Raw genomic sequence first — 57671 nt, 5'->3', positions numbered from 1 at the left:
TCTCTTGGCAGCATCCAACTCGGCATAAACGGCGTGGGTTTTCTCGGCGACTTCCTGTATGTCGGCCCACTTTTTCGGCAGACCCTCGACAAGGTCCTGCAATGCCATCTTGGCAATAGCTGCACGCAACTGGAGCTTTCGGACTTTCTTCCTCATCTTATCTAGGTCTGACATAGATCCTTCCTGGAACAATGGTTTTCTTGATGCGCGCCATCTCGGGCTAGGCTTCAATGGCTGCAGTCGCATCGTCGACCAGTTTCGTACCGGCCTCAGCCAGTTTGCGGAAAGTCTCGAAGCCGAACCGGTGGACGTCTCGATAGAACGACCAACCGCCGGAAGCCCCCAGGGGTTTCATTCCAATTATCGGCGACGTCGACACGCCGGAGCGCTCCTCAATCGCAAGCGCCACGGCGGTGTAAAACATGTCGAGCCTCCACAGCGCGTCCGAATCAGGATGGCCGATGAGAGGGGTCGCACATTGCTGTTCCTTGGTGATGATGAATTCGGCCAGCAGCTCGGCGTCCGAATTGCCTTCCCATAAGCCGAAGGAATCCTGAGTACGGATCAGCCGCAGAAGGCATTTGACGAACGGGCGAGCAAGGGCTTCTTCGTCCTTGTTGACAGCAGGGCCAACCGGTGCATGAGGCATTTCGTTGTTCCTCATTTCAGTCTTCGTCTTCGAGGGACGATTTCCTTTTCCTGCGATGCCCACTCCGGGCCCACTTGCGTGGCCGACGAATGGCTTGGGCGGCCCAACCCCACCCAAGAGCGCCCCGTGGCCGACCTCGACATGTCCACGAGTGCGAGACCTACGGCGCGAATTCGCGGCGCACATCGTCTGCGCCGCGATCCGACCGGTGGTCAACGCAATTGAAATCCAACCTGCCGCAAGCCGCCCGCCCTTGCTGCATCGACATACTTGCTGCGAAGCGAGCCTCGATGGGCGGATTGGCCAGTGTTCAATTCCAATTGTCATCCCCTTCGCGATCTTTGCTCAGGAAGTGACTGCGTTTTGAGTTTCGAAAGCCTTGTTTTGCGGAGCCACACAGATATCTGCGTGACAGGCGGGCTCACCCGTGTAGTTGGCCAGGGCTTGGAGCAACGGGGTGAGGTAGTGCTGTTTGGTGTGGTCCGGCATTGGCTCCGGGTGGTCCAGCGATTTGATTGCCACCTCGATCAGCTCGATCGCGCGATCCTTGTTGCCGCTCTCGTAATAATACTGAGCGACCGGGATGTACCAATGGAATTTAAGAGGCCCGTCGCCTTGCGGAGGATTAAGTTCCAGGATCTGTTCTGAGAGCTCGTTGCCCATCGCAAAGCGATCATCATGCGGAAGATAGGAGTTGTCGATCGTGGGATCGAAGAGTTGGTTCAGCGCCATGACCATCCAAGACACCGCTTCGAACTTTTTGTCGATCGCGTCCTCAACCAATTGGCGCATAAGCGGCAAGCCGGTTTTGATGTCGCGCAGCTTGTGAAGCAGAAGATCCGCATGAATCTCCCGAAAATGAAAAGAGTCTGGCATCACGGCGAGGCCTTCTTCGATGGCCAATAGTGCCGCTGTCCAATCCTCGTCCTGCATCGCCGGCCTAAGTTTGGCGTATATCGGCCGGGTCAGTGACCTTTCGCGCGCTATACTTTGGTTACGCGCGATTCGCTTCGCATCGGCGGCTTTCGCTTCATAGCTGCTGCGCCAGCTGTCGTTAAGGACTTGCGGCAAAACGTCATCGAGTTCCGCCGGGTGGCCGATAAAAGCGATGTGGCCGTCGCGGTCGACCACGAACGAGGTGGGAATCCCGATCGAAGAGCTGGGATCCATCCAGAGCTTGTTCATTTCGCCAGTGTAATCGAACGCGATACGATAATTCAGATTCGAGAACTTCTCGGTCAGCCAGGCATCCACCTTAGTACGTGCCTCGTCCGCGGTTGCAGCCCGTTCGCCAGCTGCGACTCCGATAATCTCAAATCCGCTGTCTGCATGTTTCTCCTGCAGTTCAACCAAATGCGGCATGGCCGTCACACATGGTCCGCACCAAGTCGCCCAAAATTCAACGAGGTAGACCTTGCCGGGCTTAAAGTTCGTAACGGGCTCGCCACGCAGCCAGTTCTCCACTTTCAGCGGAGGAGCCGGGGACCCCATACGCAGTTCCATGATGTTCTTATCCAAAGCTACCCACACCTTTCGTGGCTTTTATGCGTAAGTTGGTTTCTCTGTCAGAATCGCAACACACGGATCAGGAGGCCATCGCTCGTCTTGCGCGTTTGCATCCAGCCCTCTGACAGTGTTGCCGCCCATCAAGCAGCAATGGGCGTGCCAACCCCTCTCAGCTCCGGTAAGCGGCGGGGAATGCTTTGAAAATTCTCCACGAGCCCAAACACGGCCGATTGTCGTGGACCTGACATGTCTTCTGCCGCTGTCGGGTTTCGCCCTCTTGAGCCAGCCGCTTTAGGACAGGTGAGAGCTTGGATGGCTCGCCTGTCATTAGACTGGCCGGCGTCCTCGAGCAGTGGCACTTTGGCGCCGGGTCGAAAGTGCGGGGCGGCTTGGTCCTCGTGCCGCCACCGCCGCGTGTGGATCCTTGCCTCGTGGACATAAATCACCACGCGGCTGGCAAGTCGGCGGCATTGGGCTCAATCAGCGCGGCGTTGAGCCCCGACAGCACGTAATGCTGCACCAATGTATCGGATGCCCTTCGCTGCCTCCACTTCTGCAGCCAGGCGTCGAGCGACGCTACCTGCCCACGTTCGAGCGCGACTGCAGTAATCTGCGCCGCAGGATAGCCAGCCGCCATTAGAAGGTACTTGGGTCGGATAGGCGTTCTGCCAGCAAATGAGGTCCGCTGTATTTCCTCGCGATGGATCACAGGCGTTCTCGGGTGATCGGGCACTATGCAAGGCGCGTCACGCTGACTAGCGCCTCGAACCACACCGGTAAAGACGGCGAGGCTAACACGACGGATATCGCAAGATCCCTTGAAATGTCTCGTTCCCCCGGCGGAGCGCGTCCAGCTCACCTTGCGGGCGTACCAGCGCCGAATGGGTACGCACGACGTCAACCTGCCTTTGGGCCCAGAGCCTCCTTGCCCTAGCCGCATGGCCCCGGCTGGTCGAGAATTTCTGGTCGTCGAGCAGTAGAACTCTTTCACATGATGGCGAATGCGCGGCGTCCAGTGGGAGAACACCTCGGCATAAAGAGCGTTACTTCCCGGGCCGACGGTGGTGAAGCATAGCGCCCCGGTCGGAGCTATTTGCCTGAGGGGCGGAGGTCCTCTTGCGCAAAAGACACGTCCTCCCAATCCGCAAGCGGTCCTGTTCGGCGCTATCCGATGTCCGACAACGTCGGAGGCGTAACGTAGCTGAGCAAGATCTATCGCTTTGCCTCGAACGATTCTCATTTGGCATGGCGCGTGCGCGTTGATCCGCAAACCCCGCCATGAGTCGAAATCGGAGCTGGCCGCCACTCCACTTCCTCCTACCACGAGAGCAGACGGGAAGCAGCGCCTTCAAATGAGGAACAAAATCACTTTACCTCGAATCTTGCCTCTCGACTACAACCGGACCCATGGAACCGCGTCCGCGACCATACAATGAGTGCGCCCCGAGGCAATTGCCCAGCGCAAAATGGCTACGCGCGATCACGCCATGCATCCAGGCTAACGAAGGCACCTCGGAGAGCCTCGCCGCCATCATCGAGACCTATCTAAGCCCACTTGAGCCAGCACAAAGGAATTTCAAACATGCACCAAGATACCGTCCGTGGGAGAGCTTTCGCCATGCCCCTGACCAGCCCGGCCTACCCACCCGGCCCATATCGCTTCAGCAACCGGGAGTATCTGATCATCACATATCGCACCGATCCGCAAAAACTGCGCGACCTTGTGCCGGAGCCGCTTCAGGTGTGCGAGCCTCTGGTCAAATTCGAGTTCATTCGCATGCCGGACTCGACGGGCTTCGGCGACTACACGGAAAGCGGACAGGTCATCCCTGTCTCCTTCTGCGGCCGCATGGGGAGCTACACCCACTGCATGTTTCTCGACGACCATCCGCCGACAGCGGGCGGACGCGAGTTGTGGGGCTTTCCCAAGAAGCTCGCCAGCCCAACGCTCCGAACAGAGACGGACACGCTTGTTGGCACGCTGGACTACGGCCCGGTCCGCGTCGCGACGGGTACGATGGGCTACAAGCACCGGGCCGCGGACCTTGCGAGCGTTAAGGCCTCGCTCGCCGACCCGAACTTCCTCCTCAAAATCATCCCGCATGTCGACGGCACGCCGCGCATCTGCGAACTCGTGGAATACCACCTGGAGGACATCGATCTGAGAGGCGCCTGGACCGGCCCGGCAGCCCTGAACCTCTGGTCGCATGCGCTTGCCCCCGTCGCCGAACTGCCGGTGCTGGAAGTAGTCTCGGCCGTACACCTCGTCGCCGATCTCACGCTCGCGCTCGGGAAGGTCGTCCACGACTATCTCGCGGAAGCCGAGCCTCGCCATCGGAAAGGAAGAAACCATGAACTTTCACAATGATATTTTGTTGAACCAGCGCGACGGGGAGCCGGTGGCCGGCTTATCGACAAGGTGGCGGTGATCGCCGAAGCCGCGAGCGGGGTCGGCAAGGAAAGCGCGGTTCGCCCGCGAGGGAGCAAGAGTGGTCCGCGGATCTTGATCACAGCGAAGTCCAACAATGGCGTCCGGGATCGATCGATTGACGAAAAATGGTTGCCAGGGTGAGAGGCAGGTGGAACGCGGCTGATGCAGGCAATCGAAACCTTCGGGCGCCTCGATGTCCTGTCAGCAACGCCGGCGTCCAGAACGTAGCGCCGCTTGTCGAGTTCTGCCACAAGGCGCTTCCCGCCCGTGATAGGCTCCATCTCAGGGGTGTCGGCGAACTCAATGTCACCAAAATCAGTGTAAGGCTCGGCCTGCTGTTCGGCGTCTGCCTCAGAAGCAGACGCTCGCCCCTGTCGCCGATATCGCCGTAAAGACTCGGCCGGCAGGGAGGTGGACTACGACCTACCTTGAACTTTGCTTTCTACCGTCGTCAGATGAAGCGAGCCGAAATGTTGCGCCGCGGTGCTGATGACAAAAATTCTCGGCGGCTCGAACTTTACCTCTCGCGCCTCTACGAGGAGGTTGCACGAAAAGCGCGGCCTTGCCCACTCGTCATCACAAGAGCGACACGGGCCGACATGGCGGCCGAAACGCTCACCTCATGCGCAACCTGGTTAAGAAGCTGGCGCAAACGGGGCCGAGCGAGGCGGAACTCGAGGGGACGAGGATGAAACGCCCAAATCCTCAAAGAGACGGCCCGCATCGAGAAAAGCCGTGCCTGCCGAGATCGGGCAAGGGCGGGTGGCCAACGCTACCCAGCCGTAGGGAAACCCGTGATCACGCTTTAGGCACCCAATAACGATAATGGAAAAATCTGCGCGAAACGGTCGCACCGGTATTGACATTAATTGACACACCCCGCGAACACTTGCATAAGCCACATAGCGGTAGTGACTAGGTGCATGCCGCACCCAATTTTTTCCCTAGGGCGAGGTCTGATCTATGGCGGCACTGGCAAAATTCAGACCAGTTGATTCCAGCCAACACGACAAGGACGAACTCCGCGAAATCGTCCGTGAGCGCTCTTTTCGATCCGGACGCTACACGCTCTCGTCGGGCATAGAGAGCGACATCTATTTCAATATGAAGCCTACCATGATGATGGCGCGAGGCGCGCAACTTGCCGCTCTTGAGTTCCTAAAAATCGCTGAGCAAGTGAAAGCAGAGTACGTCGGCGGCCTTGAAATGGGAGCGGTCCCCGTAATCGGATCGATGGCAGCTGTCAGCTCGGCGATGAACAAACCCATAAACACGATCTTCGTTCGCAAGACTCCAAAGCCTCATGGCACAAGGGACGTGATTGAAGGTCTTGGGCCCAAAGAAGATCTCGAGGGAAAAGTCGTCCTGATCGTTGACGACGTTGCCACAAGCGGCAAGTCGATATTGAAGGCGATTGAAGAGGTTCGCCGCGCCGGGGGCATTGTAGGTGACGCTGCTTGCCTCGTGGACCGCGACGAGGGAGCTACGGCGCTGCTAGCCCAACATGGGGTCACGCTGCATTCCGTTCTGCATGCGAGCGAATTTGTGGAACGCCACTGACAATCTCATACAACGGCTTTCCGGCGACCTAGCCTTAGAGGACATTCCGCCGCTTTGCAGCGAGTGCAGGCGCCTCGCGAGTAAGAGCGACTGCCCTTGCCCATCCTCACTGCTTTTGGTGCAACATATGCTGGCTGCCGTTCACCAGCCGCTTGACGCCATTGACCACCTTTCTGAGCAAGGCGCCATCAGACTGAAGGCTTTTACCGATTATCTGGCGACGGTCGTTCGAATAGCTTCAGAGCGCGGAGACGCGGCACCCTGGATCGATCTAGCCAGCCGGTTTAGCGCCCTTTTCGGTCCCGACGAGGTTGCCCATTAATCTAGTGCTTATCGCTTTCCATGAACTAGCAGCCTCGGCGGCATCGCGTCATGGATCGCCAGCGGCATGCCGGCCCATGATGCGAGCGTAAAAGCGCCGAGCAGCCGGTGCTGAATCTCGGACGTGACGACGCCGATTGGCGCGATGCGCGTTGGCACGGGCCCTCGTGCCCAAGCATGATGCGTTCCCATTCCGCGGCATCATGCTCGCGATCCCGTCTGTGCCGTGCTTCGACCGCCCTCGGTAGCGGATTTAGACAATCGTTGGTGGAGTTGGCTGGCGAATTGGCGAGTTCGGCCTTTGGTTGGAAGACCGGCTTGCGGCGGGCCAACCAAACGGGATTGGCGACACTGGAGTATGCCTTCACTGGGGTCGCGTCCTTACGCTGTAACGCGGCGGTCAGCGAAGCCGCGCGAGCGCCCCCTCGATAGCGCTGAGCGGGCGAGCGGCTTCGGGGCGGGCGCAGGGGCTGGGTAGACCGGGCCGGACTCACCTAACTCACCGGGTCCAGCCACGACATGCATCGCCAAAGGCAACCCGCTGAGCGCGGGCTCAGCCATGGCCGCTGAGGCTACCGCACTCTTTCGAGTGAACGTAAGGACTTAACGAGCGTAGGGGAAACGTCCGCAGAATATACGATGTGCCTCAGGGCCCGAGTGCTTATTCGGTCAAGATGATCTGGGCTAAGGCTCCCGCGTTCGCCGCAACGAAGGCGTACATATTCCCTGGATGCACCGCCAATGAACAATAGTAGACCAGTTATATCCCGCTGCCCATTTCTTCGGCTACGAGGTCGGGCCGGCGCTCGATCAACGTACGGCTGATGAAGCCCAGATGCTCGGGATTGGTGCATGGCGGGCGCCCCAGAAGGCTGTCCAGGATGCGGCGCGCTCGCCAGGCCAGCAGGCCAAAGTTCGGATCAGCCAGCCCGCGCTGTCCAAGGCAGGCGTTCTGAACGAAAAGGCGTCTGTCTCGCGGTCCGTCCCAGTACACCGAAAAATCCTCGCCGGTGGCGAGCTCATTGCCGATCTGCTCGAGGCGATCTGCGATCGGTTCCAGGAAGTCCGGCAGCGCGTTCTCGTACCCCGTGGCCAGGATGACGATGTCCGCGGTTACTTCTCCGATGTTATCCATGCCGCGCTGCAGCGTGAGCCTGTGCCCCGCCCCTGCGTTGATGCAGCGCGACACGTTGCAACTTGGCCGCAGTGTGACGTCGCATTGGTGTGGCTCGAGAAAGGCGTGGTGGTAGAGCGCCTGATAGACCGCGCGCAACGTGCTTTCTGAAATCCCGTCGGAGGCAAGCGCGAAACGCCGCAGGAACAGCTGGCGATGCACCTCGCTCATGGCCGCAAAACGATCCGAAAAGCAAGGCGTGAACAGCTCGTTTGTGAACGGGTGGTCGTCGAAAGGCATCTCGCGCGTCAAGACCCAAGTGATCGCCGCGGGCCGCCGTTCTTTCGGCCGGCCGACAAGGTGCAGCAGCAGCTCGGCTCCCGACTGTCCGCCGCCAACCACGCAGACATGCTTTTTGTGCACCTCAGGATGGATATGCGCTAGGTCTGATGAGTGGAACAGGTTGGGTCCAGTCCAGCCATGAAACTGAGGCGGAATTTGCGCCTGCTTGCCTATGTCGATGACGAGGTTTCTCGCATCAAGGACCGCGTTGTCCGTCCGCACGCGAAACTCGCCGTCAAAACGGATTTCGCGAACGGCCTCGCCGCCACGGACAAGCGGATTCTTCTGGAACGCCCAGTTGAGATATTGAGCGAACTCGGCTCTGAGCACCCCGTGAAATTGCGCATTGAGGAAATGGTAAAGACGCCCGTTCTCGTGGAGGTAGTTTACGAATGTGTAGGCTGATCGCGGATTGACCAGAGTAACCAGATCCTGGAAGTGGCCGACCTGGAGCTCCGCGCAATCGAAAGCGCTGCCTGGATGTCCGCGGAAATCGACCTGCCGGTCCAGGAACAGTGCCCCTTGCGCAATCTCTTCCTGTATCTGACACGCAAGGCTCAAATTAGATGGTCCAGCACCCACACCAATACAAAAGAGGTCCACTTATCCTTACTCCTCTAGGAGTGTTTTCCAACTCAGCGGCATGTTGACGTCGATCGCCGGGCATTGAGCAATGCGAACCTCACAGGCATGCTTGAGCCGCGGTCCCGACTGAGAGGACAGCAAAAGCGTGTGCCGCCTTCCAGGTCTTGGGCTCAATGTCGGCGGCATCGACAGCGGCGCGGCGTGATCCGAACCCAAGAGCAGAAGGAAAGTGTGTGATGCTGTCGCGCGCCTCTTCCGGATCTTACGGCGGCTTCTAGCGCCGGCCTCCACCCCAGGAGTGGCTGTTTCCCTGCCACGACGGAAGCGGCTCTTTCTTTCGAGGGGCGTAACCATGGATAACGGCTCTTAATGCTTTCGGAGACTCCCATGCATGCGGCGTGCCGGATAAAGACCTGTCAAACCAACGAGTTCGCGTAGTTCCAGCTCGTCTGGAATCCGACATTGTCGCACGTCCGACGATCGGGCAGGGGAAGCTCCGCGGCAGCGGCCCTTGCACACCGCAGGCCTGACAGGGACAGCCGCCGATTTGACGCGCGTCCGGGTACTGATAAGGGGCCTTCCAACAGGGTTCGCGCACGAGGCGGGGTCCCCTGGTACACCCGCCCTGTGGCTTGGCTGCGGTCTGCTGCAGCCGTTCGTCTTTACTGCCCGTTGCGGACGATCTCGCACGAGTTGGATTCACGAGAGCGTCGTGAAGCAGTCGAGGCGTCCGGTTTGGCTCTGACAAGCGTCGCAAGATGTTCGCGGATCCAGCCATGTCTCCGCAATCCGACCGGTAACCGACGACGACTTCGGACTGGTTGGCGGTCCTACGACCTGATCGGTGTTCCTACGGAGCTGATCAGCGAGCCAAAAACAGCGGCAATGTGGTCTTCCCAAAGCTCCAGCTCGGCGGACCGCCGAAAATCCGCTCACGCAGCCCACGGCTGCCATAAGCACCCATGACCATCATGTCAGCACAGATGTCGTTCGCGTGCTGGGTCAGCACTGTGCCCGCCGATTTGCCGGCGCTCTTAAGCAGGTCAACGGAGACCCGAGCACCGTGCCGAGTAAGATAGGCAGCGATGTCAGCTCCAGACTGCGCGCCTTTCCCGTTGTTTTGCGCCTTTGGATCGACCATAGCGACACAGACTTCCTTGGCAGCGGATAGGATACTAAGAGCTTCCCGAACCGCACGCGAGGCCTCTACGCGCGAATCCCAGCCGACCAGCACGCGTCGAGGCGACAGCGTCGCCTTAACGCCCTTCGGCACGATGAGCACCGGCTTTCCGCTATCGAACAAGCAGCCGTTGACAACAGGAGGTCCGAGAGTCTCATCGTTGAGGAGGTCTCCTCCAACGATCGTCAGGTCAGCGCAGAGCGCCCGCTGTCGTGCCACTTCACCGAGGCTAGCCGGATCGCAATAGTCGGTGTCAACGTCACAGGAAAGCGACATAGCTTTCAGCCTTTTGAGGATATCCGCGGACCGTCTTTCCATTCTGGTCACGTCCTGTGAAAATTTCTCGATTTGCTGAAATCGATAGTTCGGTACTGCAATTGCCTGTGCACGTCCTGTATTCCATTCGGGGGGCGGAGACGACATCAAGAGCAATGGAGGCGGTATAATGAGTACCGATAGGTGCGCGCCGACCTCGGCACACAGTCCGGCAGCTGTTGTGAGGTCCTCATAAGAATGATCAGCACCCGTCACACTGAATATGCTTTTAAATTCCATTTGCCTGCTTCTCCTGGTCTTCGTTAGGAGCGCCTCAAAGCGGCAACACCGCTCTCAGGAGGAAGAGAGAGCGGCACCACATTCGATCACCGATTTCAGTCGTCCGGCTTCTCGAGCGAGTAGCCGGCCGACCTGACGGTGCGAATGACGCTGCCGGGCAAGGCCGTTTTCAGCGCCCTCCTGATTCGGCTGATATGGACATCGACGGTGCGTGCACCGACATGAATGTTGGGCAGCCAGGCCGCCCCGATAAGCTCGTCCCGGCTGAAGACCTTGCCGGGGGCCTCAATCATAAGCCGCAGCACGTTGAAATCGATCCGTCCGAGATGGATGTCGTGGCCATTACCGCGAACCCGATGGGCATCGAGCTTCATCTCCAGGCCTCCACAACAAATCCAACTGTCGTTTTCAACCCCGTTCGGACCACGCTTGGTCAGCCCGAGCCTCGACCGCAGGCAGTCGAGCAGCTTGGCCGGAGCCACCGGCCGCACAAAGCTCTCAACGCCTGCCTTCAAGAGATCGAGGTGCTGGTGCTCGGCGCCAGGCGCGATCAGGGCGATGATGGGCAGGTCGGTGGTGCGCGGTTCCCGCTTGAGGTGGGCGCAAATTGCGGACCCGTTTATGCTGGCTGGGTCGCAATCCAGCACTACGGCCTGAAGCTCCCGTTGTTCGGCCAAGGCCAGCGCAGCCTTCGCGCCGTCTGCCGTCTCACTGCTGAAACCGTCAACCTCCAGTATGTGGCTGTAGAGCAGATAGAACTCGGCATCTTGCGAGCAGATCAGGACCAGCGGCTTCTTCATCGGCGATACCCCAACAACCTGGTCGGCCTCGAGTCCCTGGATCGAGGGGACTGGCCAACATAGTTTCTCGGGTCCGTCATGATGGCCTTTCTCGAAAATCGCGCCCATCATGCCAGCGCCACGTGGGGAAAGGTTTCGATGACTGAAATCGCATCGTCGACCAGCTTCGTACCGGCCGTGGCGAGCTTCAGGAGCGTCTCGAAGCCAAACCGGTGGACATCGCGCAGCGTTTTGGACAAAACGACCAGCCGTCCGGTCGTGAAAAGCACCCGACCAAAACCCTCATGGCTCACCTGGATCATCGGCGATGCCATAAGGCCGCAGCGCTCCTCGATCGCAAGCCCGATGGCGGCGTAGTACTTGTCGAGCCTCCACAGCACGTCGGGATCGGGATCTCCGATGATTGGGATCCCTCGGCGCTGTTCCTTGGTAATGATGAAGTCGCCCAGCAGCTCAGCGTCCGCTTTGCGTTCCCACGAGCCATAGGAATCCTGAGAACGGATCAGCCGCACGAGGCATTTGACGAACGGGGTGCAAAGAGCCGCCTCGTCTTCGGCGACAGCTGGGGGGATTGCGGGGTCAGGCATTGGCGTCCTCCTCTTTTCAGTCCTCGTCCTCGAAGGACGGTTTCTTTTCGGCAATGCCCGCTCGCGCCAGCACCTTGCGCAGCCAAGGCGGAGGACACGTCCTGAGCATCATCTGCGTGCGCAAGAGCACCTGTGGGATCGATTGGGGCTCCGCCACTTTGATCGGGTGGATTTTTGCCGCGACAAGCTTGGCTGCCGAAGGGCCGCCGATTGCCAGACAAAACAGGATCTGACAGCCCTTGAGCGCATCCACCTTTGGCGTGATGCGATCATCGCGCTCGGCCCGATGCTCCCCGCTTTCATCGGACACGTCATCGAAGGCCACGGCTTCTACGAGATTGCATTCCTCGCGCGTCACGTCGTAGACAGCAAAGCGCCTGGCCGACCCGAAATGGGCATTGAGGTCCTGCATGTCCTGAGTGGCGATCGCAACGCGCAATGCGCCCTTACGTCGTTCAGGCATCGGGGCGAAAACCTCATTACTGACCAGCGAGAGGCGGCGAACAGCGTTCATCGTGATATTTCTCGATTACGGAGTGGATCAAGCGCCTCAGGAGTGGGCGCGTGTTGGTTGGCCTGGAAGATGTTGGCGACCTCGAAGATCATGTCGCGGGTGCCCTGATAGAGAATTGCGAGCTTGTGCTGGCTGCCTAGTCGATCGAAGACCGGGAACCCGATGCGCATGAGCGGAATTCCGAGCCGCTCCGATGCTTGGCGCCCGTGCGAATGCGTGACAAGCAGGTCAGCACCGACGGCAAGACTTTCCAGATCGCCGAGATCGCCGATCTGAACCGAAACCGCCGGGACTTTCTTGAGAATTTTAGACCTGTCGGTCGTTGTGACGGCCGCGGCTATCTCGGAGCCGAGACCAGCAAAGAAGGTTGCAAGTTGAAACAGCTGGTCTGGTTCGGCAGCGATGGCAATTTTCTTGCCGCCGAAATGGAAATGTCCGTCGAGCATCGCGTCCTGCAATTGCGCCCGGCGCTGGCGCACGCGGGCCGGTACCGCCGCGCCCGAAATCGAAGACAGCAGCGACACGAAGCGGTCCGTGTCCTGCAGCCCAGTCAGTGACTGGAACAACACGTAAGGCACGCCGGTCAACCCGAGCAGCGCTTTCGCCGGGCGGCGCATGTGCTCACCGATGGCGATGCATCGCATGGCCGTACCCAACTCGCGAATGTCTTCGACGCTGGTGCCGCCGTATGTGGTCGCTACCCAGCGGTCAGGAACCGTACCGTCGAGCGAGCCTGAAATGTCGGGCAGAATAACCGGCTTGAGCCCAAAGCTTTCAACCATGTCCCGCATATGCTCGATGTCGGCGACAGAGAGGTTGCATCCGGGCAGGATTGCGATCTTCTTCGGGTGCCGCGCCCGTTCGCCCGAGCGCGTAATCCCTTCGATCATTGCGGTGACTGCCTTGGCCCAGCCCTCTTCGATCGCGCCGTCAAAATCCGGCGTGTTGGCCAGCACGACCTCCGTACCCGCAAGCTGTTGCGTGTGCTTCCGCTTGATGTTGGCAATATCACCCGCGCAATCTTCGCCACGCGTCTCCACCAGCGCGGTCGTGCACACCCCGATCAGCGTTGGCTTCGTGCGGTTCTTGAGGTTGAGGATCGCCTCTTCCAGATGGTCGGCTGCGCCGAGGATGGTCGCCACCTCATCCATCGCCGTAGTCTGCAAGGGAATCGCTTCTTTGAAGTGCCGCACGAAGAGAACGAGCGCAAAGCTTGTGCAGCCTTGGCTGCCGTGGAACAGCGGCATCGCACCGTCGACGCCAAGAAAGGCAAAGGCGGCACCCAGCGGCTGCGACGACTTCAGCGGGTTGACTGCCGCCGATTTGCTCTGGGGAAGGATGCGGGCCATCGGTCGCCTCAACACTCGTGTGCCGTCGCGCAGGCGAATTCATCAAACAGGTACGCGGTCTCGTTCCTCGTGCACGGCAATTCGCCTATCAGCTCAGGCTGGCAATCCCACGGGGCCGGCTGGCGCACCTGAGACCAGATCGGATTGTGAATGGCGAGGTCGATCTGGCGTACGAGTTCCACCATGCCGTCATAGCCGGCATAAGGATGCTGGCGCTCCTGGTTGATATCGAGCCAGGGCGTCTTGGCCTTGAGCGCAATGAATTGCGTGCGACCGCCCGACAGCATGATATCGGCCCTGTGTTCAGAGAGCATGGCGTACAGCTCGCTCGCAGCCATGGATTCGAACATGTGCTTGTCGTGCTTGAGAACTTGTTTGATGCGCTCCTTGTCCTGCACCGTAGATTTCTTGATCGAGGTGCCGACGATCTCGATTCCGATCTCCATCAGCGCATGGACAACCGACCAGGACTTCACACCGCCTGTGTTGAGCAGCACGCGCTTGCCTTGGAGCCTTTGCCGGTAGGATTCGAGTTTCTTCCACGCGATCGCCTCCTGCTGCGCGATCAGCGTCTCTGTGCGCTCGAGGATCTCCGGATCGGCGCCCTTCCTCACCAGCAGCCTGACAAGGTTTCGAAGAGCTTGCGATGTGTCGGAGATGCCATAGAAGGAGCCCTCGAAGAACGGGATGTCCCAGCGCTCCTCCATCTTGCGGGCAAGACTGATCAGCGCGGTCGAGCACACCATCATTGCCGCCCGGGCGCGGTGCGCGGAAGCAATGTCGCGGTAACGCGCATCGCCGGGAATGCAGGCGCGCACCCGGATCCCGAGCCGATCGAGGAGCGGCTTTACAAGCCAGAATTCGCCCGAGAGGTTGAATTCGCCAAGGATGTTGATGTCGTAGGGTCCGGGGTCGTCGGGTTCGACCGTGCCGATGACATGATCGAGCAACGCCTCGGCGGCGAGCTTGTTGCCGAGGTTCTTGGAGCCTGCCAGGCCAGGCGCATTGATCGGCACCACGGCCAAACCGAACTTTTCCGTGGCGCGTTTGCACACGGCCTCGATGTCATCACCGATCAGCGCCGTTACGCAAGTCGAGTAGACGAAGATCGCCGGCGGCGCGTATGTGTGCTTGATCTCGCGGATCGCCTTGAAGAGTTTCCGCTCGCCCTGCCCCATCACAAGGTCGAGTTCGGTGAGGTCGGTCGTGAAGCTTGTCCGCCACAAGGTCGGCCCTGACGAAACCGCACCACGGTTGTCCCAAGAATTGCCCTCGCAGGCGAGCGGCGCATGGACCAGATGCGCAACGTCGGTGATCGGCTGCAGTACGATCTTGGCTCCGTCAAAGGCGCAGCCGCCGGCTGCCGCCCCTGGTGTCAGCGACTTCGAGCAGCCCTCCTTGCGCGCCTTGGCATCTTTGCCACGGTTCTTATCGCAGGCGGGCTCATCGAAGGCGTCCTTGATTTTGGCGCTGAGGGAGGACATTGCTCAGCCTCCCCAGTCCATTGGGCAAGGAATGGCCTCGGCGAAAAGCCGGCCACGGCTCTTAGCGCGTGAGATCATAGGAATAATCCGTCACACCCGTCTCGCTCGTCTCGCGATCGAGTTTGTCGAAGATCTTGTCGAGGATCGTCGTCAGCACGCGCAACGCTCCCTGGTAGCCAAAGAGCGCAAAGCGATGATGATGGTGCCGATCGAAGATCGGAAACATCAGCCGGATCAGCGGTGTTCCGGTGTCGCGCTCCAGGTACTTGCCGTAGGAATTGCCGATCAAAAGGTCCACCGGCTCGGTAAAGAGCAGTGAGCGCAGCGCCCACAGGTCCTTGCCCGCCCAAACCTGGGCAGCCTTGCCGAAAGGCGAGGATGCTAGCAGCTTCTTCAAATCGGCTTCCCATGCCGAGGTGCCATTGGTGGCGAGGCAATGGGTTGGCTCGCCGCCGGTCTCCATGACAAAGCGGGCCATTGCGTGAACGAAGTCGGGATCACCGTAGATGGCGTATTTCTTACCATGCAACCAGGATTGGCTGTCCGCCATGGCGTCTACCAGTCGGCCGCGCTCGAGGCGAATTGCCTCGGGAATCTCCTTGCCGGAAATCGCCGCGACCTCCATCAGGAATTCGTCCGTCGCCTGAACGCCGAGCGGATAGTGGAACGAGGCCGTCGCCTGCCCGACCTCCTCGCAATAGCCCAGTGTCTTTCGGGTGTTGTGATGCTGCAGCGAAAGCGTTGCCTCGGCGTTGAGGGCCTTCTTCACCTCGTTGATCTTCGTGCCCCCGTCATACATGCGGTATTCACCGTCCGAAGGCGTATCGAACTGGTCAGAGGCATCCTGGATCAATGTATAGGACACGCCCATTACATCGAGCAGGCGCTTGAGCTCCCGGTTGTTGCCGACGCAGAAGCCGTCGAAGCCCGGAATGATGTTGATGGTTCCTTCGATTTGCGTACGCTCCTGGCCTTTCCAGAAGTGCTCCAAAATGCCTTTGACCATGTTGTCATAGCCGTCGACATGACTGCCAACGAAGGCCGGGGTGTGGGCAAAGGGCACGTCGAAGTCGCGCGGGACTGAATCTTCGTCCTTGGCGTTCTGGATGAAGCTGTGCAGGTCGTCGCCAATGACCTCTGCCATACAGGTCGTCGACACGGCAATCATCTTCGGGTCGTAGAGCTGGTAGGTGTTGGCGAGCCCGTCGACCATGTTCTTCAGGCCGCCAAACACCGCCGCATCCTCGGTCATTGAGGAGGAGACCGCCGCGGCAGGCTCCTTGAAATGGCGCGACAGGTGCGAGCGGTAATAGGCGACGCAACCTTGGCTGCCGTGGACGAAGGACATGGTTCGCTCGAAGCCGGCGGCAGCGAATACCGCACCCAGCGGCTGGCAGGCCTTGGCCGGGTTCACGACAAGCGCTTTGCGGGCGAGGTTCTCTTCGCGGTATTCCCACGTCTGGGTGAAATCGCGCTGATCGGAAACGATTTCATCGGGGTGCGGACATTCGAAGTTTAGCTTCTTCTCAGCGAGCATCTTTCTGTATTCCGGCTCGCGGAACAGGGGAGCGTGATCGAGAATTTTTTCAGCCGACTGCGGCATGATGATTACCTCTTTTGCATCTGGCTGCGCGGGACGGCAGCTCAGGACGTCAAGACGTTCCAGGCTCCGGCGGATCAGAGGCCGCGGGAGTTCACCGTCTCAGTGGGAGACTGGGGCTAAAGCAAATGTTTATTCGGCAGCCATCGCCCGCTCATCGCCCCGGCTTCTTTTCCAAGGCGCGTGGAATAGGTCCCAGACCGGGTTGTTAATGGCGAGATCCACATCACGTGCGAAAATGGCAAAGCCATCGTAGCCGTGATACGGGCCTGAATAATCCCAGGAATGCATCTGGCGGAACGGTATGCCCATCTTCTGCACCGGGTATTTTTCTTTGATTCCCGAGCCGACCAGATTTGGGCGAATCCCTTCGATGAATTTCTCCAACTCATAGCCGGTCACGTCATCGTAGATCAGCGTGCCGTTCTTCACGTAGTGGCCGGTGCGCTGATAGTCGTCGCTGTGGGCGAATTCATAGCCGGTGCCCACGATGACCATGCCGAGGTCCTCGTAGGCCGTGACGACGTGGCGGGGGCGCAGGCCGCCGACATAGAGCATCACGGTATTTCCTTCCAGGCGCGACAGGTACTTGGCGATGACCGCATCAACAAGCGGCCTGTACTTGGCAATGACCTTTTCGGTCTTCTCCTCGATTTCCGGCCCAAAATGCTTGGCTATGTTGCGCAGAGAGGCTTCGATCTGGGAGGGACCGAAGAAATTGTACTCCATCCAGGCGACGCCATACTTTTCCTCCATATGCCGACAGATGTAATTCATCGACCGGTAGCAGTGGATAAGATTGAGCTTAGCCTTCGGGGCGCGCTCGATCTCTGCGAGTGTGGCGTCACCCGACCAGTTGCCAACCACGCGCAGCCCTATCTCCTCAAGCAGTATGCGCGAGGCCCAGGCATCGCCGCCGATATTGTAGTCGCCGATGACGTTGACGTCGTAGGGGCCGGCCTCGAACTTGACATCCTTTTTGTCGAAGACCCAATCCCGGATTGCATCATTGGCGATGTGGTGGCCAAGCGACTGCGAGACGCCGCGGAAGCCCTCGCAGCGTACCGGCACGATCGTCTTGTCATACTCCTTGGTCTTTTTGCGAGAAACGGCCTCGGTGTCATCGCCAATCAGGCCGATAGGGCATTCGGACTGCACGGTGATGCCGTTGTTGAGCGGAAACAAGACTTCAATCTCGTCAATGATCTGTTCCAGCTTCTTGTCGCCGCCGAAGACGATGTCCTTCTCCTGGAAATCGGAGGTGAACTGCATTGTCCCGAACGTGTCGACGCCCGTCGTACCGACGTAGTAGTTGCGGCGCTGCGACCAAGAATATTGGCCGCAGCCGACCGGGCCGTGCGAGATATGGACCATATCCTTGACTGGCCCCCACACCACGCCTTTCGAACCCGCATATGCACAGCCGCGAATCGTCATCACCCCGGGAATGGACTTGATGTTCGATTTGACGTCGCATTCGGAAAGGACCTCGCTTTCCCCGCCAGCCTCGTTGCCGCTCTTTGCGACGTTGAGGTGCTTCTTGCGGCGCTTCGCCGCCTTGTCGGGATAATGCGACAGCACCTCTTCGATAAGCTTCGCATGAAGAGCACCGTCATTCTCGTATTCCCGGCTCATGAGTCCCCTTTCAAGGTTGGGTGACGCCTCAACGAATAGGCGCCGTTCTCTGCAAGGCGCGCCGATTCATGGCAGCGCTAATGTCACTACTGGGCCGCCGCCTTCGCCGCTTCCTTGGAGTGAAGCTCGGCAAGCATCTGCTCGTCGGTCTTCATGATGCCGAAGTCGAGCAGCATCTCCTCCAGCTCCTCCATGGTGATCGGCGTCGGGATCGTACCCTGGCCCGAATTGGCGTGGATCTTCTCGGCCAGAGCGCGGTATTCCCCTGCCTGCTTGGAGTCCGGCGCGTACTGGATCACCGACATCTTCCTGAGTTCGGCATGCTGGACGATGTTGTCGCGGGGCACGAAGTGGATGAGCTTGGAATTCAATCGGCCAGCCAGTGCTTCGGCCAGATCGAGTTCGCGGTCGGTTTGACGTTCATTGCAGATCAGCCCGCCCAGCCGCACACCGCCCGAATGGGCATATTTGAGGATGCCCTTGGCGATGTTGTTGGCGGCATAGAGCGCCATCATCTCGCCGGACATGACGATATAGATCTCCTGGGCCTTGCCTTCGCGGATCGGCATGGCGAAGCCGCCGCATACCACGTCGCCGAGGACGTCATAGGAGACATAATCGACATCGTCATAAGCGCCATTCTCCTCGAGGAAATTGATCGAGGTGATGACGCCGCGGCCGGCGCAACCGACACCCGGCTCGGGGCCGCCGGACTCCACGCACTTGATGCCTCTGTAGCCCACCTTGAGCACGTCCTGGAGTTCGAGGTCTTCCACCGAACCTTCCTGTGCGGCGAGATCCAGGACGGTATCCTGAGCTTTCGAATTCAGGATCAAGCGTGTGGAATCGGCTTTGGGGTCGCATCCTACGATGAGGATTCTCTGCCCGAGGTCGACAAGGGCAGCGAGCGTATTTTGGGACGTGGTGGACTTGCCGATGCCGCCTTTTCCGTAAAAGGCGATCTGACGCAGACCTGACATAATAGCTTTCCTTCCTTCGTTCTAATCATCGCGACTGCCCGCGACACAAGTGCCGATAGGCAGCTCGTGCCGCCTCACACCAAGCATCGCAAAAAGCGTACCAGCGTGATCGGCCGATCCCAGAAGAAACTTTGTCATTAAATTCCAGCCGCTTAGACGGCGGCAAAACGCGCGAGCGGGCCTTTCAGGCGTCTGTCACGGACACGACAAAGCCGACACAGATTGTCGTGCGCCATCCAAACCGCCGTGTGTCGAGCTCGAAGCGGGAGAATGGGGAGTTAGCCCAAAGCTGATGGCGAGACCATCGGAAGACATCGGCTCTTGTCTTTCCAGCCTGCCATTGATCGGGCGGTCGCTGGATGAGCAGGAGCCTGGGGCTTGACCGCGGCGCGGGTAGTTCAGGCAGGCTTACGGAGCGGGAACGCCGGCGGCCGATAGACATCCGCGCTTAACCTTTCATAGCCCGTCTACAAGTTGGTTCCGCCGACGCGCTATATGGAAGCCAAATAATTCAGTAGCTTAGCCGAGAGCATTGATATTTTCAGAAAGATACGTGTTATACGCGTATGAAACGCCGAACCCATGACCGGCGCCCTCATGCGCGTGAGACCCCGTTGTGGGCGAGGCTCGCGACTGGCTGCACGATCCTAGCCGGCCTGCTTGCCATTGAGTTTGGTCCCGCCGCGGTAGGCTGCGGCATCAAGGGCAACATCAGCTACAACACTGGCAAGAAGATTATCACGTTCTTGGACAGGAATCTTACTGGGAGACACGCATCAACCTATTGAAGGGCGAGCGGTGGTTTTGTTCAGAGGAAGCTGCACGAAAGGCGGGCTGGCGGGCTTCGAGAGGTTAGTGTCGCGGCAGCTTGCAGATCTGCCCACGGGGCCGCCACGATCGCAAAGTGTGTACAAAAGCGCCCTCTCTGCCGAACTGAACAGTGCTCACGGCCATAGCCTCGGATGAGCCCGACTGGCTTGACCTCTGCATGATGAGAGCAGCTTTTACACCAGGTGCGCAGCACATGTCTTTAACGAACGCATCGTCTTCAAGAATATAGAGAGCAATTCGGAAAACCGAGTAGTTGGCGGCGAAGCTAGGAGAAGGTATACACCGCCCTCTTGTTACCCCAGAGTAGAACGTGCAGCTGCGGCAAGACGCGGGCTTCGAACCACCTGTCGCTGGTCACCTTTTCGACCAGCTATTCCATGCGCATCATATTCCGTCGGACTCGACAGAGACGTCTTCATTACCACGGCGGGGCGGCGTGTGATTGCCGGGTTGCAGACAAACCTCGCCGCGACGTCTTTGGGACGAGTGGTGCCGGCACCGAATCCCTATCATTTAGACTAGCCAGCTTGGGGAGCGCCGTCAGACCGCCAGACCGGAAGAGGAGGCTTCGCGCCAAGTTGTGCCAAGAATGTTGGACCGTGCGGAACCGCTGGGGCGGCGCTCAACTCTGGCGCAGGATGAAGCGTCGATTGGGTGAATGAATAGGGCGCGCGTTCGACGGGTAGAGTGAGGCAAATCGCTGGATGTCTGCCGGATCAACGTCAACCGGTTCCATCGCCACCATCCACTCGACGTTTTCGGCGCACGGCGGCGTCGTCAGTGAGCCCTCATAAGTCCAATAGCCAAGCGAGGCTGGCAGAAGCCAGTTGGGATTCACCTCGTCGATCGTCACCTCCCCATTCGGCAGTTCGGGAAAGGCCGCAGCAAGGGCAGCAAAGCTGGCATTTGTCGCGCCGGGCGTTAAAAAGACGCCCAGCACGCCCAGAGTACCACTTTGCGTGTCCTTGTGAACGAAATGCACCTCCATCGGGAAGCTCTTGCCCGCCACGTGATGTTCGCTTGGCGCATGGAAATGGAACTGTACCAGTTCGTAGACACGATCGCCGCGGGTCAGCGTGCTGCCTTGTGGCATATTGATTTGAATGGTGTGGCCGTTGTTCACCATATTGCCGCCGCCCTTGTGCCAGCCGATGGCGATATGCGGGATATCCGCCTTGACCGCGCTGTTGATATTGATCGGCGATTGCTGCGTGCCGGCAGAGCATACGAAATTTTTCTTATCCAGATCAGCCCAGTGCTCCGGTCCGACCGGACCGGTGTACCCCCAATGGGCACTGGTCGCTTGGGCGGCTTGAACGCAAATCCGGCATGCGCCGAGCGCAACCAACCCTTTGATCAGGTGACGACGATACATATTGCTTTTGCTCCTCTTGCGAACTGATGTTGGTGGCTGCCCTAATGGACGCGTGATGGCCAATCGGCGCGGCCACTATTGTCCTACTGACGGATGCCCGCATGCCTTGGCGTGCTTTCATAAGTGCGGCTGCCGTTTCTCGGCTGGCCGGCTTCTGCAGCCCGCAACGGGGGCAGTTTCAACCAGCTAAACGATAAAAAATTTGAGCAGACCAGCGCTTGACCCCCGCCGCAAAGGCACAGGCGAACGTGATCACTGCGCGGCTGCGGTTCGCGCCGGAGGCCGCATCGCTATACTTTACACTCGCTGCCCAAGGAGACGCAGGCGACCCCAATACGTTTTCATCGCTACTCCCGACGCAGCCGACGACGCCACGAAAACGTTGCTATATTTCACGTTGGGCCAGTGAGGAAATCGATCTTCTTTATGGAAGGCATTTGCGCAATGGATGCATTCCCATGCACATCGCCGTTCTGTTTAGCAGCTGCCATTGACCGGCGGGCCAGCCCCTTTGGGCGTTCTGGTGTCTGACAGTCGTGCGTCAGGCCGGACAATGAGATACATCGATAAGAGCTGGACAAGGATGAGGGGATGACGTGCTTGCGACGGAGCAGGTGGGGCGAGAAGGCCAGTTCTTGCGGATTTCAACTTTGCGTGACGACAGCTCATCGGAGTCAAGGTGACACACGCCGGCAGCGGGGTGTCCGGGGCGGTTTCCAGCCGCACAATCGCGAGACCGCTGACGCGAACAAAGCTCGGCTGTACTCGGCACGCGAAGAGAGCCTGCCAAGCCGTCGGAGCCCGGCCTTCCGGTGCGACGCAAGCCGCAGACTAGACCGCCCTCTTGTTACCCCAAAGCAGAACGTGCAGCTGCGGCAACACGCGGGCTTCGAACCACCTGTCGCTAGTCACCCTTTCGACAAGCCATTCCATTCGCATCATTATTCCGTCCAAGTCGACAGAGGCGTCTTCACTGCCAGGGCGCGGCGGCGTGTGATTGCCGGGTTGCAGATAGATCGGAAGGTGCGGATATCTCGCCGCGACTTCTTTGGCGTAGGCATAGTCACTCTCGTCGAAAACGACGAGCTTGAGCACGATTTGCGGCTTCTCTTGCGCCGCTTCGAGGCATGCATCAAACGCAGCCCAACGGGTCGTCATCTCGCTGGACGGCGGCTTTGGGCTAAGGGTCAGCACGTCAAGATCCGCAAACCACTCCCTCACCACGGAACCCTGCGTTTCCAGTGCAAAACGATAGCCCTCGCGATGGCCTCGTTCTATGAGGGGACCGAACGGCTGAATGGCCGGGTTGCCGCCTGACAAGGAGACCATAACCGGCCTGCCGCCGGAAAGCGCATGGACGGTTTGCCACACGGCATCGATCGGCATCGGTAGCCATTCATGGCGATACTGATTGTCCACCGCGTGAAGGCTGTCGCACCATGAACAGCGATAATCACATCCGCCGGTTCTGATGAACACCGTCGGCAAGCCGATGAGCACGCCCTCGCCCTGGATAGTCGGCCCGAATATCTCGCTCACACGGATTGCGGGATGCATGTCGGTCACGGACGGTATTCCGCCCAAGTTTTCGGTGTTTCGCTAACGCGCACGGCCGCGGTCTGCGGCAGACGTGCCTTGCACCATTCATAGAAATGTCTGGCCAGGCATTCCGCCGTGACCTTCTCATGTCCCAGCACGTCGTTGAGGTGCCGATGGTCGAAGCTCTCGTCAATGTAGCGTTTGAGCGGCGCCAGATCGTGATAGTCGCGCACGAAGCCGTGGGCGTCCAGTTCCTTGGCCGACAGCTCCACTACGACGACATAGTTATGCCCGTGCAGGCGCGCGCATTGATGGTTGGGAGGCAAGGAGGTGAGCTGATGCGAGGCCGAGAAGTGGAATTCCTTGCTGATGTGGAACATTACGCGCGCCTCCTGCGCAGCGCCTCAAGCCAGAAATCGGCGTCCTCGTAGTCGGTGGGATCAGCGTGCCCGGCGAGATGGAACGCTTCGCGCCGCTCGACGCAGGTCCCGCATCGTCCGCAGTGACGCACGCCGCCCTTGTAACAGGACCAGGTCTCAGCAAACGGGGTGCCGTATCTTGCGCCATCCGCAACAATGTCAGCTTTTCCGAGATTCACATACGGTGCATAGAGGCGTATCTGCGCATAGCCGTCGAGCGCGCGGTCTTGCATTGTCTGGAAAGCTTCAATGAAGGCCGGACGGCAATCGGGATAGATGAAATGGTCCCCACCATGCACGGCCGCCGCCACCGCTTCGGCGCTGTGGGCGGCGGCGAGACCGAAGGCGATTGCCAACATGATGGCATTGCGGTTCGGCACCACCGTAATCTTCATCGTGTCTTCGGCGTAGTGGCCGTCCGGCACGTCGATACTGCTAGTCAGCGCTGAGCCGGAAAGGCCACGGCCAATTTCGCCGATGTCGATGATCTGGTGCGGGACCTTCAGTCGCTGCGCGCAAAGAGCGGCGAAGCCCAATTCCTTCCTGTGCCGTTGGCCATAGTCGAAAGATACAAGGCCGGTGAGTTCGTGCTCCGCTGCCACCATGTGAGCAAGGGAAACGGAGTCCAATCCGCCAGAGCAGACGGCGAGAGTCTTCATCATTGGTATCCTTGTTTTGACCGGGTAAGGCTGCGACCGGAGATTTCTCTGCGCCCCCACTACTCCAGCGACTTAGTTTTGTGAACCGGGAGAATTTGCGCTCAGCCGATTGGAACGGGAGTGCGTCGCGTCCAACACGCGTGATCAATAAAAGTTGAGCGCTTCAGCAGTTTGTTCGCATCGCGCCAACTTTCGCAACCTGCTGTCGGATCGTCGACTTCGAGACAAGGTGATGTTCGGCCGACATCGGCTGACTCTCAATTAAGCCGCAGAACACATGTTGGCTTTCTGGCCTTCGCTTGTGCGGTTGGCACGACAATTGATATTCTATTTGTGGGGCGGCACACCCCGCCAGCCGAAAGTGGCAGTGAGCTCCTTCAGGCGCAGGTTGATGTGCTGATTATTCGGCGATTTTCCGATCTCGAACCAGAAAGCGAGGGCGGCATGGATGCCAGCAAATTTTACATTGGCGACATCCGCCTGGAGAACCCTGCGCGGCGCGATTGAGGCCGCAGGCGAGCCTGCTCTACCTGCCGCCCTACAGTCCCGACTTCAATCCGATTGAGAACGCCTTCGCCAAACCTAAGGCGCTGCTGCGAGCAAAGGCCGAGAGAACCATCAAGGCTCTATGGGACTGACGTTGCCCCCAGCAGTTTTGAGTTCGTTTCCGGCGTGGGTTGTGCCCTGCTGGGCGGGTGAAGCGACGGGCGCTGGCGCGGAGCCTTTGGCATAGCGCAGCGCGAGCGACCGTCGCGGATTGAAGGTGCTGGCGAACTTGGCCGGGGTCTGCCAGGCGATTTGGGAGTGCGGTCGCGCAGTGCTGTAGTCGGCGTGCCACAGGGCGATGGCTACGCGCGCCTGAGCCAGCGAGGTGAACAGCGTCTCGTTGAGCAGTTCATCGCGCAGTCGGCCGTTGAAGCTCTCGATGAAGCCATTCTGCATCGGCTTGCCGGGCGCAATGTAATGCCATTCGACGCGGTTCTGATCCGCCCAGGGGAGGATGGCGTTCGAGGTGAACTCGCTGCCATTGTCGCTGACGATCATCCTGGCCGGCCGCGCTCTTGATGAGCCGGTCCAATTCGCGGCAACCCGCATGCCCGAGAGAGACGTATCAACGATGAGTGCGCAGGCACTCTCTCGTGCAGTCGTCGACGACGGCCAGGATGCGGAAGCGGCGCCCGTCGGTGAGCTGGTCCGATACGAAGTCGAGCGACCAGCGCTCGTCGGGCCTCAGCGGCACCAGCATCGGCGCCCTTGTCCCGATCGCCCGATTGCGGCCGCCACGGCGGCGAACGGCGAGCTTCTCCTCCCGATAGAGCCGGAACAGCTTCTTGTGGTTCACGACCAGGGCCCTCCCGCCTCAGCATGACGAGAAGACGCCGGTAGCCGAACCGGCGTCGCACCTGCGCGATCGCCTTCATCCGCTCGCGAACCTCGCGGTCGTCCGGCCTGCTGGTCTGGTAGCGAACCGTCATGCGGCAACAGCCGATGGCTTTACACGCCCGCCGTTCGCTCATCCCGAAGCCTTCCTTCAGGCGAGCGACAGCTTTCCGCTTGGCCGCGGGCGTCACCATTTCTTTCCCACAAGGTCCTTCAACGCGGCATTGTCGAGCATGGCGTCGGCCAGAAGCCGCTTCAGGCGCGTGTTCTCGTCCTCCAGCGCCTTCAGGTCGCCGAGCCTTGGAGACATCCATCCGGCCGAAGCGGGCCTTCCAATTGTAGATCGAGGCGTCGCTGACCCCCGCTTGCGGCACAGATCGCCAACCGATACCCCGGCCTCGTGTTTCTTCAAAATTCCGATGATCTGCTCTTCAGAGAAGCGGCTGCGTTTCATGTCCTGGTCCTCTGGAGGGGCCAGAACGAACTTCGAACCGGATTAGATCAGAGGGGCAAGGTCAGGACGCCTCGGCGCGGTCGTCGACCTCTTCACCCCAGCCGAATGTGCCAACTACTTCACAGCCGCAGGATATGAACTGGATCAAACAGGACGTGCTCTAGTGGTTTACGCCTGACACAAGAGTTCGGCCCCCACAACCGTTTCGGAATGAGGAGCAGCGCTGCCGCTGCTCCTCCAATCACGCAACGGATTTCACGATGCGCCAACTCGAGCCATGATTTCGGATCGAATGGTCGATGCGGTGTATAGGGACGCATCCAGCGGCAAATCCCCAAATGCCAGTTGACACAGAAGATAATTAGCACCTGCCTCTTCCAACTGATCAAGGAGAGCTTTTCGGACAGAAGCTGCCGTTCCCACGACGCACAATTCACTTTCAATTGCTGCATCGAAGTTCAGAGGCAAGTTTGGTGGAGTGGGAATGGCATTTAGTTCGTATAGAAATTTGAAGCTCTTGAGCCATCGTTCATAGGCAGGTGCTGCGAGCAAATACGCATCTGTTTCAGAACGCTCTATCACCACCATTCGGAGCAATCCAAGAAATGGCGCTTGCTGGCCAATGTCAGCATCGTGAATTCGGGCGGCGCGGAACGCGTCGGTAACGCTGCGAACAGAAGTGGAAGGTCCGACGCAGGCGATGTTTGCCCCATTTGCGGCGGCCCAGCTAGCCGGCTCGGGTCGATTGGTGGCGATCCATGTCGGCGGATGGGGATATTGGTGAGGTCTCAACGTCAGCGGAACGTCTTTCAACTCAAAGTGGCGGCCCTGATAAGAAAGCGTCCCGCCTTTCATCGCATTGATGAGAATCTCGCTGGCCTCCGCATACTGTTCTGGTGCTGCTTCTACAGCAACCCCGAAGTATCCCAATTCTGTGGGAGCAGAGCCGCGCCCTATGCCGAGTTCAAGCCTGCCGCCGCTCAACTGATCAAGCATGCAGATCTCCTCGAAGGCACGCAGCGGATGATAGAGCGCAAGTAGCATTACCATGGGACCAACACGAAGACTGCGGGTTCGCTGGGCGACGCTCGCTAAGAACAAATTCGGTGATGGACCTCTGCCATGCGGCGTACAGTGGTGCTCGGCGAGATGATACGCATAAAAGCCATAGCCATCGCACGCTTCTGCTAGGCTCAGCCGATCTGCATATTGTTGTGCGATGTCATCGCCGTTTTCGTCCAGATGATCGAAGATGCCGAAGGTCAGGCCCGAAGCGGAAATTTTCTTCAATTAATTGTTCTCCAAATTACCTGTTATTTATTCACTAAACATCATAGCTTTCGACAGATCGACACCTATTACTTGATGCTTAATGTGAATTGACTTCATGCTTGCGCACACCGCGTTTCTTCTTAAAGTTCATACAGACTCGTTTGGCGGCAGCAAGGAATTTGTCCATCTGCTCTGTGGTGCCAATGCTGACGCGAATACAGTTCTTCAAATCTACGTCAGGAAAGCTGGCGATGAGGATCGCCTGCTCTTTCAACGCGGCTTGCCAGCATGAGCCCTCCTGTCCCGCCGGCACACGGGCCAGCAAAAAGTTTGCGTGGGAGGGTGTTACGGAAAAGCCAAGTTGCAACAGCGCCAGGGTCACTCGCTGTCGTTCATGCTTGATGTGCCTGTGGTTCTCTTCGTAGGCGTGGCGATGCGCAAGAATGCTTTTCCCGACCGCCTGCCCGATCACGTTCATGTTGAAGACATTCTGGATGTTGCGCAGCCTGCCAATGATTTCTGGGTGACCGAAACCGAAGCCGACTCGCACGCCAGCGGCAGCATAGCTCTTTGAAAAAGTCCTCAAGATCAAAAGATTCGGATGTCTATTGACGAGGCGCAGGGCATGGTCGGGTGCGAAGTCAACGTAGGCCTCATCCAAGACGATCAAGCGATCTGCTTGCTCCACAAGGCGTTCGATTTCGGCCACCGGCACGAATGTTCCGGTCGGATTGTTCGGATTAGCCAACAGAATGAACTTCGCGTCTTTTGCGGGGCCGGACAGCAGTTTTTCTATCGGCAGGGGATGAGCTTCGCTCGATGCGATTTCGAGAAACTCGGCACCCTGCAACATGGCAAGTTTACGGTTGAACGAAAATCCGGGCGACAGCATTGCCACTCTATCTCCTGGGGCGAGGAAAGCTCTGTAGATGAGTCCGAGCAGCTCCGACGAACCGTTGCCGGCAATCACCTGATCTTTGGAAAATCCGTAAGCATCGGAGGCAGCTGCCCTTAAGCTGAGATTGTCGTCTTCCGGATAAAGATACTGGTGTTCGATCGCAGCAATTGCACTTTGCATTACGCTCTTCGGCAACGGAAACGGGTTCTCGTTCGTATTTAGCTTAACGCAATTTGCATCCGTCGCTGGTCCGTTGGACGAGAGAGCATCTAATTTGCTGGCCACCGGCGAAAAAAGCGAAAGCACGGTCTTCAGTTTTGCATCGCACATGTTCTTCTCCGTTTTTCAGTCCCGCAGGGCATGTGACATGAGGCAATCGTTGATCGTGACTTGATCGACGTTCGGCTATATCAGCGCTGCCTTCCCACGGATCGCCGACCACGGTTTGGATTTGACACCGGGAAGCTGTCGAGAACCTGATGACGACCCAACGTGTGGCCGACGGCCGATTCGGCGCAACAGACGGTGTTTCAACATCGCATCGTCCTCAAAGCCGCATGCAGGGCCTGCACGACAGCCCGTCTCCAGCGCCCGCAGATAGGTGGAAGCCGAAGTCTTGCCGAACCTCAGTTGCTCTGCCACCTGGCCCACCGGACTGCCCTGTTTATGGGTCAGGCGCAGGATATCTCTGACGCTCGTTCGTCTTGCTTGCTTCCGTCTTGGCATGGGCTCTCTCGGTTTGCTGATGAGAGAGCCAAATACCGGCTCATCTGAGCATGAGACGCAGGCCTGACGATATGGAGCGTCGCTGGTGGCGCGCGTAGCTAAGAGGGTTCGCCTCGCTGGCGGGGCATGCAAGACGGCGCACCTCCTTAGCCATCCTGTCCCATCGTCTCAGATCGTGAGGCGCACCTTATAGTCGGTGAGGAGATCTTGCAGCGTCAGGTTACGCCCTAGCGCTTAAGGTTGTTGGTCGCACCGAGCAAGCGCGGGACCTGTCGACGGACAACAGCGGTGCCACTGCCGGCACTAGGTCGTCCAGCATCACAGTGAACCGCGTACGTAGTATTTTGTCGTAGGCGGCATTCTGGATAGCCGGATACGGGCTCTTCACCCGCTGCACCACCGATTGCGGGATGATGTCGCGAGAAACATTCACGGATTTCGTGAAAAAAGTGTACCCGCCGAAGAGCCCCACTCGCGGGGGCGGTGCAGCACCACCTCGGTGTCACTGCTCGTGTTCATGCGATGGACTAGGCCGGCCAGCTGTTGACGCAGCTCGCGGTAGTTGTAAGTCTCACCCGTGTAGACGAGCACCAAGTCAGGTCGGCCATCCTCCTGGAGCATCCTCGGCTGACGGCCGCCCTGGATATCGATGATTGCCAGGCGGTGGTGTCCCAGCGCCGCAGGCCCGCCGATCCAAGTCCCCTCGTCGTCCGGACCGTGGTTCGCTATGGTGGCCGTCATATTCGGCAAGCTCCCTTCGCGCATCGGGACCTCCGAGGTCTCGATTGAAGTCGATCCATTCACAGATGCCGCACAGGTTATGTCGCCGCATTTGGGGCGAAGCAGATATAAGGCCAGTGGGAAACCATCGAGGCAAAGTGACGGATCTAGCCCAGCTACGATCCGCATCCGACATTGTCGGACATCGGACAGCACCGCGATTCGCTGCATAGGAAGCCTGGAGTCGCGATCCTTGGGGGAATCAGCGCATGAAAGGAGAGCTGGGTCGTGTCGGCCGAAATGAGAAATTGCTCCCCCTTATTGCCTCACCGAGGAATGTTACCGAGCGCGATAGGACGGACATGCCCTATCTCCCCCCGTTGCAGCTGAGGGAGATAGGGGCCAGCTCTTCATCCAACCGCCATGGAGGATGATCAGCCCAGCCATTTCCATGCGCCAGGCCTTCACAAGCCGTGCACCATTCAGGTTCTTTTCCTTGAAGCGCGACTATCCTTGTCAGACGTCGCAACACTTGCTGCCGAGAGCACGAGCTCTTCCTCGAGCATGCCTTGATCTGCGCCTCGAACGGCTCGCACATGCTGGGTCTCAACGACTTCGCAGAGGTTGATATTCTGCAGTGACTTTCGTCTCGCTGCTGCACGGCATTGACGCTGGGAGCCATGCTCGCGTGGCGCAATTGTGCTGAAGCCGGTGCCCACGGCAACGTTTCTTAACCCGCCCCAGGTCCTGGCGTTTGGCTAATTTCCGACATTCGTGTCCGGCTTCGGACAAAGGCCGGGTTTGCCGAACGGAGTCGCACCCAATTTCCAGTGCTGCTTGAGCAATAATATCGACCGGCATTACTGCACAACACGAAAGTTGCTGCAAAAACCGAAGTGAACCCAAGGCATCGGGTCAATTGGCATGGCGCTTGCGACTCGGTCGATAGAACGCAGTCAAAATCACGGTTGCAGACCATGCCTACCTCTCAAAGCTCGATAAAGCACGCGAGCAAAATTCCCCGTCTCCGCGGAAGCTCGTCGCCGTTAAACGTGCCTGCTCGGGGGCGGTCTTGCACAAGACCGGTCCGAGGCAACCACGCCAAGGCGCGAGGCTGCCGGAACTGTCGACCGAAGTCGATGCCGCTTCAGTTTAACCGAAAAATGCACCGTACCACTTTGGCCTGAGAGCAAATCAATGACCTATAGAAAGAACGTTCCTCTCGTGACCTTTCGCACGCGTGTTCGCGATGAGTCGATCGGGGGGCCAAATCCTTATCGGTGGGAGAACAAGACCTCCGACGATTATTTCGGGGGCAAGCGCGTCATCCTGTTCTCGCTGCCTGGCGCCTTCACCCCGACCTGCTCGACCTTCCAACTGCCCGATTTCGAAAAACTCTATGATCAATTTCTGGAACTGCGAATTGACGCGATCTACTGCGTCTCAGTCAACGATGCTTTCGTCATGAATGCGTGGGGAAAGTCCTTGGGGCTGCAGAAGATCGAGCTGATCCCAGACGGGTCGGGCGAGTTCACGCGCAAGATGGGCATGCTGGTCGCGAAGGACAATCTGGGCTTTGGAATGCGCTCCTGGCGATACGCCGCTCTGATCGACGATGGCGTGGTGGAGCAGTGGTTCGAGGAGGAAGGCTTCTGTGACAACTGCGAGACGGACCCCTATGGCGTTTCATCCCCGCAAAACGTTCTCGACAAACTGAAGGCGGCGGCATGACCCAGAAGTGGAAAGTCTCACACAACCCCAGCACACACTAGAGCCTCCTCGGCAGATTACCGGTTCAACATGCATCTCTCAGCAAGCCTGCTTCAACGCCAGAAGCAACGTATGGTCTTATCGCCTCAAGCCATTGAAGCTATTCGCTTGCTGCGATTGACGCATACTGAACTCCATCAGCTCGTGGAGCAGGCACTCGAGAAGAACCCCGTTTTGAAGCCTGACCCGTTTGACGACGTTTCGCCGCTGCCAGGGGAGGATCAGCGGAGCAGTCAAAGCAGAAGCGAAATCGGCGAATCGCCCATTGGCGGGCCGTCTGGCGGGCGCGGGCAATGGAAGTCGCAACGCAGTAGCGGCAACGATCGACCTGCCGTCGAGGAGTTTACCGCCCACACCGAAACATTGCACGACCATGTCGCCCGCCAGGTCGCCCTCACCCCGTTCACCCCCCAGGAGCGGCTGATTGCCGGACAGCTCGCCGCCCATCTGGAGGACACTGGCTATCTTCAGGTAAACCTTTTCGATCTGGCCAGGAGGTTAAACGTTCGGCAAGCTGATGTGGAACGGGTCATCGGAATCTTGCAGCAATTTGATCCGCCGGGCATTTTTGCGCGAACTCTCAGCGAATGCCTGGAGATTCAGCTGCGCCAGCAAGACCGGTTCGACCCGGCTATGGCAGCTTTGGTCGCCAATCTCGAGATGCTTGCACGGGGGGATTTTCAGGGATTGAAGCAGCGTTGCGGAGTCGACGAGGAGGATCTCCTCGACATGAGGAACGAAATCCGCGCGCTCGATCCCAAGCCTGGAGACCGGTTCCAGTCCGGGACGCCGGAAACCATCGTACCGGACGTCTGGGTAATGCCCAAGTCCGAAGGTGGATGGCGGGTGGAGCTAGATCCGGCCACGCTGCCCAAAGTGTTGATCAACCACACCTATGTCGCCGAAATCTCGCAGCTGACCAAGCAAAATCCGGAAGGCAAAGCGTTTCTCGACCATTGCCAGGAAAAAGGGAACTGGCTGATCAGCAGTCTCAAGCAGCGCGCTAAGACGATCCTTAAGGTTGCGACCGAAATCGTGCGCCAGCAGGATGCCTTTTTTACACACGGCGCCGCCCATCTGCGGCCTCTCTGTCTCAAAAATGTCGCTGACGAGATCGGCATGCACGAGTCGACGGTAAGCCGGGTGACTTCGAACAGGTACATGTTGACTCCGCGCGGGGTGTTCGAGCTGAAGTATTTTTTCGCTGCGCCAATCGCATCCTGCGAGGGCGGCGACGCGCACTCCGCCAAAGCTGTCCGCCATCGGATCAAGGCAATCATAGCCGAAGAATCGCTCGACAAGGTACATTCCGACGAAGACATCGTTGCTCAACTCAAGGAGACCGGCATCGATGTCGCTCGCCGTACCGTCACCAAATATCGCGAGGCGATGAACATCCCTTCCTCCATACGACGGCGCCGCGATAAGCGTTTGTCCGCAGCTGCGATCAAGCGAAGTGACTAACCGGCATTCCTGGTCGGCGAGAGGCGACTCTCAACTTCCTCCGGGCCGAAGCAGCTTTCGAAGTCCTGGCATTCCCGACAACTGGGTGCAGTGCATGACGAAAAGCCTTCGGCCTCACACAGCTTGCGGTAAAAGTACTTTTTCCATTTCATGTTTTCTGTGTTGCCTGCCGCCAGCGCGGGAAAATGTCTGGCAAGCAGGCGGCTGAGCTCAGCGCGATTTGAGAGGCCAAGATCCCGCCAAAGATGGTCCGTGCGCATCGCACGCCGGGCGATGATCTTGGCCAAGCGGCCGCTCGCCGGGTCGGCCGGCGCAGCATGCGCTAGCAGCAGCCGGCGTAGCAGCTCCTCTTCCAGTTCCGGCTCGGGCTCGCTCAACTCCTCCAAAGCGAATACGCTGCTGGAGGTAGACGGGAAAGTTGCGGCCAAGACATCACGCAATTCGACAGACGAAAGGCCTGTCCCCTCCGTCGCCAACACCTCGCCCGCCTGGACCTCCTCAAGCGAACGTGAATGTACGCAGGGCAGCACATGCTGATCGAAGCTCCTCCCTAGCTCGGACCCACGCCATTGCGCGCTGGATAGGCAGCCATCATCGTAACGGCCGGCTTCAGCTTCCGGCATGACAAAGCGCCTTGTTGACCGCAGGGATGATCTTGTCGCCCCAGAGCTCGATCTGGCGCAGCATCGTCTTTTGGTCGAAGTCGCCCAATTGAGTCTGAACTGCGATCTGGTCCGGTTTCAAGATATCGATCTCTTCCAGCAGGCGATCAATCACGCGATTTACGCTGCCAATCGGCAAATTTTTGCGCATGGTCTCGAAGGACAGATCCTGCTGGGTCGGTGTCTCCTGCAGCAGGTAGCCATCGTGGCTCTGTTGGCGGCGCTGATGCAGGGCTTCAGAAAGCCGGCGCTGGAAGCGGGCATTGTCGAGATAGCTGTTGATCTCCAACTCGTCGTGGCTGGCATAGCAGCAGCGCAGCAGCGATATCTTGACGTCGGTGACGTTCTTTTCCTCGGATGCCGCCGCCCTCTCGACTGATTCACGCAGTGTGGTCAAAGTCTCTAAGCCGTCGTGGAAGGCTGTGACAAAAAAATTGTGCCCCTCGCGGTAGGCCCGAGCCATCCGTGCGGCTCCGCCAGCGATCCAGATAGGCGGCGTCGGCTGCTGGACTGTGCGGACCGAAATCGCTGTTGGGGGGATCTTCTCATACTGGCCGTCGTGTTCGAAGACGTTTTGGTTGAGGCCCTTGAGAATGATGTCCAGGTATTCCGAAAAGACGGCCGGCGCCTCATTGATGTCCACGCCGAACCGTTCGAACTCGAACTGCTGGTATCCCAAGCCTACGCCGAGCTCGAGACGGCCGTTCGCAACGATGTCGGCGAAGCCGATCTCGGACAGCAGGCGCTGCGGTTGGTAAAGCGGCAGCACGCAGACGGCAGTGCCCAGGCGAATCGTGCTTGTCAAGCCGGCGCAGTGCGCCACCATCATCAGCGGGGATGGTATGAGGCTGTAATTGTTGAAGTGGTGCTCAGCAAACCACGCGGTGTTGAACCCAGCCTGCTCCGAAGCGACGGCCTGTTCGATGGAGTTGCGGATGACGCTTTCTGAGGATTGGTGATAGCCACGCTGGGCGGCCAGAATGAAAGTGGCAAATTCCATGATTTCTCCTCGTTATAGACACGTCAGCCGACCGGGAATGTGCTCGGCATGCACATGCTTGGATCTCAAGCACCTCGGGTGCGTCGTGGAGCCGAGGCTTCATAATGCTCGGCCGGTCGCCTGCGAAGGCCTGGCAATTAACCTGCGGCCTCCGCAAAACATTCGTCATAGAGTTCGCTGGCGTTTCCCGCATCACCGAACGAGGTCCAGCCGCCGTCCACGTAGAGGATCGAGCCGTTGATGTATGAGGCGTCAGACGAAGCAAGGAAGAACGATGCATCTGCGACGTCTTCTGGCCGTCCCATCCTGCCCATGGGGATGCGTCGTCCGATTGCTGCCAGGTCGATGCGGCCGGCTTTGGCCAACTGAGCAAGTGCGGGCGTGCGGATGTGGCCAGGAGCGACGGTGGCTGTCCGAATTCCGACCGGCCCGAGTTCGGCCGCCATGCAACGGGTCAGCATATCCATCCCCGCCTTGGAGGCGCCGTAGGCATGGCGCGGCGCGAACGGCAGAAAGCTGTCGATCGACCCGAGATTGAGGATCACGCCGCCCCGGCGCATAGCCTTGATCGCTTCGCGCGCGCAGGTGAAAGCGCCGGTAAGGTTGACATCCAGGACGTGTTCGAGCTGTTTCGACAGTTGCTCGATCGCAGGCACAATCCTGTCGGCGGTATCAGCACTATTGACCAGAACATCGATATACCCGAAGCGTCCCCTCAGTTCTTCGAACACCGACACCACATCGCTCTCGACGGCCACGTCCAGCGATTTCGCCAGATGCTTGCCGGGGAGCGATGTAGCCAGCTCTGCCGCTGCAGTGCCATCTTTATCAGCAATCACGACGGTGTCGCCGTTCGCGGCAAAGCGGCGAGCGACGGCCGCGCCAATGCTTTTTGCGCCACCGGTGACGAGCACGATTCGCGCATCTGTGCATTCGGCCGGACAGGAGAGCTCGGCTTGGAGCGCACCATCCACCGGCGGGTGAGCATCCCCCGGCTGGTTGAATGACATCCAGCCTCCGTCGACTGCCAGCACCGAGCCGGTGATGTAGCGCGCCTGCGTGCTGCTCAGAAAACGCACGACCCTGGCGATCTCGTCGGGGCGAGCCAAGCGCCCCATCGGCACGCGGCGGCGTATCGCCGCGAGGTCCATTTTGCCAGCGCGTGCCAGCTCTGTGACCATTGGGGTGCGGACGGAGCCCGGCGCCACCGCCGTGACGCGGATTCCTCGCATAGCCCACTCGCATGCAAGGGACTTTGTCAACGAGATCACGCCAGCTTTCGAGGCTGCGTAGGCGTTGCGCCTGGGATTGCCGACCACGCCCGCCATCGAAGCCACATTGACGATCGCACCGCCCGGCCTCATTCGCCGCGCCGCTTCCCTGGCCATAACGAATGGCCCAATAAGGTTCACTGTCACGCCGCGTCGGAAGGTATCGACAGCGGTGTCGATGATCCTATCCATCGTGGGTCCAACCGCCGCATTGTTGATGAGGACATCGATTTGCGCGAACCGTGCTTCGACCTGGCCGAAAAGTGAGAGCATGTCCTTCTCTCGCGACACATCGCACTCCAGACCGACGTGCGGCGACCCGAGATCCCGAGCCAGTTCAACCACACCACTGCCCGGAAGGTCCACCGCAACTACAGTGTCTCCGTCCGCGGCAAGGATATCGACCAGGGCACGGCCGATCCCGCCCGCAGCGCCTGTGATGATTACGGTGCGTGCTGCCAGTTTCACGAGAGCTTCTCCACGATGACCGCTTGTGATCTCAGCCCATCAACCTTGGGCGGAATGAAGGGCCGAGCCAAATCGTTGCAGTGACCGCCAGTTGCGGCCCCACACAGATGTCGTTCCCGTAGGGCGCTCATCCTCCATTTCTACCCACTTATGCAGCTCCCAGTTGGGGCCCCTCGACGCCATCTTGGTCGGTGGGGATGTGACCCTTGAGCAACTGGTAGATGGGATCGTCTGGATGTGGTGCTCCAATCGGCTGTCGCCGGCCGAACCTATCTGCCTCAAGAATCGCTGGCGGGATTTGCTCCTCAACCCAATCGTAGACGACTGTCCGTTCCGCAATTCGCCACTCGTCCTGCCTCTTCTGAAACAGATCGCAGTAACGGCCGCAAAGCAGCGTCTGACGTATTTCTTGGTCTGTATCCGGTCCGCGTTGCAGCGCGGTGAAATAGCTCTCGACCGCGGCCTCTGCTGAACTGATGAAGTCGATCAGGCTGTTCGTGATTTGATGGATGTTACGGTGCCCCGGCAGACCGAGAGCAAATTGGATGAAGTCCTCTGCCGGTCCGCAATAGGGACCGTGCCTGTCATACGCTTCGGGCCAGTATGCGCTACGCAGCGCCGCCTCATCGGCGCGGTCTATCCCGCGGCAGTACCGATACAGGCAGTTGCGGATCGCCTCTCGGTCACGCAGTTCGGTAATTTTCGCGTGGTCGACAGGGTCTGTCGCGAATTGTATGATTGTTTTGTCCTTCCCGATGCCAGTCTGCACTTTGCGTGTGTCTCTCTCTACAACTGAGTTAGCGGGGGGCTCGTCAACTTCCAGAGCTTGTTCGGGGCAGGCTCGTACCCCTTTTGAGGCAAGCAGTTGCTCCCCATCGGCAACATCAATATCACCGGGCAAGATGTAGCCGGCGTCATCAAGCTTGAAGACTCTCGGCGCCCGCGCCCAGCAGCGCGCATGACCCTGGCATCTGGCTTTATGTACGACGACACGCATAGCGAACTCCAATGTCGTTGGCTGAAACTTCAGGACCAGTCCAGGATCAGATTCTCGATCCCGAACACATGGCCGCCGAAGGTGATAGGTTCAGTCCCTGTCTTGATCCGAAAGGCTGGGATGCGCGCCAGCCACTCCTCCAGGCCAATGACAATCTCCCGCCGGGCAAGGTGTGAGCCAAGACAACGATGGGGACCATAGCCAAAGGCAGCGTGCCGGTTGTCCTCGCGCGCCAGATCGATCTCATTCGGGCATTCGAATTCCGCCGGGTCACGATTGGCAATCATCGTGGCACAGGAAACATAGTCTCCCTTGCGGATCGGCGCGCCTTTGAAGTCGACATCCTTCGTTGCCACTCGGATCATCTGAATGGTCGAATAGGCGCGCAGCAATTCTTCCGCAGCGACGGCAATCCGGTCCGGTTCGCTTCGTAGCAATTCCTGATCTTTGGGGTTGCGCGCGAGATGGGCCAAGTCGAAGCATATGGCTGCTGAGACCGTGTCGAGTCCCGCGACGAACACAAGCACGCCGATGCCACGGACTTCTTCGTCACTGAGCAGACGACCCTCGACCTTTGCCTTCACGATGAAGGTCATGAAATCATCGACCGGCTCCTTGCGGCGCTCGGTGGCAAGTTCGTCGATGAAGGCCACGATCGTCCGGGCTGCGGGTGGTCGTTGCTCCTTATCGCCGTGGAGCACATCTCTAGCCCAGCCGACAAATGTTTCTAGTCCGTTGTCCGAAAGCCCAATAAAGCGAAGGAAGATATTGACCGCGAACGGAACTGCAAAATCCTTCATGATGTCGCAGCTCGTGCCTGATGCGGCGATCCTGTCGATCAGCTTGATCGCTCGTTCCCGGACAGCCGGCTCCAATGCCATTACCCGCTTTGGCGAAAGCAGCGGATTGAGCAGTGAGCGAAAAACACCGTGGAATGGCGGATCGAGCTCAAGCGGGATCATCGGCCAGCTCTCGCCGAGCACAGAGGCGAAGATGCTGCGATGGCTGGAAAACGTTTCGGTGTCCTGCAGCACCCGGCGCTGGTCGCTCGCGCGAGTGATGACCCAGGTACCCCGACCGTCGCGCGTGTTGCTGGTTGAATAAAAGATCGGAGGCCCGGCATGAACGCAAGCAACCGCTGCATGCGGATCCCCGTTAGCGGTCGGCAACATGCCGGGCGACGTAAACAGGCTGAAGTCCCTCACCATTTCGGGCGGGACATGATCTGGAACCGGCCGCGATTTAACCGCGCCAGAATCGAGAGACCGTTCATGAGATGCTGTCGGCATTTGCATGCAATCGTTGGTGCAAGCTCCGTGCCGAATTCGTCTTTCGATAATCCTTGCTGTTTGCTGGGCAGCAGGTGGCGCCTGCGCTGACTTGCTGGTCGGGATTGCAACATTCTTGTCCAGCGTCGGACACAGAATGTAGAAAGCTAGACACCGACTTGGAGCAACTCAACTGGTGGGATCGCTAGCCGATCATGTGCCCGGGGAGCATCCAGTTCGAAAGCTTGCGCTAAGCGGCTTGGTGACTTGGCCGAGGTCACCCAGGTGGAAATGACCAACACTTGGGGTAAGCCTAGTGGCGCTCCCCTCGATGATGTCTGGCGGGGTGGTTAGCCGCCTCCGTGGGACAAGATCAGTCTACACGAATGGGCTATAGCCTCTCCTCGCCTGCCTCACTGGCCGTCCTTCAGAGCCGGCCAGACGAGCTTTTGTCTTTCAGCAGGGCGTTTTTCTCGCCAGCTACAGAGCCACACCGACGCCGTTAATGAGCGTCCAGTCGACGGATTGGATGGCCTGTCCATCTTGCCCAGCACCTTGGCTTCGCATTTGCCGGTGCGGCGGAAGCCTTCAAGACGCAGTTCTTGACCTTCTCCAGATCAGCCTCGGACGGATATCGGCAAGGGTTCAGCTCGTCCTTTTGAACTTGCGCATCTTCGTGTTGGCGAACCCCAGGCCGCCCGACATGTTTGCGGTCTATCCGGCACCTCAACTTCGAACAACCTTGCGGCAAGCTCTTGGGATAGCCCACGCTCGTGCCTCCACCACCCGCTCAGCAGAGCCAGATTTGTCGTTGAAGGCACGGAACTTGCGCAGTCATTCGCAGATGCGTCACGGACCAAGAGTGTAGTCCCATGAATTCGATCACCAAAAAGGCCGCCCGACGTTGCTGGGACCGCCTGCAATTACCTTATCCCAAAATTGGGAGCAACGGCTTCAAAAGGGATAACTCATCACCTCAATTTTGTCGATCGCGCGGCATCGAACCGCAGCCATCGATCAGACTTCCGCCTCGTTGCACTCATTGCGACCGCCTTGGTGCTTGCGACAACCGCTCAATTCTGGCTGCCAGGATAACCACATATGGCGACGGAACTTCCTGCTTCAAAGCAATATAGAGATCGTCGATCATCCCCCAATCAAGGCCTCGATCGAGGACACCGCGTTCGGCTTGCTTGGTTCGCAGTGGACAGGCCGCACTTCGACGAAGGCGATCGATGCGACCGCGCCGAGAACTCTCCCGCATTGTCGACGGTTGGGTCCGTCGGCCCTCCGATGAGGCCTCGGATGCGTCGGGCGCCGAGGCCTCGACTGATGCCGACTGGCCGCCGCCGGAAGGTCTCGCGGCTTTGATCCCCGGCGATGTAGCCACCCCTGCTGCAACAGCTCCTAGCCGGAGAACTCATTCATGACCGAATCGGCGACAGATTTAGTGGACGCGGCTTTGTTCGACCGAGATCGGCTTGACCCAGAAAGTCCCTATCAACGTTCTGGCCCTGCATGGGGTGCCATCATTTCGCTTTCCTTCGGCACCTTCGGCCTTGTGACGGCAGAGTTTCTGCCCGCCAGCGTTCTGACACCGCTCGCGCATGATCTCCGTATCACCACGGGCACGGCTGGACAGGCGCTAACAGCGACCGCAATCGTCGCGGCGATCTCGGCACCGATAATCGCCATCGTGACAAAGCGTCTGGACCGCAGGGTCGTCATCTGGGCGATGACGCTCCTGCTGATCCTGTCGAACGTTCTGGCGGAGGTTGCGGGGTCGCTGCCGGTTTTGCTGGCGGCACGCGTCGTCCTTGGCATATCGCTTGGTGGTTTTTGGTCAATTTCGGCAGCGTTGGCGATGCGGCTGGTTCCAAGTCACCTCATGCCGCGCGCCATGTCGATCATCCTCACCGGCGTTTCTGTCGCCTCCGTCTGCGCGGCTCCAATCGGCGCTTATGTCGGTGACATTTGGGGATGGCGAGCCTCGTTCAAGGTCGCCGCAATCGTGAGTGCCGTTGCGCTGCTCGTGCAACTCGTAACCATTCCGCCACTGCCTCCGATCGAAGTGCGCAGATTCCGCAGTCCGCTGGATGTCGCGAAGAATCCGGCGATGAAGGTTGCGGTGCTAGTCGTGCTATTGGTCGCTTCCGGCCATTTTGCCAGCTTCGCCTACATCCGCGCCTTTCTCGAGAGCGTTCCTGCGCTCGACAAGAAGTCGATCCCGCTCGTGTTCCTTGCTTTTGGCACGGCCGGCGTCTTCGGCAATTTAGCCGGCGCATTCCTCACCAAACACAGTCTCAAGGCGGTCGCGGCCCTGCCGCCCCTGCTCATTGCCGTAGCCGCTGTCTCGCTCCTGACTATGGGAGCATCGGCCTTGACCTCGGCAATTGCAGTTGCCGTATGGGGCTTTGCTTTTGGCGCGGTCCCGGTCGGATTGCAGACATGGATGGTGCTACGCGCCGCTCCGAAACAGGCCGAGAGCGCTGGTGTACTGATGGTCATAACCTTCCAAGTGGCCATCGCAGCCGGCACAACTTTCGGTGGCCTATTGGTGGATCACACGGGTATTGCCAGTGTCTTTGTCTACAGCGCGGTTGCTACGTTCCTCGCTGTCTTGACAGTATTTTTGCTCGGCCCGAACCGCAAAACCTGACCGCCTGGTGGGGAGTGACGACGGTCGGCGGCGTTCACGCTATTGTCACCTCTGAGCTCGGCCCAAAGGCCGCGGCTTCGTCGTAACCATGCGGTCGATGGGGCAGCGCCAAATTGCTTCCTGCTCATCGCGTTGCGATAATACAGCGCGCTTATTGCGTCATCGTGTCCCCGATCTCGGCTTCAATGCCCGGCTACTGGCTGCGGAGGCAGATGGGCGCCGGCGTCCCACCGACGACGATCGGTCTTTTCTCATGTAGCTGTCGGGGAAACGAGGCAGGTTTTCCGCCAGAACCCGCCAGTCGTCGCGCTCGCGTTCGCCTTCCTTGCGCGCACCGAACAACTGGATGATAATCTTGCCGTCGGACCCATATGCTTCGAGCGAGGTGACGTGACTGTCATTGGTCGGCTTGCGCACGGCCCAAACCTCACGGATTTGGTGGGTCCTGAGATGCAGCCGGAACGTTTCGTCCAGCACATAGATGCACGGCCCGATCTGCTTGACCGACTTGATTAAGCCGGAATGGGTCTGGATAGAACCTCGGTTGCCGACGAAGCACATGATCGGCAATTCGTCTTCGGCCGCACGCTGGAGCACGGCGCCAACTGCGGCATTGTCGAGCAGCCAAGCGTAATCCTGGCCGACCATGCGCAAAGCCTGGCAGCGGCTGAGCTTGAGCGTCTTTAGAAGGTTGACGTCAGTCAGCCGGCTCCAGTGCTCGCGTAGGTCGTCCACCGTGCCGGCCCAGTCCGCAGTCCTCGCGCCCAGGTCGGCTACTCTCGCCTTAAGCGACATGGTCGGCTCCTGGTTGGCGGATACGAGCTCGGCCACCAGCTTTCGATAGGCATGAAGGTTGGAGACCGGCCTGAGATGCACCTTATGCACTGCTGCGCCGGTGGCGTCGAAGAATTGCAAACTGCGCTGGATTCCGCCGCGATGGCGCCTTTCAACAGCGAAACCATACCTCCAAGCCTGCGGGAAGACGCGAAGGTCGAATTCGTCACCAAGGACCATGGCGTGATTGTTGCCGGTTATCACTCTGTTGAAGACGCCAATCTTTTCGTGCACGGCACCTTGATTGCGGGTCAGCGCCGTCACTTCGCCCACGAATTCGAGGCCCGTCAGAAGGTGATTGACGCGCGGGTCGATGCGTGCCGCGCCGAAACCGCAATGGGCCGCGACCAGTTCCGCTTCCGAAATGGCCAATTGGGCGGCGAAATCACGCGCGGGAATGTTCGGACAGACTTCCCACGCACGCCGGATTTCGTTGGGCGACCGCTTCTTGCGCTGATCCATGTTTTTACCCCCGCCCCATTCTTCTTTTGACGATCGATCGAAAAACGGGCCTCAGGGGTGTGCACGGCGGACGCGATCGATCGTCAGGCACATGCCAGTCGAATCCTGTCTCCGGGCGGTCAGCGGCCAATCGCCGGTAGAGAGCGATTGTTGGGTGGTCGGCGCCAATCGGCCGATCGAGCATTCGGGTACCACCGGCGGTGCTGCTTTCCCACTCAAGGCGGGTCTGATGGATCATATTGCTTTCCTTCGTTCTTCGATTGCGAGGGCAACCCAAAGGTGAATCGGCCGGCAATTTTGCCGCCGCAACGAAGGCTTCACAAAAATCGTGCCAGTTGCTCCGCGGCAAGCTCTGAACATCTTTGGCTCTGTTCATTGCTTTACGCGTGAGTGCATCGCGAACTCAGGCGCCCTTCCTGTGACGCGGACGCGACAAACCCGACAGTAAGTGTCGGTTGTCGGACGTCTCCCCAGCAATCGAGCATAAGAGACGTCGGGATGTCCTACGGTTTTTGACACGTCTTCCCTTTGGCACGGTCCATGCGAGATGATCCGCGAAAACGTCGGACCGAGGAGAAATCGAGCCATGATTACGCTCACCGACAACGCTGTTGCCGCCATCAAGGCCGCTCTTTACCGCGCCAGCGAGCCGGCGGAAGGATTTCGCATCATGGTCCATGCCGGCGGCTGCGCCGGCTTCCAATACTCAATGGGCCTGGAGAGCGTCTCACGTGAGGGCGATGCGATCATCGAGCGAGATGGGCTCAAGGTGTTCATGGATAGAGGCTCCCAACCCCATGCCGCCGGCATGACCGTGGACTTCGTCACTGGGCTCGAAACATCCGGCTTTGTTTTCGATAACCCTAATGCGCGTGAGACGTGCGGCTGCGGCAAGTCCTGCAAATGATTGCGAGGGAACAGGCTATGTTCGACTATAGCGACGCCAAGGAATACTGCGTCGAACCGGTAACCGCCGGCGCTCTGGAACCGGCCGACACGCACTGTCGGCCCGGAACAATTGCGTTCGGTGATGCGCGAAATCGCGATCATCGATCGTTGCCGTGGGCAAGCAAACAAAATTGCCCGAAACAGCTGAATTCCCGGCGGATGCCGCCACCAAAGGGCAATGTCGACAGCGACCGGTCAGCCAAGCCATCGCTCGCCCGGCCGCCCACCTTGCCAGATACGATATGCGCCAGAGGTTCAATGGCCCGCCTACCCTTGAATCATTTCAGCAGTTGAAGGATCACTCCCATGAGCCCTGTCTATCTCGACAACAACGCAACGACGCGGGTTGATCCTGCAGTCGTTGGAGCGATGTTGCCTTTCTTTACGGAGCAATTTGGCAATCATTCGTCCATGCACGCCTATGGCGCATCGGTTGCTGAAGCCGTGAGAAAGGCGAGGCAACAGTTGCAAGCCCTCATCGGCGCGGGATTCGAGGACGAGATCATCTTCACCTCGGGCGGGACTGAAAGCGACAGTACAGCCATCCTTTCGGCGCTGGAGGTGATGCCCGACCGAACGGAAATAGTGACTTCCGCGGTTGAACATCCGGCCGTTCTGAAGTTGTGCGCGCACCTTGAAAAGACGCGCGGCGTCAAGGTGCACATTATCCCAGTCGATCACCACGGCCGGCTCGACCTGGACGCCTACAGAACCGCCCTCACCCCACAAGTGGCAATCGTCTCGATAATGTGGGCGAACAATGAGACCGGTACGATCTTTCCCGTGGTTAAGCTTGCCGATCTAGCCAGGGAAGTCGGCGCGCTTTTCCACACTGATGCAGTGCAGGCGGTCGGAAGGCTTCCGATTGAGCTGAAATCGACCGCGATCGACATGCTGTCGCTCTCCGCCCACAAGCTGCATGGTCCAAAGGGGATAGGCGCGCTTTATGTAAGACGTGGCGTGCGCTTCTCCTCCATGATCAAGGGTGGGCACCAAGAGCGCGACCGGCGTGCAGGCACTGAAAACACACCCGGCATAGTCGGACTGGGCATGGCGGCCGAACTCGCCTTGAAATTCATGGACGAGACAAAACGAATAAAATGGTTGCGCGACCGCCTTGAGAACGGGATCATCCAGCGCATCCCAAACACATCCATCAACGGCGATCCGCAAGAGCGATTGCCAAACACTGCAAACATTGGATTCGAAGGTATCGAAGGCGATGCAATCCCAATTGTCCTGAGCCGGCTGGGAATCGCCTGTTCCGCCGGGTCCGCCTGTGCCTCTGGCTCACTGGAACCGAGCCATGTTCTGATCGCTATGAACGCGGCATGTGGGGCAGTCCGCTTCTCCTTTTCGCGTGACAACGGCGAAGATGACGTAGACCGCGTGCTTGAGGTCCTGCCTGCGATCACCGAGAAGCTAAGGGCCCTTCCCAGTGCTGGACTGTGCGGGCGAGGTGCAGAACAGCTTCATTCCGGCCCGGGTCCGAGCGGCACAATAGCCGACGAGCCGTGAGGTCTTCCTCAACGTGACGACCCTGCGCAATGGAGAGCGGTCAAACCCGGGGTCGCCTTCACCACTTCAGAAAAGCTTGAGATCACCAAGTCTCTTGCCCCAGCCGCCGTGTCAGGGGTCGGCCGTCAGCAATGTCACCAACGCATCGACACCACAATTTCGCGCCGGGAGAATACAATGAACTGCTCCGCTGACAGCCGCCCGATCGATCGCACCGATATCCTGGCGCGACTGAAAGGCCTGTCGGCTGCGGAGGACTTCTTCGCCTGCCTTGGCGTCTCCTACGATCCGAAAGTGATGAATGTCTCGCGGCTCCATATCATGAAGCGCGTGGGCCAATACCTTGCCGAAGAAGATTTCTCCGGTCTGCCTGACCAGGTAATCGCCGCGCGGGTGCGCGCCAAGCTGGAACGCGCCTACGAAGATTTCGCGACTTCCTCGCCGCTCACGCAACGTGTGTTCAAGGTGCTAAGGGACCACGATCCAAACATATGTCCCGCACCTGGCCGCGCCTTCGTCCCGCTCGACTCTGCACTGAAGCGGTTCGGAAAGTAATGAGCCCGACACGGCTGCGACGCGACAATGTCGAGAAGTCGACAAATCCAGTCCTCATGACGCTCCTCGGAAGCAAACGAAGCCACCTTCTGGAATAGAGGCAGGAAGAAGACTTGGCATGAACGATGCAGGCATGAGGTGAACCGCCAAGCACGCATCCGGACTGGGAGCTTAGAGAAATCGCCAATGCACATCGTAATCTGCATCAAGCAGGTGCCGGATTCGGCACAGATCCGCGTCCACCCGGTGACGAACACGATCATGCGTCAGGGTGTGCCGACCATCATCAATCCTTACGACCTGTTCGCCCTCGAAGAAGCGCTCAAACTGCGCGACGTTCATGGTGGCGAGGTTACTGTGCTCACAATGGGTCCGCCCATGGCGGAGGACTCGCTGCGAAAGGCGCTCGGTTACGGTGCTGACCGAGCAGTTCTCTTGACGGACCGCTATTTTGCCGGATCCGATACGCTGGCGACCTCCTTTGCTCTTTCGCAAGCAATCGCAAAAATTGGGGAGACTTTCGGCAGGCCGGACATCGTCTTCACCGGCAAGCAGACGATTGACGGCGATACCGCCCAGGTCGGACCCGGCATAGCCAAGCGCCTGGATCTATCGCAACTTACCTATGTCGCGAAGATTGCCTCCATCGATCTCAAAACGCGCGAGATCGAAGTCGCGCGTCGCGCCGAAGGCGGCACCCAGTTGCTGAAGAGCAGACTCCCTTGCCTCATTACCATGCTGGAAGACACCAACGAAATCCGCCGGGGCTCGCTCCAGCAGGCTCTTTGCGCGGCGCGAAGCCAAGTCGTGAAGTGGACTGCAGCCGACGCCGGCATTGACGATCTCACCCGGTGCGGTCTGCGTGGCTCGCCGACAGTCGTCAAGCGTGTTTTCGCCCCCACCGCACGGGCAGAAAGCGCGGCGCAGATCGACACCGCGGAAAGGGGCTTGCAGGACATAGCCGATGAACTCATCGCCGATATCTTACCCCGCCGGCCGGCGCTGGAACATGAGCTGGCCTTCAACAGCGGCACGTGACGGCCAGGAGCAGAAAATGTCGACCGCAAGCCAAACTACCCCTCGCATTGCCCCCGGCCGTGCCGGTGTAAAGAAAGAACTTCCCGACCGTTTCAAAGACTACCGGCACGTGTGGGTCTTCCTCGAGCTCGAACGCGGCAATGTGCATCCTGTATCATTCGAACTGCTGGGTGAAGGCCGCAAATTAGCCGACAAGCTTGAAGTCCAGCTCGCGGGCGTCGTGCTGGGACCGCCGGGCGAGATGGTCGAGGACGCTGTTGCCGAGGCCTTCGCTTACGGGGCGGATCTTGTCTACATCGTCGATGCGCCGCCGCTCGCCGACTACCGGAACGATCCGTTCGCCAAGGCGCTCACGGATCTGGTCAATACCCATAAACCCGAAATCCTCCTTCTCGGCGCGACCACACTGGGCAGGGATCTTGCGGGCTCGGTAGCGACGACCCTGCAGACGGGGCTCACGGCCGACTGCACAGAACTTGATGTAGATTCCGACGGTTCACTCGCCGCGACCCGTCCGACTTTTGGTGGCTCGTTGTTGTGTACGATCTATACACTAAACTACCGGCCGCAAATGGCGACGGTGCGACCAAGGGTCATGCCTATGCCGCAGCGGGTGGATAAGCCGGTCGGGCGTGTCATGCGGCACAAGCTGTCGCTCGTTGAGGACGATATCGTCACCAAAGTCCTCGGCTTCCTGCCGGATAACCAGTCGGCAATGGCAAATCTTGCCTATGCGGATGTCGTGGTTGCGGGAGGCCTCGGTCTCGGCGCGGCGGAGAACCTTCAGCTTGTGAAGAATCTTGCCCGAGCGATCGGCGCCGAGCATGGCTGTTCGCGCCCCTTGGTCCAGAAGGGCTGGATGCCGGCTGATCGGCAGATTGGCCAAACTGGCAAGACCATTCGACCGAAGCTTTACATCGCGGCCGGAATTTCCGGCGCCATCCAGCACCGAGTTGGGGTCGAGGGGGCCGATCTCATCGTCGCGATCAACACCGATCCGAACGCGCCGATTTTCGAGTTCGCCCACCTCGGGATCGTCACGGATGCAATCCGCTTCCTGCCCGCACTGACGGAAGCCTTCACCCGGCGGCTGTCGCCGCACAGTCGAGACAAGCTTGCGAGTTGAGGGAGAGGACATGATTGAACAATTCGATGCCATTGTGGTCGGAGCCGGCATGTCCGGAAACGCAGCTGCTTACACTTTGGCAAGCCAGGGGCTGAAGGTACTGCAGTTGGAGCGCGGGGAATATCCGGGCTCTAAGAACGTCCAGGGTGCCATAATGTACGCGAACATGCTGGAGAAGATCATCCCGGACTTCCGGGATGATGCGCCCCTCGAGCGGCACCTGGTCGAACAGCGACTTTGGGTGATGGACGACACGTCTCACACCGGAATTCATTACCGGTCGGACGACTTCAATGAGGCGAAACCCAACCGCTACACGATCATCCGCGCCCAGTTCGACAAATGGTTTTCCCGCAAGGTGCGCGAGGCTGGCGCGACGGTCCTGTGTGAGACGACCGCGACGGAACTCGTCCGTGATGGCAATGGCAAGGTGATCGGCGTCCGCACAGACCGGGCTGGCGGAGTGGTCTTCGCGAATGTGGTCGTTCTCGCAGAAGGGGTGTCGGGATTGCTTGGCACTCGCGCAGGCCTGCGCGAGATGCCGAAGCCGGAGACCGTGGCGCTTGCCGTCAAGGAAATGCATTTCTTGCCCGAAGAGGTCATTGGCCAGCGGTTCGGTGTCAAGGGCGATGAAGGCTGCGTAATCGAGGCCGTGGGCACGATCTCTCGCAGCATGGCCGGGCTCGGCTTCCTTTACACCAACAAGGAGTCGATTTCACTCGGCATCGGCTGCCTGGTCTCGGATTTCGCCGCGACGATGGAGAGCCCGTCCGCCCTCCTAGATGCGATGAAAAACCATCCTTCGATCCGGCCGCTGATCGCTGGCTCGGAGGTGAAAGAATATGCCGCCCATCTTATCCCCGAAGGTGGTTACAGGGCCATTCCGCAGCTCTTCGGCGACGGTTGGGTCATCGTCGGCGACGCAGCGCAACTGAACAATGCCATTCACCGTGAGGGTTCGAACCTTGCCATGACCTCGGGTCGTGTCGCGGCTGAGGCGATCGTCAAAGTCAAAAGCCGCAACGGTCCTATGACCAAAGCGAACCTTGCGCTCTACAAGACGATGCTGGATGACTCCTTTGTGATCAAGGATCTTAAGAAATACAAGGACATGCCAGCCTTACTCCACACCAATTCCAGCAACTTTTTTGACAGCTATCCGCGGTTGATGTCGCATGCCGCTCAGAACTTCATGCGTGTCGACGGCACGCCGAAGATCGAGAAGGAAAAGAACACCACGGCCGCCTTCATCAACGCGCGCTCGCGCTGGGGGTTGGTCAGCGACGCGGTCCGCCTGGCATTGGCATGGCGCTGAAGAGGGTACAAGATGACGATCGCAGTGACGAAGGTTCGTGTCGAGGACAAGCTTTACCAGAACCGCTATCTGGTCGATTCCGGCCGCCCCCATATTATAGTGCGACCGCACGACAAGCCAAGCGCGAACTTGCTTGCGTTGACCTACGTCTGTCCAGCGAAATGCTATGAGTTGAATGACAAGGGTCAAGTCGAGATCACCGCCGACGGCTGCATGGAATGCGGCACCTGCCGGATATTGTGCGAGAAAGGCGGCGACATCGAGTGGAACTATCCGCGCGGCGGCTTTGGTGTCCTGTTCAAGTTCGGATGATCAGCCGGGACCGTGCCAAGAGCATGCCGGCAGCGAGCAACTGCGGCACACCATGAGCCTCTCCATCCACTTGCAAAGAGCTAGTGAATATTGGCCTTTCGCAATTCAAATTTCCTCGACTCGTTAGCGGTGTCCTCAGGCCACGGCGGTGCCCTGTGCGCCGGACTTACCACCGGTCACGTGGTCGAGCCCCTTTGGGACAACGTCCGGCCATCGTGCCGGATGGCAGCCACAACGGCCGGTGAGCAAGTGGAACGGCACAACCCATGACAAAGACGTATGTGCTAGTGCATGGTGCCTGGCATGGCGGATGGTGTTGGCGGGACGTGGCCGCCAATCTTCGCAAGATGGGATACCACGTGACCACGCCGACCCAGACAGGTGTCGGCGAACGCGCACATTTGCTGTGCAAGGACATCACGCCCGACACATTCGTGACCGACATCGTCAACCACATTGTGACGGAAGAGCTGAGCGATGTGATCCTTGTCGGTCACAGTCTAGGCGGCATCAGCATCACCGGCGCCGCCGACCGGATACCCGACCATATCAGCCATCTCGTTTATCTCGACGGCGCCATCGTCGAGAGCGGTCAAAGTGTATTCAGCACCATGCCCCCCGACATCGTCGCCGCCCGTCGAAAATTGGTTGCGGAGGAAGGACGGGGTATCTTCATGCCGACTCCGCCGCCAACAGCATTCGGCATTCCCGAGGGACACTCGCTCACGGACTGGGTGCGGCGCCGGATAACACCGCATCCGGCAGGCACCTACGAAAGCGGACTTAAGCTCGTGCACCCGCTCGGCAACGGCAGGCCCCGAACCTATGTCGTCTGCACTAATCCACTCCACCCGCCGATGGCGGGAGCGCGAGAATGGGTCGCGAAGCAGGATGGCTGGGCGTGGCAGGAACTCGCCACTGGCCACGACGCAATGATCCTCGCACCGACGGAAGTTGCTCTCCTTCTTAGCGCTGTCGGCTGAGGAACCAAGTAAAGGGTGAGCGGCGGCCGATTCTCAGGCCGCGGCCTTGAGTTCTGGTGCACGGATGTAGGCCCAACGGGTCGTTCCGGTGGCGCCACCGAAACCACCGCCGGAACAAAGGCGGGAGTGGCCTGTCCTGCGGACGTAGCAAGCTTGCGAGCGTTCCGCCGCGGCCGCAGCCCGTAGCGCCGGGCAACCTCCGAGATCACCGCGTTCGGCTCCAGGGTCTCGGCGATGACTCCGTCCCTTGTCGTCCATCGACCAATGCCGTCGACTAACAGCGCCGTTGATCACCTCGAAACGCCGAGGCTGCCGCTCAGGGTCAATCGTAAGTTCAAGTTCAGACACAATCCGATCTCCGATCCACCTCAGAATGGCAGGCCCACAGATCGCGGGCACTCCTGGAAGGACACAGCGCTTACCCTTGAAATATGGAGAACCATGGCTTTACGCCGTCGGCAGTTGAGCTGATCTCGCAATGCTATTTCCCCCGGCAACGTCCGCGAGCTGGAGAACTGCGTGTAAAGAACAGCCACACTTGCGCGTTCTCCTCTGGAAGGAACCAATCTTTCGGAACGTGGCAATGTCATCGACGAGCTCTCACGGCCCAGCACGATGCCGGTTCGGCGCATCGGCGCCCCTGAACACGAGATAGCCGGTTGCGATTCTAACGATACGGCCGGACCGGCGCTGGGTCCGCGGCGGACGGAGCGTGACCGGCTGATCGACACAATGGAGAAGGCCGGCTGGGTTCAGGCTAATGCGGCTCGAATTCTCGGCCTCACGCCGCGACAAGTCGGCTAGGCGATACGCCGGCATAGCATCGAGGTGAAGGAAATTCTAAGAGCCTGGATGAGCCAATCGTCAGGCCAGTGGTCTTGCGCGCCCTCTGCGCGACAAGGAGTGCTTTGTGCTTCTGAACGGATTTGGACTTGCACTGTCGCAAGCAGGACAAAATTGTGTCGCGCCGGCCTCACACAACCCGACATCGACCCAAATAGTGAACTGAAGCCGCTTTTTTAAGTTGGTATGGCTCTTGCATCTTGAACCGCGACGTACCAGCAACGGAGCCGTTTGATGTCCTCACCGATAATTTCGATTGAGGGGCCGACTAGCACGACATCCGAGGGTTTTCTGGCAGACGCGAAATCCGGTGGCTGCGCACCGTCCTCCTACGGCTCGTCGCCGACCAGCCCGGGCGATGTGGATCCGGCTATTTGGGACAAGATCAAGGATCACCCCTGCTTTTCGGAGGAAGCGCATCACTATTTCGCGCGTATGCATGTGGCGGTCGCGCCGGCTTGCAATGTCCAGTGCAACTACTGCAATCGCAAATACGATTGCGCCAACGAGAGCCGGCCTGGTGTTGTGTCTGAGAAGCTGACGCCCGACCAAGCGCTACGCAAGGTCATCGCGGTTGCCAACAAAGTTCCGCAGCTTTCGGTTCTTGGCATCGCTGGGCCGGGGGATGCCTGTTACGACTGGGAGAAAACGAAGGCAACGTTCGACCGCGTCATCAGGGAAATCCCCGACATAAAGCTGTGCGTCTCCACCAACGGGCTCGTGCTGCCGGACCATGTCGCCGAGCTTGCCGAAATGAATGTTGATCACGTGACGATCACCATCAACATGGTCGACCCGGAAGTCGGCGCAAAGATTTATCCTTGGATCTTTTATGAAAATCGCCGCTACTTCGGCATCGAAGCCGCTCGAATCTTGCACGCGCGGCAGATGTTGGGCCTGGAAATGCTGAGCGCGCGCGGCATCCTCACCAAAATCAACTCGGTGATGATTCCTGGAGTGAACGACCAGCACCTGTTTGAGGTGAACAAAATGGTCAAGGAGCGGGGCGCCTTCCTGCACAACGTGATGCCTCTGATTTCGGACCCGGCGCACGGCACACACTACGGACTCATCGGGCAGCGCGGCCCAACGGCAATGGAGATGATGGCCCTTCAGGATCGACTTGAAGGTGGCGCCAAGTTGATGCGCCACTGCCGGCAGTGCCGGGCAGATGCTGTCGGCCTGCTCGGTGAAGATCGTGGCCAGGAATTCACGCTGGACGGTATTCCCGACGGTGTCACCTACGAGGCTGGCAAGCGTCAGGCCTATCGGCAGGTGGTCGCACACGAGCGCCGTGATCATGAGGCGGCGAGGAGCGAAGCCATCGGTATGGTCAAGGCAACAGACTCCGAAAAGTCGCTTCTGGTTGCGGTGGCCACTAAGGGAGGTGGACGGGTCAACGAACACTTCGGCCACGCGAAGGAATTCCAGGTTTATGAAGTCTCGCCTAGAGGGATCAGCTTGGTCGGGCATCGGAAGGTCGAGCGGTATTGCCTCGGAGGCGGGGGCGAAGACGCCATCCTCGAGGGCGTCATCGCTGCGCTCGAAGGCATACACATAGTGCTATGCGCCAAGATCGGAAATCGCCCGAAGGAACAACTCTCGCGAGCTGGACTGCGCGTAACCGACGCCTATGGCCATGACTACATCGAGACCGCAGTCAGCGCACTTTACGCGGCAGAGTTTGGGATCAGACCACTAGCGGCGACGGCCTGAGCCGTCTCGTCCGATAACCAGGAGTTAGAATGGCTTTCAAGATCATCGCATCCCAATGTACCCAATGCGGGGCCTGCGAGTTCGAATGTCCCTCGGAAGCGATCAAGTTCAAGGGCGACGCCTATGTGATCGATCCAATCAAGTGCACCGAATGCAAGGAGGCCTTCGATACGCAGCAATGCGTGTCGGTCTGTCCGGTACCGAAAACCTGCGTTCCCGCTTGATTCCTACCGAAACGGTCGGGTTCGCCGCACGAGGACGCCTGCAACCCGCGACGACACCAAAAGCCTCGAGAAAGGAATGGACAGCATGTGGTCCAGACGCGAACAGGAGGTCGAAATCGGCAGACCGCCACGGTTCATGCAGGGTGAGCGGGTCCGTGCGATACGCCACATAAAAAACGACGGCACCTATCCCGGCAAGGAGATCGGCGAAAACCTCGTGCGGAAGGGCGACGAAGGCTACGTGCGCGACATTGGAACCTTTCTCCAGCAATTCTTCATCTATGCAGTCGAATGGATCGATCGTGGCACGGTCGTCGGCATGCGAGCGCGCGAACTCATTAGCCTCGACAAAGTCGAGGTTCCCTGCGGAGCTGAAGGCATTTCCAACGGAGGAACAGCCGGATGAAAGTAATGATTCGCAGGACCGCTACTGGCTTGTCGGCTTATGTTCCCAAGAAGGATCTCGAAGAGCCGATCACCGAGATTGAGAACGCTGACTTATGGGGCGGGACCGTGACGCTCAGGAACGGTTGGCGGCTCATGCTGCCCGACCTTCCGCGCGATACGCGTTTGCCGATCACCGTCGAGGCGATGAAGATTTCCGACGGGGCCTGATGCCGGTGGGTTCAATGGCGGAGAGGAAACGCGTATGAACACGATGCTGAGCTGGGACCATCTCGTCGTCGTCCGGGGCAGTTTTGCCAAAAAGCTGATTGACCTGCTGAACGGCGCTCTCAAGGCCGATCGAGTGATCCCCTATCTCGGTCCTGGTCTTCTGCAGCTTAACGCACTGGAATCACCTGTACCTTGCACCCCTGAAGATGTCGCCGCGGCGCTCAACAAGCGGGCGCCTGCCCCTTCCAGGATTCGCACCAATATGTGGTCGGTCGCGCAGTTTATCGAGCAGCGCCGACATCGTCGGACTCTCCAAACGTGGATGGCGGAGATATTCGCAGCCCCCGCCGAGCCGACCGTTCTTCACGCCTGGCTCGCAACCCTTCAACTGTCTGTCATCATCGACAGCTGGTACGATGGCGCCATGCGAGCAGCCCTTGCAGAGGCCGGCCAAACAGACGTTGTCGAGATACAAGGAGCGACGCGCGCGACCGGAATCGGTAACATCTGGACGAGAACTTACGATTTGTCAGGAACAGAACTCGAGGCCGAACAAGTGGCTAGGACGGTGCTCTATGCGCCGCACGGCAGCGTCAGGCCGGCCGCAAACTTCCTCGTGGCTGATTCCGATTACGTCGAAGTCCTAACCGAAATTGATATCCAGACGCCGATCCCGGACGCGGTGAAGCAACGGCGCGTCAACCGGGGTTTTTTCTTCGTGGGCTGCCGCTTCAACGATCAGATGCTGCGCACATATGCCAGACAGCTGATGAAGCGCTCCACTGGCCCACATTTTGCGGTGATCGATTCGGCTACGCTGACCAGAAACGAACGTCGTTTCCTTGCCGAAGGCGCAATCACGGTCATCGACATGCCGATCCGCAACGCCGCGACTCGCCTCGTCGGGGTCGATGCTAGCCAGGATTAATGGCCGGCGATTGCTGGTGAGTCGCTGCTTGCCTCCAAGGGCGAAAACTCAGTTGGGAATACATTCGTGAGCAGTAATGCTAGTGGCAGCACAACGGAGGCTCTGAATTCGTTGGGCCATGTGAAAGGGTCCGCTGCTGCGGGACGTGAGCACGTTGCGGCGGCATTACGCACATGATCTTGTGACCCCCGTGGCAAAAGAACTGAAGCGCCCGAGTCGCGACAACATATGCAGCGCTCAATGGCTTCGACAAAAATTCGGCACAGTTTCGACAGTTCGCATGCACCTCCAGGGTCAACGAGGTTGATTATGCCTGTTTATGTGGGTCGGCCACGCGAGCAGGAATTCCCACTACCTTTGCCCCGGCGGGAACATCTCGTGTGACCACGCAGCCAGCGCCTACCACTGCATTATCACCAATCGTGACGCCAGGCAGAATGATTGCTCCACCGCCGATCCAGACACGGCTGCCAATGCGAACAGGACGCCCGACCTGCAGGCCGGCCTGCCGCTGCTCGGCATCATGTGGATGATCGGCGGTATAAATCTGCACAGCAGGCCCAATTGCCGTTCCTTGCCCGATTTTGACCTCTACCACGTCAAGAATAACGCAGTTGAAGTTGATGTAGGAATTGGCTCCAATGCGGATATTGAATCCGTAGTCGCAAAAAAAGGGCGGACGGATGACCGTTCCGCGCCCAACCTCTCCCAGCCGCTCGGACAAAAGCTCATGCCAATGCCCCGTGGTCTGCCCCAGCGTATCATTGTACCGCTTGAGCCAAGCCCCGGTGGCCAACAGGTCAGCTTGGATCTCCGGATCCGCCGCATTGTAAAACTCGCCTGCGAGCATCTTTTCTTTTTGGCTACGCATCATAGTCTCCCGTCAGGTCGTGTCCCGTGCAGTGATGCAGGAACGCACATCAAACTGGCCTCGGCAACTTTGTAACTCGGTCTTGCCGGGCGCGCGGTCGGTCACGAGCCGGGGCGACAGTTTCGTCTCGACCAACTTCCAAGAATTTGGATATCGGAGATCAACCGGTCGCAGGGGCCAATACCTGACGAAGTCGGCAACTGTCCAGCGGTCGAACTCACTTTCATGCCCATCTCAGATTGCGTGATATCGAGCGGTAAGCCATCAGCTAATGTATCGACCAGGTCCCGCCAGAGGATTACTCCTTTTTAGTTTGTCAGTCGCAGAGCCCCAGTACGACTGGTGGTAGAAAGCACACGGCCGGAATCTTGGCAGCGCTGTTCACACCCACTTCGTAAGCCTGGCCGATGGGCTCGGCGCCAGAGCACCAATGCTTGACCTGCTCCAGCTCTTGCTCGGCGGGTTGTTTCAGAGACGCTTGATCTCGATACCGCGTTTTCTCAGCACGTAGCCGATCTGGCGCGGGGTCAAACCGAGCAGGCGCGCCGCCTTTGCCTGCACCCAGCCACACTTTTCCATGGCAGCAATGACCGTATCGGCATCGGGCACCCTACCACGAGTCGTGGCAGGGCCTATCGGCGCTTGCCCGTCGCCGACGGGCGGGGCGGCACAGGCGGCGGAAGGCTCGATCGTAGTCGACTTCTCTGACGTCGGCGGTCCGTTCTTCCACAGCGCCGCGGCCAAGCACTGATCCGCGTAACAGGCAAAGTCAGTTCTGAGGATTGATGGACCCGTCGCCAGAACTGCCGTCCGTTGAACGCAGTTTTCGAGCTCTCGGATGTTACCTGGAAATTCGCAGTTCATTAGCACCTCAATCGCTTCGGGAGCGAAGGTCAGCGTGTGATCATTCTCAGTATTGAAATTCTTGAGAAACTGAGCGGCCAAGAGCGGAATATCACCTCGCCTTTCGCGCAATGCCGGCACGCGTAAAGTGACGACGTTGATGCGATAATAGAGGTCTTGCCGGAACTCCTTGCGTTGAACTGCCGTTTCCAAGTCCCTGTTCGTTGCGGCAATCACGCGAACATCAACTTTAATGGTGTGGTTGCTGCCGACGCGCTCAAACTCCTGCTCCTGCAGGACACGCAGCAGCTTAGCCTGGAACGAACCTGATATTTCGCCAATCTCGTCCAGAAACAATGTGCCTTTGTCGGCAGCCTCAAAGCGCCCCTTGCGCAAACTGCTCGCGTCGGTGAAGGCACCCTTCTCATGACCGAACAAGTCAGATTCCAGAAGCGTCTCGGTGAGCGCCGCGCAATTGACCTTGATGAAGGGCTGCTTGGCGCGAGGCGAGAGCTCGTGAATGGCTTTGGCAACCAGCTCCTTGCCGGTTCCGGATTCACCTCGCAACAGGACCGTAGTCTTCGCCTTGGCCACCTTGACAAGGTGCTCACGCAGCTTGCGCAGCGCCTGACTATCGCCAAGCATCTCCTTGCTGATCTTTTTACGTTCCATTTGGCAGCCCATCCCACTCCGCCACCCGCCGGTAGAACTGCACTGGACGGTGAGCTGTGTTGTATTTCGCCATCATCATTCTCGATCTCACCTTTGTTGCTTCGAAATTTCCGGCGCGCGGACCCCCTCGGCAAATGGCAATGGCGCCTGAGCATCGTTGTCTTTCACCAGGACGAGCGTCTTCTCCTCCGTGCGGGCGCCCGCAATATGCGCGCTTGTTTGCGCAGGCCTTTACTCGACCGGTCGCCGTTCTGTCCGGCTTCTGCCGCACCGCAGCCTGCAAACCCATCCTTGACAAGAAAGGAGGGGAGTCAATCGAGCTCTCCTTGCATTCGTGCAAGGAAAATTGTCAGTTTGATAGAATTCTATCAAAACGGCAGAAACGCCCCGCCCCCAATTTGGCTGTACCTGCGGCGTTCAGCTTACGTGACGACATGTGCGGACTTGTCCCAATTGCCGTCCGAGTTGTGCGGGAAACAGTAGCCGCTGCGCTGTTCGCTTCAACCGCGTGATGCCGCTGACAGTAGAGGCGGCGGCTCGTCGAGCGAGGCTTCATTGTTCGGCTACTAAAGCGGCTGTGCTTTGGTGGGAGTTGGTTTCGCCCAAGTTCTGGGCCTGGGGGGCGTCGGCCCGTTTCGCCGCACAGGCTCCTTCCACATCGTCGAGCCGAGAAAGAGGGGCCACACAGCTCCCCCTGTTTCACAATGCCCCGCCCCTCAAGCAGCTAGATACGACAGGTGACCTCAAATGAGGCGTCTTGCATGGCTTCTACACCTGCCTGAATGCCAGAACTGCGTTCGTACCGCCCATGGCGAAGGCGTTGCTCATGGCGACGCGCACCTTG

General features: G+C 59.0%; 48 protein-coding genes and 6 pseudogenes (1 of these 54 running past the window's edge). 22 read left to right on the top strand and 32 right to left on the bottom strand.

The window, feature by feature from the left end; genetic code table 11:
- The 4 genes from EN885_RS29110 to EN885_RS29095 form a co-directional block, all read right to left on the bottom strand.
- On the bottom strand, positions 1-174 hold the 5' portion of the coding sequence (locus tag EN885_RS29110; RefSeq protein ID WP_128243740.1) for a CCE_0567 family metalloprotein. It extends 30 nt beyond the left edge of the window; the window shows 174 of its 204 coding nt (coding positions 1-174); it begins with the start codon at positions 172-174; the stop codon falls past the left edge of the window.
- A gap of 46 nt (positions 175-220) precedes the next feature.
- Positions 221-664: a DUF269 domain-containing protein gene (locus tag EN885_RS29105; protein ID WP_245493164.1), complete on the bottom strand. Its 444-nt coding sequence runs from the start codon at positions 662-664 to the stop codon at positions 221-223.
- Positions 665-994: 330 nt separating this feature from the next.
- Positions 995-2152 (bottom strand): TlpA disulfide reductase family protein, encoded by a 1158-nt coding sequence (locus EN885_RS29100; RefSeq protein WP_128243741.1) that lies wholly within the window; start codon positions 2150-2152, stop codon positions 995-997.
- A gap of 445 nt (positions 2153-2597) precedes the next feature.
- Entirely contained in the window at positions 2598-2792 is a 195-nt protein-coding gene (locus tag EN885_RS29095) for a hypothetical protein (RefSeq protein ID WP_029356503.1), read from the bottom strand.
- A 945-nt stretch (positions 2793-3737) separates the two neighbouring features.
- On the opposite strand from EN885_RS29095, the gene EN885_RS29090 reads away from it, so the two are divergent.
- Both EN885_RS29090 and pyrE read left to right on the top strand, forming a co-directional pair.
- On the top strand, positions 3738-4523 hold the full coding sequence (locus tag EN885_RS29090) for an acetoacetate decarboxylase (RefSeq protein ID WP_029356505.1): 786 nt from the start codon (positions 3738-3740) through the stop codon (positions 4521-4523).
- Positions 4524-5549: 1026 nt separating this feature from the next.
- Positions 5550-6146: an orotate phosphoribosyltransferase gene (pyrE, locus tag EN885_RS29085; RefSeq protein ID WP_029356507.1), complete on the top strand. Its 597-nt coding sequence runs from the start codon at positions 5550-5552 to the stop codon at positions 6144-6146.
- A gap of 1081 nt (positions 6147-7227) precedes the next feature.
- On the opposite strand, the gene EN885_RS29075 is transcribed toward pyrE, so the two are convergent.
- The 15 genes and pseudogenes from EN885_RS29075 to queC all read right to left on the bottom strand — a co-directional run bounded on the left by EN885_RS29075 (position 7228) and on the right by queC (position 24015).
- On the bottom strand, positions 7228-8505 hold the full coding sequence (locus tag EN885_RS29075) for a SidA/IucD/PvdA family monooxygenase (RefSeq protein WP_281035169.1): 1278 nt from the start codon (positions 8503-8505) through the stop codon (positions 7228-7230).
- An 865-nt stretch (positions 8506-9370) separates the two neighbouring features.
- Complete coding sequence (locus EN885_RS29070; RefSeq protein WP_128243743.1) at positions 9371-10243, bottom strand: universal stress protein; 873 nt, start codon at positions 10241-10243, stop codon at positions 9371-9373.
- A gap of 95 nt (positions 10244-10338) precedes the next feature.
- Positions 10339-11043: a response regulator transcription factor gene (locus EN885_RS29065; protein ID WP_024505268.1), complete on the bottom strand. Its 705-nt coding sequence runs from the start codon at positions 11041-11043 to the stop codon at positions 10339-10341.
- 107 nt (positions 11044-11150) lie between these two features.
- Entirely contained in the window at positions 11151-11630 is a 480-nt protein-coding gene (locus EN885_RS29060; protein ID WP_024505267.1) for a NifX-associated nitrogen fixation protein, read from the bottom strand.
- A 16-nt stretch (positions 11631-11646) separates the two neighbouring features.
- Positions 11647-12144 (bottom strand): nitrogen fixation protein NifX, encoded by a 498-nt coding sequence (gene nifX, locus EN885_RS29055; RefSeq protein ID WP_128243744.1) that lies wholly within the window; start codon positions 12142-12144, stop codon positions 11647-11649.
- A complete protein-coding gene (nifN, locus tag EN885_RS29050; RefSeq protein WP_128243745.1) occupies positions 12141-13493 on the bottom strand; it encodes a nitrogenase iron-molybdenum cofactor biosynthesis protein NifN in 1353 nt (450 codons plus the stop codon). The genes nifX and nifN overlap by 4 nt, the downstream gene beginning before the upstream one ends.
- Before the next feature lie 8 nt (positions 13494-13501).
- Complete coding sequence (nifE, locus tag EN885_RS29045) at positions 13502-14977, bottom strand: nitrogenase iron-molybdenum cofactor biosynthesis protein NifE (RefSeq protein WP_095489376.1); 1476 nt, start codon at positions 14975-14977, stop codon at positions 13502-13504.
- A 61-nt stretch (positions 14978-15038) separates the two neighbouring features.
- Positions 15039-16580, bottom strand: a complete 1542-nt coding sequence (nifK, locus tag EN885_RS29040; protein WP_128243746.1) for a nitrogenase molybdenum-iron protein subunit beta — start codon at positions 16578-16580, stop codon at positions 15039-15041.
- Positions 16581-16709: 129 nt separating this feature from the next.
- The gene (nifD, locus tag EN885_RS29035; RefSeq protein WP_024505262.1) at positions 16710-18212 is read right to left on the bottom strand and encodes a nitrogenase molybdenum-iron protein alpha chain; all 1503 of its coding nucleotides are present in this window, start codon (positions 18210-18212) and stop codon (positions 16710-16712) included.
- A gap of 86 nt (positions 18213-18298) precedes the next feature.
- Positions 18299-19192, bottom strand: coding sequence for a nitrogenase iron protein (gene nifH, locus EN885_RS29030; protein ID WP_024505261.1), 894 nt, complete (start codon positions 19190-19192; stop codon positions 18299-18301).
- 1096 nt (positions 19193-20288) lie between these two features.
- Positions 20289-20485, bottom strand: a pseudogene (locus EN885_RS34380) (7-carboxy-7-deazaguanine synthase QueE); the annotation flags it as partial.
- Between the two features lie 160 nt (positions 20486-20645).
- A complete protein-coding gene (locus EN885_RS29015) occupies positions 20646-21398 on the bottom strand; it encodes a carbonic anhydrase (RefSeq protein ID WP_128243747.1) in 753 nt (250 codons plus the stop codon).
- An 831-nt stretch (positions 21399-22229) separates the two neighbouring features.
- Positions 22230-22955: a 7-carboxy-7-deazaguanine synthase QueE gene (gene queE / locus EN885_RS29010; protein ID WP_164752747.1), complete on the bottom strand. Its 726-nt coding sequence runs from the start codon at positions 22953-22955 to the stop codon at positions 22230-22232.
- A 5-nt stretch (positions 22956-22960) separates the two neighbouring features.
- Entirely contained in the window at positions 22961-23317 is a 357-nt protein-coding gene (gene queD, locus EN885_RS29005) for a 6-carboxytetrahydropterin synthase QueD (RefSeq protein ID WP_063169374.1), read from the bottom strand.
- Positions 23317-24015, bottom strand: a complete 699-nt coding sequence (gene queC, locus EN885_RS29000) for a 7-cyano-7-deazaguanine synthase QueC (RefSeq protein WP_128243748.1) — start codon at positions 24013-24015, stop codon at positions 23317-23319. The genes queD and queC overlap by 1 nt, the downstream gene beginning before the upstream one ends.
- Positions 24016-24186: 171 nt before the next feature.
- Here queC and EN885_RS28995 point away from each other — a divergent pair, with 171 nt between their 5' ends.
- A complete protein-coding gene (locus EN885_RS28995) occupies positions 24187-24522 on the top strand; it encodes a hypothetical protein (RefSeq protein ID WP_126097319.1) in 336 nt (111 codons plus the stop codon).
- 8 nt (positions 24523-24530) lie between these two features.
- Positions 24531-24647, top strand: a pseudogene (locus tag EN885_RS28990) (transposase); the annotation flags it as partial.
- On the opposite strand, the pseudogene EN885_RS34890 reads toward EN885_RS28990, so the two are convergent.
- From EN885_RS34890 to EN885_RS28970, 4 genes and pseudogenes are all read right to left on the bottom strand, one after another.
- Positions 24634-25849 (bottom strand): annotated as a pseudogene (locus EN885_RS34890) (IS3 family transposase). The pseudogenes EN885_RS28990 and EN885_RS34890 overlap by 14 nt on opposite strands.
- Before the next feature lie 255 nt (positions 25850-26104).
- Entirely contained in the window at positions 26105-27139 is a 1035-nt protein-coding gene (locus EN885_RS28980; RefSeq protein WP_126104983.1) for an LLM class flavin-dependent oxidoreductase, read from the bottom strand.
- Positions 27140-27218: 79 nt separating this feature from the next.
- The gene (gene hisC / locus EN885_RS28975; protein ID WP_128243749.1) at positions 27219-28349 is read right to left on the bottom strand and encodes a histidinol-phosphate transaminase; all 1131 of its coding nucleotides are present in this window, start codon (positions 28347-28349) and stop codon (positions 27219-27221) included.
- A gap of 825 nt (positions 28350-29174) precedes the next feature.
- Positions 29175-29510: a hypothetical protein gene (locus tag EN885_RS28970; protein WP_206616860.1), complete on the bottom strand. Its 336-nt coding sequence runs from the start codon at positions 29508-29510 to the stop codon at positions 29175-29177.
- A 1152-nt stretch (positions 29511-30662) separates the two neighbouring features.
- Here EN885_RS28970 and EN885_RS28960 point away from each other — a divergent pair.
- Positions 30663-31196, top strand: coding sequence for a peroxiredoxin (locus EN885_RS28960; RefSeq protein ID WP_126104981.1), 534 nt, complete (start codon positions 30663-30665; stop codon positions 31194-31196).
- Between the two features lie 69 nt (positions 31197-31265).
- A complete protein-coding gene (gene rpoN, locus EN885_RS28955) occupies positions 31266-32699 on the top strand; it encodes an RNA polymerase factor sigma-54 (RefSeq protein WP_128243750.1) in 1434 nt (477 codons plus the stop codon).
- Here the strand turns inward: rpoN and EN885_RS28950 are convergent.
- The 6 genes and pseudogenes from EN885_RS28950 to EN885_RS28930 all read right to left on the bottom strand — a co-directional run bounded on the left by EN885_RS28950 (position 32696) and on the right by EN885_RS28930 (position 38305).
- Positions 32696-33322, bottom strand: coding sequence for a nitrogen fixation protein NifQ (locus tag EN885_RS28950; protein ID WP_029356557.1), 627 nt, complete (start codon positions 33320-33322; stop codon positions 32696-32698). The two genes, rpoN and EN885_RS28950, sit on opposite strands and share 4 nt — an antisense overlap.
- Positions 33309-34361 carry an LLM class flavin-dependent oxidoreductase gene (locus EN885_RS28945; RefSeq protein ID WP_126104978.1) on the bottom strand — a complete coding sequence of 351 codons (1053 nt, stop codon included), beginning with the start codon at positions 34359-34361 and terminating at the stop codon, positions 33309-33311. Before EN885_RS28945 ends, EN885_RS28950 begins: the two co-directional genes overlap by 14 nt.
- 137 nt (positions 34362-34498) lie before the next feature.
- A complete protein-coding gene (locus tag EN885_RS28940; RefSeq protein WP_127204748.1) occupies positions 34499-36100 on the bottom strand; it encodes an SDR family oxidoreductase in 1602 nt (533 codons plus the stop codon).
- Positions 36101-36248: 148 nt separating this feature from the next.
- Positions 36249-36836 carry a nuclear transport factor 2 family protein gene (locus tag EN885_RS28935; protein WP_050580531.1) on the bottom strand — a complete coding sequence of 196 codons (588 nt, stop codon included), beginning with the start codon at positions 36834-36836 and terminating at the stop codon, positions 36249-36251.
- A gap of 138 nt (positions 36837-36974) precedes the next feature.
- Positions 36975-37097 (bottom strand): annotated as a pseudogene (locus EN885_RS34360) (ferredoxin); the annotation flags it as partial.
- Between the two features lie 29 nt (positions 37098-37126).
- The gene (locus tag EN885_RS28930; RefSeq protein ID WP_164897938.1) at positions 37127-38305 is read right to left on the bottom strand and encodes a cytochrome P450; all 1179 of its coding nucleotides are present in this window, start codon (positions 38303-38305) and stop codon (positions 37127-37129) included.
- Between the two features lie 1486 nt (positions 38306-39791).
- Here EN885_RS28930 and EN885_RS28925 point away from each other — a divergent pair.
- Complete coding sequence (locus tag EN885_RS28925) at positions 39792-41024, top strand: MFS transporter (protein WP_095484281.1); 1233 nt, start codon at positions 39792-39794, stop codon at positions 41022-41024.
- A gap of 264 nt (positions 41025-41288) precedes the next feature.
- On the opposite strand, the pseudogene EN885_RS28920 reads toward EN885_RS28925, so the two are convergent.
- A pseudogene (locus tag EN885_RS28920) lies at positions 41289-42320 on the bottom strand (hemin-degrading factor); the annotation flags it as partial.
- A gap of 586 nt (positions 42321-42906) precedes the next feature.
- Between EN885_RS28920 and EN885_RS28915 the strand changes: the two are divergent.
- The 15 genes from EN885_RS28915 (at position 42907) to EN885_RS28845 (ending at position 54441) form a co-directional block, all read left to right on the top strand.
- Positions 42907-43227 carry an iron-sulfur cluster assembly accessory protein gene (locus tag EN885_RS28915; RefSeq protein WP_029356570.1) on the top strand — a complete coding sequence of 107 codons (321 nt, stop codon included), beginning with the start codon at positions 42907-42909 and terminating at the stop codon, positions 43225-43227.
- Positions 43228-43244: 17 nt separating this feature from the next.
- On the top strand, positions 43245-43562 hold the full coding sequence (locus EN885_RS28910; RefSeq protein ID WP_126038026.1) for a hypothetical protein: 318 nt from the start codon (positions 43245-43247) through the stop codon (positions 43560-43562).
- Between the two features lie 12 nt (positions 43563-43574).
- The gene (nifS, locus tag EN885_RS28905) at positions 43575-44786 is read left to right on the top strand and encodes a cysteine desulfurase NifS (protein WP_126104973.1); all 1212 of its coding nucleotides are present in this window, start codon (positions 43575-43577) and stop codon (positions 44784-44786) included.
- Between the two features lie 177 nt (positions 44787-44963).
- Entirely contained in the window at positions 44964-45341 is a 378-nt protein-coding gene (gene nifW, locus EN885_RS28900; RefSeq protein WP_095484277.1) for a nitrogenase stabilizing/protective protein NifW, read from the top strand.
- Between the two features lie 186 nt (positions 45342-45527).
- Positions 45528-46379 carry an electron transfer flavoprotein subunit beta/FixA family protein gene (locus EN885_RS28895; protein WP_128335240.1) on the top strand — a complete coding sequence of 284 codons (852 nt, stop codon included), beginning with the start codon at positions 45528-45530 and terminating at the stop codon, positions 46377-46379.
- Between the two features lie 16 nt (positions 46380-46395).
- Positions 46396-47505, top strand: a complete 1110-nt coding sequence (locus tag EN885_RS28890) for an electron transfer flavoprotein subunit alpha/FixB family protein (protein WP_128243752.1) — start codon at positions 46396-46398, stop codon at positions 47503-47505.
- A 10-nt stretch (positions 47506-47515) separates the two neighbouring features.
- The gene (locus EN885_RS28885) at positions 47516-48820 is read left to right on the top strand and encodes an FAD-binding protein (RefSeq protein ID WP_127204749.1); all 1305 of its coding nucleotides are present in this window, start codon (positions 47516-47518) and stop codon (positions 48818-48820) included.
- 12 nt (positions 48821-48832) lie between these two features.
- Positions 48833-49132: a ferredoxin family protein gene (locus tag EN885_RS28880; protein WP_024505235.1), complete on the top strand. Its 300-nt coding sequence runs from the start codon at positions 48833-48835 to the stop codon at positions 49130-49132.
- Between the two features lie 266 nt (positions 49133-49398).
- Positions 49399-50115, top strand: coding sequence for an alpha/beta fold hydrolase (locus EN885_RS28875; RefSeq protein WP_126104971.1), 717 nt, complete (start codon positions 49399-49401; stop codon positions 50113-50115).
- Between the two features lie 615 nt (positions 50116-50730).
- Positions 50731-50919 carry a helix-turn-helix domain-containing protein gene (locus tag EN885_RS34885; protein WP_348627402.1) on the top strand — a complete coding sequence of 63 codons (189 nt, stop codon included), beginning with the start codon at positions 50731-50733 and terminating at the stop codon, positions 50917-50919.
- Positions 50920-51192: 273 nt separating this feature from the next.
- On the top strand, positions 51193-52674 hold the full coding sequence (gene nifB, locus EN885_RS28865) for a nitrogenase cofactor biosynthesis protein NifB (protein ID WP_127204750.1): 1482 nt from the start codon (positions 51193-51195) through the stop codon (positions 52672-52674).
- A 29-nt stretch (positions 52675-52703) separates the two neighbouring features.
- Positions 52704-52898, top strand: a complete 195-nt coding sequence (locus tag EN885_RS28860) for a 4Fe-4S dicluster domain-containing protein (protein WP_126104969.1) — start codon at positions 52704-52706, stop codon at positions 52896-52898.
- Between the two features lie 85 nt (positions 52899-52983).
- Complete coding sequence (locus EN885_RS28855) at positions 52984-53304, top strand: nitrogen fixation protein NifZ (RefSeq protein WP_024505231.1); 321 nt, start codon at positions 52984-52986, stop codon at positions 53302-53304.
- Positions 53301-53513 carry a putative nitrogen fixation protein NifT gene (gene nifT / locus EN885_RS28850; protein WP_024505230.1) on the top strand — a complete coding sequence of 71 codons (213 nt, stop codon included), beginning with the start codon at positions 53301-53303 and terminating at the stop codon, positions 53511-53513. Before EN885_RS28855 ends, nifT begins: the two co-directional genes overlap by 4 nt.
- A gap of 34 nt (positions 53514-53547) precedes the next feature.
- On the top strand, positions 53548-54441 hold the full coding sequence (locus EN885_RS28845) for an SIR2 family protein (RefSeq protein ID WP_127204751.1): 894 nt from the start codon (positions 53548-53550) through the stop codon (positions 54439-54441).
- Between the two features lie 307 nt (positions 54442-54748).
- Here EN885_RS28845 and EN885_RS28840 read toward each other — a convergent pair whose 3' ends face one another.
- The gene (locus tag EN885_RS28840; protein ID WP_127204752.1) at positions 54749-55315 is read right to left on the bottom strand and encodes a sugar O-acetyltransferase; all 567 of its coding nucleotides are present in this window, start codon (positions 55313-55315) and stop codon (positions 54749-54751) included.
- Positions 55316-55780: 465 nt separating this feature from the next.
- Positions 55781-56824 (bottom strand): annotated as a pseudogene (gene nifA / locus EN885_RS28835) (nif-specific transcriptional activator NifA); the annotation flags it as partial.
- Positions 56825-57671 lie beyond the last annotated feature (847 nt).

Origin of the sequence: Mesorhizobium sp. M6A.T.Cr.TU.014.01.1.1, assembly GCF_004022765.1 — a bacterium.
GTDB classification, from domain to species: Bacteria; Pseudomonadota; Alphaproteobacteria; order Rhizobiales; family Rhizobiaceae; genus Mesorhizobium; species Mesorhizobium mediterraneum.
This window is presented reverse-complemented; position numbering and strand designations above follow the sequence as displayed.

Bases quoted from the DNA above. Each gene is read 5' to 3' on its own strand.
- EN885_RS29105 (WP_245493164.1), bottom strand. From the start codon at position 664: ATGAGGAACAACGAAATGCCTCATGCACCGGTTGGCCCTGCTGTCAAC.
- EN885_RS29100 (WP_128243741.1), bottom strand. From the start codon at position 2,152: ATGGAACTGCGTATGGGGTCCCCGGCTCCTCCGCTGAAAGTGGAGAAC.
- EN885_RS29095 (WP_029356503.1), bottom strand. From the start codon at position 2,792: ATGGCGGCTGGCTATCCTGCGGCGCAGATTACTGCAGTCGCGCTCGAA.
- EN885_RS29090 (WP_029356505.1), top strand. From the start codon at position 3,738: ATGCACCAAGATACCGTCCGTGGGAGAGCTTTCGCCATGCCCCTGACC.
- pyrE (WP_029356507.1), top strand. From the start codon at position 5,550: ATGGCGGCACTGGCAAAATTCAGACCAGTTGATTCCAGCCAACACGAC.
- EN885_RS29070 (WP_128243743.1), bottom strand. From the start codon at position 10,243: ATGGAATTTAAAAGCATATTCAGTGTGACGGGTGCTGATCATTCTTAT.
- EN885_RS29065 (WP_024505268.1), bottom strand. From the start codon at position 11,043: ATGAAGAAGCCGCTGGTCCTGATCTGCTCGCAAGATGCCGAGTTCTAT.
- EN885_RS29060 (WP_024505267.1), bottom strand. From the start codon at position 11,630: ATGCCTGACCCCGCAATCCCCCCAGCTGTCGCCGAAGACGAGGCGGCT.
- nifX (WP_128243744.1), bottom strand. From the start codon at position 12,144: ATGAACGCTGTTCGCCGCCTCTCGCTGGTCAGTAATGAGGTTTTCGCC.
- nifN (WP_128243745.1), bottom strand. From the start codon at position 13,493: ATGGCCCGCATCCTTCCCCAGAGCAAATCGGCGGCAGTCAACCCGCTG.
- nifE (WP_095489376.1), bottom strand. From the start codon at position 14,977: ATGTCCTCCCTCAGCGCCAAAATCAAGGACGCCTTCGATGAGCCCGCC.
- nifK (WP_128243746.1), bottom strand. From the start codon at position 16,580: ATGCCGCAGTCGGCTGAAAAAATTCTCGATCACGCTCCCCTGTTCCGC.
- nifD (WP_024505262.1), bottom strand. From the start codon at position 18,212: ATGAGCCGGGAATACGAGAATGACGGTGCTCTTCATGCGAAGCTTATC.
- nifH (WP_024505261.1), bottom strand. From the start codon at position 19,192: ATGTCAGGTCTGCGTCAGATCGCCTTTTACGGAAAAGGCGGCATCGGC.
- EN885_RS29015 (WP_128243747.1), bottom strand. From the start codon at position 21,398: ATGTATCGTCGTCACCTGATCAAAGGGTTGGTTGCGCTCGGCGCATGC.
- queE (WP_164752747.1), bottom strand. From the start codon at position 22,955: ATGCATCCCGCAATCCGTGTGAGCGAGATATTCGGGCCGACTATCCAG.
- queD (WP_063169374.1), bottom strand. From the start codon at position 23,317: ATGTTCCACATCAGCAAGGAATTCCACTTCTCGGCCTCGCATCAGCTC.
- queC (WP_128243748.1), bottom strand. From the start codon at position 24,015: ATGAAGACTCTCGCCGTCTGCTCTGGCGGATTGGACTCCGTTTCCCTT.
- hisC (WP_128243749.1), bottom strand. From the start codon at position 28,349: ATGTGCGATGCAAAACTGAAGACCGTGCTTTCGCTTTTTTCGCCGGTG.
- EN885_RS28970 (WP_206616860.1), bottom strand. From the start codon at position 29,510: ATGCGCGAAGGGAGCTTGCCGAATATGACGGCCACCATAGCGAACCAC.
- EN885_RS28960 (WP_126104981.1), top strand. From the start codon at position 30,663: ATGACCTATAGAAAGAACGTTCCTCTCGTGACCTTTCGCACGCGTGTT.
- rpoN (WP_128243750.1), top strand. From the start codon at position 31,266: ATGCATCTCTCAGCAAGCCTGCTTCAACGCCAGAAGCAACGTATGGTC.
- EN885_RS28950 (WP_029356557.1), bottom strand. From the start codon at position 33,322: ATGCCGGAAGCTGAAGCCGGCCGTTACGATGATGGCTGCCTATCCAGC.
- EN885_RS28945 (WP_126104978.1), bottom strand. From the start codon at position 34,361: ATGGAATTTGCCACTTTCATTCTGGCCGCCCAGCGTGGCTATCACCAA.
- EN885_RS28930 (WP_164897938.1), bottom strand. From the start codon at position 38,305: ATGGTGAGGGACTTCAGCCTGTTTACGTCGCCCGGCATGTTGCCGACC.
- EN885_RS28925 (WP_095484281.1), top strand. From the start codon at position 39,792: ATGACCGAATCGGCGACAGATTTAGTGGACGCGGCTTTGTTCGACCGA.
- EN885_RS28915 (WP_029356570.1), top strand. From the start codon at position 42,907: ATGATTACGCTCACCGACAACGCTGTTGCCGCCATCAAGGCCGCTCTT.
- EN885_RS28910 (WP_126038026.1), top strand. From the start codon at position 43,245: ATGTTCGACTATAGCGACGCCAAGGAATACTGCGTCGAACCGGTAACC.
- nifS (WP_126104973.1), top strand. From the start codon at position 43,575: ATGAGCCCTGTCTATCTCGACAACAACGCAACGACGCGGGTTGATCCT.
- nifW (WP_095484277.1), top strand. From the start codon at position 44,964: ATGAACTGCTCCGCTGACAGCCGCCCGATCGATCGCACCGATATCCTG.
- EN885_RS28895 (WP_128335240.1), top strand. From the start codon at position 45,528: ATGCACATCGTAATCTGCATCAAGCAGGTGCCGGATTCGGCACAGATC.
- EN885_RS28890 (WP_128243752.1), top strand. From the start codon at position 46,396: ATGTCGACCGCAAGCCAAACTACCCCTCGCATTGCCCCCGGCCGTGCC.
- EN885_RS28885 (WP_127204749.1), top strand. From the start codon at position 47,516: ATGATTGAACAATTCGATGCCATTGTGGTCGGAGCCGGCATGTCCGGA.
- EN885_RS28880 (WP_024505235.1), top strand. From the start codon at position 48,833: ATGACGATCGCAGTGACGAAGGTTCGTGTCGAGGACAAGCTTTACCAG.
- EN885_RS28875 (WP_126104971.1), top strand. From the start codon at position 49,399: ATGACAAAGACGTATGTGCTAGTGCATGGTGCCTGGCATGGCGGATGG.
- EN885_RS34885 (WP_348627402.1), top strand. From the start codon at position 50,731: ATGCCGGTTCGGCGCATCGGCGCCCCTGAACACGAGATAGCCGGTTGC.
- nifB (WP_127204750.1), top strand. From the start codon at position 51,193: ATGTCCTCACCGATAATTTCGATTGAGGGGCCGACTAGCACGACATCC.
- EN885_RS28860 (WP_126104969.1), top strand. From the start codon at position 52,704: ATGGCTTTCAAGATCATCGCATCCCAATGTACCCAATGCGGGGCCTGC.
- EN885_RS28855 (WP_024505231.1), top strand. From the start codon at position 52,984: ATGTGGTCCAGACGCGAACAGGAGGTCGAAATCGGCAGACCGCCACGG.
- nifT (WP_024505230.1), top strand. From the start codon at position 53,301: ATGAAAGTAATGATTCGCAGGACCGCTACTGGCTTGTCGGCTTATGTT.
- EN885_RS28845 (WP_127204751.1), top strand. From the start codon at position 53,548: ATGAACACGATGCTGAGCTGGGACCATCTCGTCGTCGTCCGGGGCAGT.
- EN885_RS28840 (WP_127204752.1), bottom strand. From the start codon at position 55,315: ATGATGCGTAGCCAAAAAGAAAAGATGCTCGCAGGCGAGTTTTACAAT.